General features: G+C 64.7%; 53 protein-coding genes (2 of these 53 running past the window's edge). 28 read left to right on the plus strand and 25 right to left on the minus strand.

Annotated elements, in window-relative coordinates; genetic code table 11:
• The 3 genes in view from hpnC to hpnA are tightly spaced (each overlapping or abutting the next) and all read right to left on the minus strand, a layout consistent with a single transcriptional unit that may run on beyond the window.
• Positions 1–560, minus strand: the 5' portion of a protein-coding gene (gene hpnC / locus AB7D48_RS04235; RefSeq protein ID WP_427976072.1) for a squalene synthase HpnC. It extends 310 nt beyond the left edge of the window; the window shows 560 of its 870 coding nt (coding positions 1–560); it begins with the start codon at positions 558–560; its stop codon lies off the left edge, out of view.
• Entirely contained in the window at positions 557–1,660 is a 1,104-nt protein-coding gene (locus AB7D48_RS04240; RefSeq protein WP_427976073.1) for a glycosyltransferase, read from the minus strand. Before AB7D48_RS04240 ends, hpnC begins: the two co-directional genes overlap by 4 nt.
• A complete protein-coding gene (gene hpnA, locus AB7D48_RS04245) occupies positions 1,657–2,679 on the minus strand; it encodes a hopanoid-associated sugar epimerase (RefSeq protein ID WP_427976074.1) in 1,023 nt (340 codons plus the stop codon). Before hpnA ends, AB7D48_RS04240 begins: the two co-directional genes overlap by 4 nt.
• A gap of 80 nt (positions 2,680–2,759) precedes the next feature.
• Here hpnA and AB7D48_RS04250 point away from each other — a divergent pair, with 80 nt between their 5' ends.
• From AB7D48_RS04250 to AB7D48_RS04265, 4 genes are all read left to right on the plus strand, one after another.
• Positions 2,760–3,665 (plus strand): ferritin-like domain-containing protein, encoded by a 906-nt coding sequence (locus tag AB7D48_RS04250; protein WP_427976075.1) that lies wholly within the window; start codon positions 2,760–2,762, stop codon positions 3,663–3,665.
• A 13-nt stretch (positions 3,666–3,678) separates the two neighbouring features.
• On the plus strand, positions 3,679–4,668 hold the full coding sequence (locus AB7D48_RS04255) for a lysylphosphatidylglycerol synthase domain-containing protein (protein ID WP_427976076.1): 990 nt from the start codon (positions 3,679–3,681) through the stop codon (positions 4,666–4,668).
• 78 nt (positions 4,669–4,746) lie between these two features.
• Positions 4,747–5,004, plus strand: coding sequence for a GlsB/YeaQ/YmgE family stress response membrane protein (locus tag AB7D48_RS04260; protein WP_427976077.1), 258 nt, complete (start codon positions 4,747–4,749; stop codon positions 5,002–5,004).
• A 97-nt stretch (positions 5,005–5,101) separates the two neighbouring features.
• A complete protein-coding gene (locus tag AB7D48_RS04265; RefSeq protein WP_427976078.1) occupies positions 5,102–6,217 on the plus strand; it encodes an MFS transporter in 1,116 nt (371 codons plus the stop codon).
• Between the two features lie 9 nt (positions 6,218–6,226).
• Here AB7D48_RS04265 and AB7D48_RS04270 read toward each other — a convergent pair whose 3' ends face one another.
• The 4 genes from AB7D48_RS04270 to ftsE are packed head-to-tail and all read right to left on the minus strand — an operon-like array spanning position 6,227 to position 9,109.
• Positions 6,227–6,913, minus strand: coding sequence for a lysophospholipid acyltransferase family protein (locus tag AB7D48_RS04270; protein ID WP_427976079.1), 687 nt, complete (start codon positions 6,911–6,913; stop codon positions 6,227–6,229).
• A 4-nt stretch (positions 6,914–6,917) separates the two neighbouring features.
• The gene (locus tag AB7D48_RS04275) at positions 6,918–7,544 is read right to left on the minus strand and encodes a YdcF family protein (protein ID WP_427976080.1); all 627 of its coding nucleotides are present in this window, start codon (positions 7,542–7,544) and stop codon (positions 6,918–6,920) included.
• Between the two features lies 1 nt (position 7,545).
• Entirely contained in the window at positions 7,546–8,442 is an 897-nt protein-coding gene (locus tag AB7D48_RS04280) for a cell division protein FtsX (RefSeq protein WP_427976081.1), read from the minus strand.
• The gene (ftsE, locus tag AB7D48_RS04285; RefSeq protein WP_427976082.1) at positions 8,435–9,109 is read right to left on the minus strand and encodes a cell division ATP-binding protein FtsE; all 675 of its coding nucleotides are present in this window, start codon (positions 9,107–9,109) and stop codon (positions 8,435–8,437) included. Before ftsE ends, AB7D48_RS04280 begins: the two co-directional genes overlap by 8 nt.
• Before the next feature lie 144 nt (positions 9,110–9,253).
• On the opposite strand from ftsE, the gene AB7D48_RS04290 reads away from it, so the two are divergent.
• Positions 9,254–9,823: a zinc-ribbon domain-containing protein gene (locus AB7D48_RS04290; protein ID WP_427976083.1), complete on the plus strand. Its 570-nt coding sequence runs from the start codon at positions 9,254–9,256 to the stop codon at positions 9,821–9,823.
• A 78-nt stretch (positions 9,824–9,901) separates the two neighbouring features.
• On the opposite strand, the gene glmU is transcribed toward AB7D48_RS04290, so the two are convergent.
• The 5 genes from glmU to AB7D48_RS04315 are packed head-to-tail and all read right to left on the minus strand — an operon-like array spanning position 9,902 to position 14,365.
• Complete coding sequence (gene glmU, locus AB7D48_RS04295; protein WP_427976133.1) at positions 9,902–11,197, minus strand: bifunctional UDP-N-acetylglucosamine diphosphorylase/glucosamine-1-phosphate N-acetyltransferase GlmU; 1,296 nt, start codon at positions 11,195–11,197, stop codon at positions 9,902–9,904.
• A gap of 2 nt (positions 11,198–11,199) precedes the next feature.
• Complete coding sequence (locus AB7D48_RS04300; RefSeq protein WP_427976084.1) at positions 11,200–11,520, minus strand: NIPSNAP family protein; 321 nt, start codon at positions 11,518–11,520, stop codon at positions 11,200–11,202.
• 13 nt (positions 11,521–11,533) lie between these two features.
• Positions 11,534–12,421 carry a prephenate/arogenate dehydrogenase family protein gene (locus AB7D48_RS04305; RefSeq protein ID WP_427976085.1) on the minus strand — a complete coding sequence of 296 codons (888 nt, stop codon included), beginning with the start codon at positions 12,419–12,421 and terminating at the stop codon, positions 11,534–11,536.
• Complete coding sequence (gene hisC, locus AB7D48_RS04310) at positions 12,414–13,499, minus strand: histidinol-phosphate transaminase (RefSeq protein ID WP_427976086.1); 1,086 nt, start codon at positions 13,497–13,499, stop codon at positions 12,414–12,416. The genes AB7D48_RS04305 and hisC overlap by 8 nt, the downstream gene beginning before the upstream one ends.
• Positions 13,500–13,501: 2 nt before the next feature.
• Complete coding sequence (locus tag AB7D48_RS04315) at positions 13,502–14,365, minus strand: chorismate mutase (RefSeq protein WP_427976087.1); 864 nt, start codon at positions 14,363–14,365, stop codon at positions 13,502–13,504.
• Positions 14,366–14,480: 115 nt separating this feature from the next.
• Between AB7D48_RS04315 and metX the strand changes: the two genes are divergently transcribed.
• The 5 genes from metX (at position 14,481) to adhP (ending at position 19,743) form a co-directional block, all read left to right on the plus strand.
• On the plus strand, positions 14,481–15,623 hold the full coding sequence (gene metX, locus AB7D48_RS04320; RefSeq protein ID WP_427976088.1) for a homoserine O-acetyltransferase MetX: 1,143 nt from the start codon (positions 14,481–14,483) through the stop codon (positions 15,621–15,623).
• Positions 15,624–15,637: 14 nt separating this feature from the next.
• Positions 15,638–16,237 (plus strand): methionine biosynthesis protein MetW, encoded by a 600-nt coding sequence (gene metW / locus AB7D48_RS04325; protein ID WP_427976134.1) that lies wholly within the window; start codon positions 15,638–15,640, stop codon positions 16,235–16,237.
• A 209-nt stretch (positions 16,238–16,446) separates the two neighbouring features.
• Positions 16,447–17,838 carry an NAD-dependent succinate-semialdehyde dehydrogenase gene (locus AB7D48_RS04330; protein ID WP_427976089.1) on the plus strand — a complete coding sequence of 464 codons (1,392 nt, stop codon included), beginning with the start codon at positions 16,447–16,449 and terminating at the stop codon, positions 17,836–17,838.
• Between the two features lie 29 nt (positions 17,839–17,867).
• A complete protein-coding gene (locus AB7D48_RS04335; protein ID WP_427976090.1) occupies positions 17,868–18,647 on the plus strand; it encodes an acetoin reductase in 780 nt (259 codons plus the stop codon).
• A gap of 67 nt (positions 18,648–18,714) precedes the next feature.
• Positions 18,715–19,743, plus strand: a complete 1,029-nt coding sequence (gene adhP / locus AB7D48_RS04340) for an alcohol dehydrogenase AdhP (RefSeq protein WP_427976091.1) — start codon at positions 18,715–18,717, stop codon at positions 19,741–19,743.
• A gap of 204 nt (positions 19,744–19,947) precedes the next feature.
• On the opposite strand, the gene AB7D48_RS04345 is transcribed toward adhP, so the two are convergent.
• On the minus strand, positions 19,948–20,460 hold the full coding sequence (locus AB7D48_RS04345) for a septal ring lytic transglycosylase RlpA family protein (RefSeq protein ID WP_427976092.1): 513 nt from the start codon (positions 20,458–20,460) through the stop codon (positions 19,948–19,950).
• Positions 20,461–20,590: 130 nt separating this feature from the next.
• Between AB7D48_RS04345 and AB7D48_RS04350 the strand changes: the two genes are divergently transcribed.
• Entirely contained in the window at positions 20,591–21,904 is a 1,314-nt protein-coding gene (locus AB7D48_RS04350; protein ID WP_427976093.1) for an Nramp family divalent metal transporter, read from the plus strand.
• Here AB7D48_RS04350 and AB7D48_RS04355 read toward each other — a convergent pair.
• Positions 21,899–22,813 carry a LysR substrate-binding domain-containing protein gene (locus tag AB7D48_RS04355; protein ID WP_427976094.1) on the minus strand — a complete coding sequence of 305 codons (915 nt, stop codon included), beginning with the start codon at positions 22,811–22,813 and terminating at the stop codon, positions 21,899–21,901. The genes AB7D48_RS04350 and AB7D48_RS04355 overlap by 6 nt on opposite strands.
• 129 nt (positions 22,814–22,942) lie before the next feature.
• Here AB7D48_RS04355 and ilvD point away from each other — a divergent pair, with 129 nt between their 5' ends.
• Both ilvD and AB7D48_RS04365 read left to right on the plus strand, forming a co-directional pair.
• Positions 22,943–24,787 carry a dihydroxy-acid dehydratase gene (gene ilvD, locus AB7D48_RS04360; RefSeq protein ID WP_427976095.1) on the plus strand — a complete coding sequence of 615 codons (1,845 nt, stop codon included), beginning with the start codon at positions 22,943–22,945 and terminating at the stop codon, positions 24,785–24,787.
• 397 nt (positions 24,788–25,184) lie between these two features.
• Entirely contained in the window at positions 25,185–27,281 is a 2,097-nt protein-coding gene (locus tag AB7D48_RS04365; RefSeq protein ID WP_427976096.1) for an ATP-binding protein, read from the plus strand.
• 1 nt (position 27,282) lies between these two features.
• Here AB7D48_RS04365 and epsC read toward each other — a convergent pair whose 3' ends face one another.
• A complete protein-coding gene (gene epsC, locus AB7D48_RS04370; protein ID WP_427976097.1) occupies positions 27,283–28,224 on the minus strand; it encodes a serine O-acetyltransferase EpsC in 942 nt (313 codons plus the stop codon).
• 278 nt (positions 28,225–28,502) lie between these two features.
• On the opposite strand from epsC, the gene AB7D48_RS04375 reads away from it, so the two are divergent.
• The 8 genes from AB7D48_RS04375 to AB7D48_RS04410 all read left to right on the plus strand — a co-directional run bounded on the left by AB7D48_RS04375 (position 28,503) and on the right by AB7D48_RS04410 (position 37,562).
• Positions 28,503–30,497, plus strand: coding sequence for a DUF2849 domain-containing protein (locus tag AB7D48_RS04375; RefSeq protein ID WP_427976098.1), 1,995 nt, complete (start codon positions 28,503–28,505; stop codon positions 30,495–30,497).
• On the plus strand, positions 30,484–30,864 hold the full coding sequence (locus AB7D48_RS04380; RefSeq protein WP_427976099.1) for a DUF934 domain-containing protein: 381 nt from the start codon (positions 30,484–30,486) through the stop codon (positions 30,862–30,864). Before AB7D48_RS04375 ends, AB7D48_RS04380 begins: the two co-directional genes overlap by 14 nt.
• Positions 30,865–31,190: 326 nt before the next feature.
• Positions 31,191–32,552 (plus strand): Hint domain-containing protein, encoded by a 1,362-nt coding sequence (locus tag AB7D48_RS04385; RefSeq protein WP_427976100.1) that lies wholly within the window; start codon positions 31,191–31,193, stop codon positions 32,550–32,552.
• A 122-nt stretch (positions 32,553–32,674) separates the two neighbouring features.
• Complete coding sequence (cysK, locus tag AB7D48_RS04390; RefSeq protein WP_427976101.1) at positions 32,675–33,589, plus strand: cysteine synthase A; 915 nt, start codon at positions 32,675–32,677, stop codon at positions 33,587–33,589.
• A 46-nt stretch (positions 33,590–33,635) separates the two neighbouring features.
• A complete protein-coding gene (gene hemN / locus AB7D48_RS04395) occupies positions 33,636–35,000 on the plus strand; it encodes an oxygen-independent coproporphyrinogen III oxidase (protein ID WP_427976102.1) in 1,365 nt (454 codons plus the stop codon).
• The gene (locus AB7D48_RS04400; protein WP_427976103.1) at positions 34,984–35,496 is read left to right on the plus strand and encodes a ferritin-like domain-containing protein; all 513 of its coding nucleotides are present in this window, start codon (positions 34,984–34,986) and stop codon (positions 35,494–35,496) included. The genes hemN and AB7D48_RS04400 overlap by 17 nt, the downstream gene beginning before the upstream one ends.
• A gap of 255 nt (positions 35,497–35,751) precedes the next feature.
• Positions 35,752–36,573 (plus strand): PAAR domain-containing protein, encoded by an 822-nt coding sequence (locus tag AB7D48_RS04405; RefSeq protein ID WP_427976104.1) that lies wholly within the window; start codon positions 35,752–35,754, stop codon positions 36,571–36,573.
• A 5-nt stretch (positions 36,574–36,578) separates the two neighbouring features.
• Positions 36,579–37,562: a hypothetical protein gene (locus tag AB7D48_RS04410; RefSeq protein WP_427976105.1), complete on the plus strand. Its 984-nt coding sequence runs from the start codon at positions 36,579–36,581 to the stop codon at positions 37,560–37,562.
• A 221-nt stretch (positions 37,563–37,783) separates the two neighbouring features.
• On the opposite strand, the gene AB7D48_RS04415 is transcribed toward AB7D48_RS04410, so the two are convergent.
• The 6 genes from AB7D48_RS04415 to AB7D48_RS04440 form a co-directional block, all read right to left on the minus strand.
• Positions 37,784–38,659, minus strand: a complete 876-nt coding sequence (locus AB7D48_RS04415) for a 3-hydroxybutyryl-CoA dehydrogenase (protein ID WP_427976106.1) — start codon at positions 38,657–38,659, stop codon at positions 37,784–37,786.
• Between the two features lie 2 nt (positions 38,660–38,661).
• Positions 38,662–39,591 (minus strand): electron transfer flavoprotein subunit alpha/FixB family protein, encoded by a 930-nt coding sequence (locus tag AB7D48_RS04420; protein WP_427976107.1) that lies wholly within the window; start codon positions 39,589–39,591, stop codon positions 38,662–38,664.
• Between the two features lies 1 nt (position 39,592).
• Positions 39,593–40,342 carry an electron transfer flavoprotein subunit beta/FixA family protein gene (locus AB7D48_RS04425; RefSeq protein WP_427976108.1) on the minus strand — a complete coding sequence of 250 codons (750 nt, stop codon included), beginning with the start codon at positions 40,340–40,342 and terminating at the stop codon, positions 39,593–39,595.
• Between the two features lie 111 nt (positions 40,343–40,453).
• The gene (locus tag AB7D48_RS04430) at positions 40,454–41,614 is read right to left on the minus strand and encodes a pyridoxal phosphate-dependent aminotransferase (RefSeq protein WP_427976109.1); all 1,161 of its coding nucleotides are present in this window, start codon (positions 41,612–41,614) and stop codon (positions 40,454–40,456) included.
• A gap of 3 nt (positions 41,615–41,617) precedes the next feature.
• Positions 41,618–42,871 carry a gamma-glutamyltransferase gene (locus AB7D48_RS04435; protein ID WP_427976110.1) on the minus strand — a complete coding sequence of 418 codons (1,254 nt, stop codon included), beginning with the start codon at positions 42,869–42,871 and terminating at the stop codon, positions 41,618–41,620.
• Positions 42,872–42,955: 84 nt separating this feature from the next.
• Positions 42,956–43,726, minus strand: a complete 771-nt coding sequence (locus AB7D48_RS04440) for an SDR family NAD(P)-dependent oxidoreductase (RefSeq protein WP_427976111.1) — start codon at positions 43,724–43,726, stop codon at positions 42,956–42,958.
• Between the two features lie 230 nt (positions 43,727–43,956).
• Here AB7D48_RS04440 and cysD point away from each other — a divergent pair, with 230 nt between their 5' ends.
• The 3 genes from cysD to AB7D48_RS04455 are packed head-to-tail and all read left to right on the plus strand — an operon-like array spanning position 43,957 to position 47,524.
• Positions 43,957–44,883 carry a sulfate adenylyltransferase subunit CysD gene (cysD, locus tag AB7D48_RS04445; RefSeq protein WP_427976135.1) on the plus strand — a complete coding sequence of 309 codons (927 nt, stop codon included), beginning with the start codon at positions 43,957–43,959 and terminating at the stop codon, positions 44,881–44,883.
• Entirely contained in the window at positions 44,883–46,793 is a 1,911-nt protein-coding gene (gene cysN / locus AB7D48_RS04450) for a sulfate adenylyltransferase subunit CysN (protein ID WP_427976112.1), read from the plus strand. The genes cysD and cysN overlap by 1 nt, the downstream gene beginning before the upstream one ends.
• Positions 46,790–47,524: a 3'(2'),5'-bisphosphate nucleotidase CysQ gene (locus AB7D48_RS04455; RefSeq protein WP_427976113.1), complete on the plus strand. Its 735-nt coding sequence runs from the start codon at positions 46,790–46,792 to the stop codon at positions 47,522–47,524. Before cysN ends, AB7D48_RS04455 begins: the two co-directional genes overlap by 4 nt.
• 51 nt (positions 47,525–47,575) lie before the next feature.
• On the opposite strand, the gene AB7D48_RS04460 is transcribed toward AB7D48_RS04455, so the two are convergent.
• The 3 genes from AB7D48_RS04460 to metF are packed head-to-tail and all read right to left on the minus strand — an operon-like array spanning position 47,576 to position 51,591.
• The gene (locus tag AB7D48_RS04460) at positions 47,576–48,451 is read right to left on the minus strand and encodes a 50S ribosomal protein L11 methyltransferase (protein ID WP_427976114.1); all 876 of its coding nucleotides are present in this window, start codon (positions 48,449–48,451) and stop codon (positions 47,576–47,578) included.
• Positions 48,444–50,615, minus strand: coding sequence for an ATP-dependent helicase (locus AB7D48_RS04465; protein WP_427976115.1), 2,172 nt, complete (start codon positions 50,613–50,615; stop codon positions 48,444–48,446). The genes AB7D48_RS04460 and AB7D48_RS04465 overlap by 8 nt, the downstream gene beginning before the upstream one ends.
• A 46-nt stretch (positions 50,616–50,661) precedes the next feature.
• Entirely contained in the window at positions 50,662–51,591 is a 930-nt protein-coding gene (gene metF / locus AB7D48_RS04470; RefSeq protein ID WP_427976116.1) for a methylenetetrahydrofolate reductase [NAD(P)H], read from the minus strand.
• 172 nt (positions 51,592–51,763) lie between these two features.
• On the opposite strand from metF, the gene AB7D48_RS04475 reads away from it, so the two are divergent.
• Together AB7D48_RS04475 and AB7D48_RS04480 are read left to right on the plus strand one after the other, a co-directional pair.
• Positions 51,764–52,564: an MlaA family lipoprotein gene (locus AB7D48_RS04475; RefSeq protein WP_427976117.1), complete on the plus strand. Its 801-nt coding sequence runs from the start codon at positions 51,764–51,766 to the stop codon at positions 52,562–52,564.
• Between the two features lie 22 nt (positions 52,565–52,586).
• Positions 52,587–53,204 (plus strand): MlaC/ttg2D family ABC transporter substrate-binding protein, encoded by a 618-nt coding sequence (locus tag AB7D48_RS04480; RefSeq protein WP_427976118.1) that lies wholly within the window; start codon positions 52,587–52,589, stop codon positions 53,202–53,204.
• Positions 53,205–53,300: 96 nt separating this feature from the next.
• On the opposite strand, the gene AB7D48_RS04485 is transcribed toward AB7D48_RS04480, so the two are convergent.
• Positions 53,301–54,476 carry a DUF2125 domain-containing protein gene (locus AB7D48_RS04485; RefSeq protein ID WP_427976119.1) on the minus strand — a complete coding sequence of 392 codons (1,176 nt, stop codon included), beginning with the start codon at positions 54,474–54,476 and terminating at the stop codon, positions 53,301–53,303.
• Between the two features lie 77 nt (positions 54,477–54,553).
• On the opposite strand from AB7D48_RS04485, the gene AB7D48_RS04490 reads away from it, so the two are divergent.
• Positions 54,554–55,495 carry a bifunctional riboflavin kinase/FAD synthetase gene (locus tag AB7D48_RS04490; RefSeq protein ID WP_427976120.1) on the plus strand — a complete coding sequence of 314 codons (942 nt, stop codon included), beginning with the start codon at positions 54,554–54,556 and terminating at the stop codon, positions 55,493–55,495.
• A 120-nt stretch (positions 55,496–55,615) separates the two neighbouring features.
• Positions 55,616–56,202, plus strand: the 5' portion of a protein-coding gene (gene ileS / locus AB7D48_RS04495) for an isoleucine--tRNA ligase (RefSeq protein ID WP_427976121.1). The gene runs 2,170 nt beyond the window's last position; only the first 587 of its 2,757 coding nucleotides appear in the window; its start codon is at positions 55,616–55,618; its stop codon lies off the right edge, out of view.

The following is a 56,202-nucleotide window of genomic DNA, read 5'->3' on the forward strand; positions in this document are numbered from 1 at the left end:
TAGCAGCGGTCCAGGTCGCGCAGATCCTTGGCGCAATCCTGCAAATGGTTGAGCACTTGCAAGGAGGCGCAGAGCGCGTCCGAAGGGCCCCAGCTATCGTGGGATTCGCCGTGCACATCCAGCACGTAGCGGCCCACCGGAGCGGCGGAGTAGCGGCAATATCGCATCAGCTCGTCCCAGTTTTCGTAGCGGGTCTTGGTTACATCCTGCCGGAAGGCCACCAGCAGCTCGCGCGCATGGGTGGCGGGCACGCCGGATTCGGCCAAGGACTGGCGCAGACGGGTGGCGCTGGCGCTGCCTGTGTCCTGAGCGCCGGTCAGCACCGCCTCCATCGCGTCCAGCCGGGCGAGCTTTTCATCGGGCGGCAAGGTCGGGCTGTCCGAGATGTCGTCCGCGTTGCGGGCGAAATCGTAATAGGCGTGCACGCGCGCGCGCAACGGCTTGGCGATGAGCAGGGAGGCGACGGGGAAATTCTCATCCCCCTTATCCTTGCCGGACCAGGCTTCGACGCTTTTATCGCCCTTGGCGCGGGTGGGGGCGGTGTTGTCGTTGGCGATCATGAGGACTCTCCGGCATAGGCGCGGCTTTTCCATTTGGCGCCGCGCCCCAGCCAGTAATTCACCGCCGAGCCGATGGTGGCGGCCATGTAGAACAAGGCGATGGCGGGCAGGGCGATGGCATGGGCCCGGTGGACTTTATAGCGGTCCAGCGTCGGGAAATAGGTCAGCGCGGCGATGGCCCAGATGGCCAGCCCCAGCGCCGCGCGCCAGCCCAGGCCGGTGCAGAGCGTGGCGAAGGGGAACACCAGCCACACCAGCGCCAGCCCGATGAGGGTGCCGATGAGGATGAATGCGGAATGGCGCAGCTGGGTGAAGGCGGTGCGGGCGATCATGTCCCAGATGTCCCGGGCGACCGGGTAGGGGCGGATGGAGGCGGCGAGCCCCGAATGGCCGAGATAGACCGGTCCGTTTTTCTTGACCTTGGAGGCCAGGGTCACATCGTCGATGAGGGCGTGCTTCATCGCCTCCAGCCCGCCGATGCGCTCCAGCGCGGCGCGCTTGATCAGCACCGTGCCGCCCGCCGCCGCCGCCACGCGCGAGCGCGGATTGTTCACGCGGGCGAAGGGATAGAGCATCTGGAAGAAATAGATGAAGGCGGGGATGAGGAATTTCTCCGGCAGGGAGGTGCAGTTGAGACGCACCATTTCCGAGACCATGTCCAGCCGGTCCGTGTTCATCTTCGCCACCAGCGTGGCGAGATGGCGCGGGTCGTGGGTGATGTCGGCGTCCGCGAACAAAATCACCGGCGCGGTGCTGGCGGCCACCCCCTGGCGCAGCGCCCAGAGCTTGCCGGACCAGCCCGGCGGTTTCGCCTGACCGGTGAGGATGCTCAGCCGCTCATGCGCGCCGGCGGCCTCGGCGGTGCCGTCCGTCGAGTTGTCATCCACCAGAATGACGCGGAACGTGCCGGGATAATCCTGCGCCACGAGCGAGGCGATGACCGGGGCGATGGTTTCCACCTCGTCCCGGGCGGGGATGACGATGTCGACATCCGGCGCGTCCCGTGGTGTGGCGGGGGGGAGTTCCGGGGCGGAATCCCAGAACCGGCCATGAAAAAAGGCCAGATACAGCCAGATGGCGAACGTGAGCAGCAGAATCATGCGAGCCTCCCCTCCTTGCGGAACCAGGTGAGCGCATCCGCCACCGCCCGCGTGGCGGGGCGGGGCGCGTAGGCCAGCTCCTCCTGGGCCTTGCGGGAAGAGAAGAACATTTTTTTTCGCGCCATTCTGAGAATATCCGGTGTCATCAAGGGCGTTTTGCCGGTGCGCCCGGCGATGCGCTCCATCGCCCAGGCGATGGGCATCAGCGGACCCACCGGCAGGCGCAGGGTCGGTGCCTTGCGGCCGCTTTGCGCCGCGACCAGGGCCAGCAGCTCACGCAGCATCAGATCCTCGCCGCCGAGAATATAAGCCTCGCCCTGGCGGCCTTTTGCAAGCGCCAGCAGGTGCCCGGCGGCGACATCGTCCACATGCGCCACGTTCAGCCCGGTATCCACATAAGCGGGCATTTTGCCGCGCGCGGCGTCCAGCACCATCTGGCCGGTGGGGGTGGGCTTGATGTCGCCGGGGCCGATGGGGGTGGAAGGGTTCACGATCACGATATTCTGTGTCCGCGCCAGGCCGCGCACCGCCTGCTCGGCATCGTATTTGCTGCGCTTATAGGCGCCGACATGGTGGGCGGGTTTGATCGGGGTGGTTTCGTCCGCGGGGGAGGCGTCATCGGTGAGGCCCAGCGCGGCGACGGAGCTGGTATAGACGCAGCGTTCCACCCCGGCGGCGGCGGCGGCGCGCAGCAGGGCCAGGGAGCCGTCGATATTCACCTTGCGCATTGCCGCCTCGTCGGGCACCCAGAGCCGGTAATCGGCGGCGACATGCAGCAGGTAGCGGCAGTTTTTCAACGCGGCGGGAAAGCTCTCGGGAGCGGCAAGGTCGAGATAGACGGTTTCGGCGTCCAGACCGGCGAGATTGGCGCGGCTGGAGCCCGGCCGCGCCGTGACCCGCACCTGATAGCCCGCCGCCCTTGCCGCCCTGGCCACGGCCGCGCCGACAAATCCCGTCGCTCCCGTCACCAGCACCAGATCGCCCTGCGCCACTTTATCTTCCTCGTGCTTTGCTGCCATTCCACCGCGGACATATACCCGGCGGGTCCGAAGCTGTAGAACCCATCGCAGTCCCTGGTGCAACCATGATGAGGATCAAGATGGATCATGATGCCCTAGCCATCGCCGACTATAACGCAAGGCATTGGAACTTTCCCAAGCCGGGCCCGGCGGAACCAGGCAGCCCCGAGCATTTCGAGATGTTCACCGCCCTGCTGGGAGAAACCTACAACCCCTACAAACCCGCCGTGCTGGACTGGCCGAAGCTGGAGCCGGAGGCGCTGGCGCGCATCACCTCCCTGCCGATCTGGGACATCGCCGTGCAGACCGAGAACAAGGCCGGGGCGCGAATCGAGTTCTATTCCCACACCGTGGCGCAGAAGCCGCTGCGCGAGGCGCTGCGGCATATGGCGGGGGAGGAGCGGCGCCACCGGGATGTGCTGTCCCGCCTCGTCGCGGCGTATGACATTCCGGTCAAGCCCGATGAGGAATATGTGCTTCCCAACGACGCGGAATGGGGGTTTCTGGTCACGGGCTATTCTGAATGCATCGATAGTTTCTTTGCTTACGGGCTGTTCGAGATGGCGCGCCGCTCAGGCTATTTTCCCGAGAAGCTGGTGGAGACCTTCGAGCCTGTGGTGCAGGAGGAAGGCCGGCATATCCTGTTCTTCACCAATTATATCGCCTGGCGGCGCGCCACCATGGCCTGGTGGCGGCGGCCTGGTTTCGAGCTGAAGGTCGGGGCGGTCTATGCCTATCTGTTCTGGGAGCGCATGGGCATCGCCCGCGACGTGGACGGGCTGGAAGGGGCGGACGCCAATTTCACCATGAACGGCTCGCAGGCGCTTGCCGACGATCTGGACCCGGCGCGGCTGATCGATGTGTGCCTGGAGCAAGACAAGATCCGCATGGCGGGCTATGACGCGCGGCTGAAAAGGCCTAGGACGATGCCGCGCCTGGCGCGGCTGGCACGGTTGTTCATCAGGCCTAAAAAGGCAAAAAAGTGAATCGATCCTGATCTTGTCGAAAAGTAAACTCATTCCCGCCCTGCTGACCCTGGCGGGGCTGGCCGTTATTACCGGGCTGGTGGTGTTTTTCGGCGCGGGGGACGTGCTGCACGCCATTGCCTCCATCAGCGCCGTGGGGCTGGGGGAATATATCGCCGCGCAGCTCGTGATCCTGCTGGGGCTGGGGCTGGGCTGGCGCATGCTGCTGCGCTCGCGCCAGAAAGGTTCGTTCTGGCTTTGTGTCTGGGGCCGGGCGGTGCGCGACGCGACGGGGGAGTTTCTGCCGTTCTCGCAGGTCGGCGGCTATGTGCTGGGGGCCAGGGTGATCACGCTGGGCGGCGTGGCGATGGCGGATGCCGTGGCCTCCACATTGGGCGACATCACCACGGAGTTTCTGGCGCAGCTCGTCTTTATCGGGGTGGGGCTGGTGATTCTGGCGCATCAGGTGCCGGGTTCGGATCTGATGATGCCGGTTTCCATCGGGCTGGCGGTGGCGGTGGGGCTGGGTGTGGGGCTGATCGTGGCGCAGCGCGGCGTGGGCACCAAGCTGTTCAGCGCCCTGGCGATGCGCATCGCCGGGACCACCGGCCAGGGAGCGGCGGATAATTTCCAGCGTTTGCAGGCGGCGCTGGATGGCATGTACACCCAGCATCACCGGTTGGCGTGGGCCGCCTTCATTCATCTGCTCTGCTGGATCGGGACGGGCACGGCCTCCTATATCGGGTTCCAGGCGCTGGGGGTGCATCTCTCCTGGGTGGACGCGGTCTGTATCGAGGCCATGCTGCATGCCATCATGGCGCTGGCTTTTTTCATTCCTGGCCGGGTGGGGGTACAGGAAGCCGCCTACACGCTGCTGGGCGGGCTGTTTGGCATTCCCCCGGATCTTTCATTGTCGCTTTCATTGCTGCGCCGGGCGCGGGATTTCATCATCGCCGTGCCGGTTCTGATTGTCTGGCAGGGGCAGGAGGCGCGTCAGCTCAAGCTGAATATGAACGCCGGGTGAAGTTCTGGTTGGGTGGCTTGCGCGGGCCGCGGGCGCGGCCCATTTTTATGTCAGGGAAACATTTGCGGAGGCAAGACCGTGTCAATCATCGGATGGATCATTCTTGGCCTGATCGCCGGCTGGATCGCCAGCCATATCGTCGATAATGGCGGCAAGGGGCCGTTGATCGACATCGTTCTCGGCATTGTCGGCGCGTTGGTCGGGGGCTGGATTTTCGCGGCGCTGGGGGCCGTGCCCGTCACGGGGTTCAATCTTTGGTCGCTGTTCGTGGCGGTGGTGGGGGCCGTGGTGGTGCTGGTCATCTACCATGCCATTGCCGGGCGCCGGGTTTTATAGGCGCCGTTCGGCGCGCCAGACGGGGTAAGGGGGCTTCAAGCCCCCCTTTTTGCCGGCTTGCCTTGCCGCCTCCCGCGCGGCGGGATAACGGTTTGATATGCGCGGTAAACTCTGGACCATGCGGCTCGTCTTCGCCATGGCGGGCATCGGCATCTCGGTCTGGGCGATTGTCATTCCCTACACCAAGATACGGTTTCAACTCGGTGATGCCTCGCTGGGGCTGATCCTGCTCGCGGGCGGCACGGGCGGTGTGGCGGCGATGCCGCTGGCCGGGCTGGCGGTGGCGCGCTGGGGAAGCCGCAACTGCGTCATCGCCGCGGGGCTGATGATGAGCCTGATGCTGCCGCTGCTGGGCGGCGCGCCCACGCCGCTGATCTTCACGGTTCTGCTGTTTTTGTACGGCGCTAATTTCGGCGCGCTGGATGTGGCGATGAACGCGCAGGGCGCGGTGGTGGAGGAGAGGTCCGGCCGGCTGCATATGTCCGGCTTTCATGCCTGTTACAGTCTGGGCACGTTGGGCGTGGCGCTGATGGATAGTCTGTTGCTCAGGCTCGGCGCCACGGTGATGCAGCTTTGCCTGGTCAGCGCCGCCGCCGTGCTGCTGGCGCTGACACAGAGCTTCCGGCTGCTGCCCAGGAGCAGCGACGCGCCATCCCCGGGGCGGCATTTCGCAAAACCCAACCGCTTGGCGCTGATTCTGGGGCTGTGCTGCTATGCCGCCTTCATGACGGAAGGGGCCGCCACGGATTGGAGCACCATCTTCCTGCGGTTTGAGCGGGATATGCCGATCGACAGCGCGACGCTCGGCTATGCCGCCTTCGCGGTGATGACGACGCTGGCCCGCCTGACCGGCGACCGGCTGGCCATGCGGCTGGGCCAGCCCGCCGTGATGCGGCTGGGCGTGGCGCTGGGGGTGGCGGGGTTCGCGCTGGTGGTGCTGGTGCAATCCAGCTTGGCGGGCATTGCCGGTTTCGGGCTGATTGGGTTCGGCACCGGCAATATCGCGCCGCTGGTGTTCAGCGCCGCGGCGCGCGTGCCGGGCATGGCGGCGCATCATTCCATGCCGGCGGTGGTGGGAATCGGCTATGCCGGGTTTCTGACCGGGCCGGTGATGATCGGGTTCGTTTCCGGCCATTTCGGGCTGGGCAGCGCCTTCGGGGTGGATGCGCTGCTGCTGGGGCTGACCTTTTTCGCGGCGCGCTGCGTGGCCTGAGGGGCGGGGTTATTCCCCATAATAAAGCTGGCCCAGCCGGGCGAGCAGCGCCTCGCGGTTCAGGCCCGGCTCCAGCGGTGGGTGCAGGGTGACATGCACGGGGCCGGGCTGTTTGTTGAAGGCCTGGCGCCCCCAGCGTAGCCCGGTATCGGTGGTGGCGGGCAGGAGCGGCGCCGCCAGCCCTTGCGCCACCGCCGCGATGCCGTGGCGCAGCTCCCCCTTCACGCCGGGCGCGACGCGCGTGCCTTCGGGAAAGATCACCACCTGCCGCCCGGTGGCCGCCGCCGCCTGGGTTTGTTCCACCATCCGGCGCAGCGCCTTGCGGCCGCCGCCACGGTCCACCGGGATCATGCCGCTTGGCTCCAGCAGGATGCCGAACACCGGGATGCGCCTTAATTCCTTCTTGAACACGAAAGCCGGGCGCGGCAGCAGCGAGATCCAGAGCAGAATGTCCAGCGCGGATTGGTGCTGGGCCGCGATCACGCAGCCGCCGGATGGCAGCCACTCCATGCCCCTGGCTTCGAGGGTGATGCCGCAGAACAGCCTGAGCGCCCACAGGCTCAGATTTGCCCAGAGTTTGGCCGTGCGCAGGATGCCGTCCTTGAAATGGCGGCCGATCAGCAGGCACCACAGGCTGAGCACGGCGCCCGCGCCCCACAGCACGGCATTGAAGGCGAAGGAACGCAGATGCTGCATTGGGTCAGTAATCCCCCGAGGAGCCGGTGCTGAACAGGCTGCCGAGCCCCGCGCGCACGACCAGATATTTGCTGTATTCCCCGGCCAGCATGCGCAAGGTGGGCCAAGCCAGATGGTCTCGCATGGCGGGCGGGCGCACCGGGTCTGGAATCAGGCGCACGCCGGGCAGGGCGCGGCCGATTTCCACCAGGGCGCGGGGCATGTGGTAATCGGCGGTGACGACGATGAGCGAATGCATGTGGTGCGCCCTGGCCCAGTTGGCGGTTTCCGTGCCGTTGGCGTGCGTGGTGGTGGCCATGTGCCCCACCGTGATGGCGCTGGCGTAGCGGGTGGCGGCGCTGCTGTCGTCCTGGGTGAAATCGCCGAGATAGGTGCCCTTGCCGGCGCCGGAGATCAGCAGCAGGGGAGCCTCGTGCGCCGCCAGCAATTTCAACGCCTCGCGGATTCTGTCGTCGCCGCCGGTGAGAACGACAATGCCGTCCGCCAGGGGCAGCGGGTTGGGCGGGGCGGCCATGAACACCGCGGCGAGGTAGATGAGGAAACCGGCGCTCCAGGCGCCGGCGACGGCCAGGAGCAGCCGGGCGAATAGCCGGAACGGCGAAAAACGGCGGCGGCGGAACAGGCGGGGCATGTCAGGGCAGGTGGCGCAGCCAGCCGCGCACGGTGATCTGCGCCGTGGCCCAGCCGATGAGCGCGGCGCAGGCGGGCAGCAGCGGCACCGAGGCGAGCAGGGCCGGGGGCAGGCTGAACAGATGGTTGAATTGCAGCGCCGACGAGCCGGTGAAGGGCGCGGCCAGCCAGGCCAGCCAGGCCAGCACCGGCAAGGCCAGGGCGGTGCCGCCGATGGCCCCCGCCAGGGCCAGCCAGGTGGCGCGGGCGGCGAAACGCCCGGCAATGTCGGAATCCAGCGCGCCCAGCCCGTGCACGGTTTCGATGGTTTCGCGCAATTGGGCGAGGCCCGAGCGCGTGGCCACCGCCACCACCGCCGCCGCCACCAGCGCCACGATGAGCAGCACCGCCAGGGCGCAGGCTTGCAGGCTGGTGGTCAGCGCCGCCACGCGCTGGGCCCAGATGGCGCCGGTTTTCACCAATGCGCCGGGGCTGAGCTGCTGCAACTGGGCGCCGAGCTTGCCGGTGCCGCCGGCGCCAGCCCATTGGGCGGTGACGATCGCCGGGAGGCTGAGACCGAGGGAGGCGGCGTCTCCGCCGAGCCAGGGGGCGATCAGCCGGTTCATTTCCGCTTCGCTCATCACCGCCACGTCGTGCACGTCCGGGTCGGCGGCCAGGGCGCGTTGCACGGCGGCCAGGCGGGTGCCGTCATTCGCGGCGTCTGGATCGCCGGGCTGGGGGATTTGAACCGTTAGCGCCGAGGCGGTGCTGCCTTGCCAGCTCGTGGCGAGCGTGGCGCAGGCCAGCGTGCCGCCCAGCGCCAGTGCCGCCAGAAAGCTCATGGCGCCGACCAGAACCGGCAGCAGCCGGTCCGACAGCGCCGCGCGCACGCCCAGAAGATCCGTGCGGCGCCTAGCCATCGTGCACCAGCCGGCCATTTTCCAGCCCCAGGCGGGGAAAGGGATGGCGCTCCACCAGCCCGGTATTGTGGGTGGCGACGATGACGGTGGTGCCCAGCCTGTTCAGCGCCGTGATCAGCAGCATCAGCCTTTGCGCCTGTTCGTCGTCCAGATTGCCGGTTGGTTCGTCCGCCACCAGCAGCTTGGGGCGGGCCACCACCGCGCGGGCGATGGCGATGCGCTGCTGTTCGCCGCCGGACAGCTCGTCCGGCCGCGCATGCAGGCGGTGCGCGAGGCCGACCCAGCGCAGGATCTCGGTGACATCGGCTTGTACCTGCGCCTCGCTGCGGCGGGCCAGGCGCATGGGCAGGGCCACGTTGTCGTAAGCGTCCAGCTGCGGGAGCAGGCGGAAATCCTGATAGACCACGCCGATGCGCCGGCGCAGCAGCGCGGCCTCGCGCCGTGTGACGCGCGCCGCCCTGGTGCCGAGAATCTCGATGCGCCCGCGCGCCGGATGCTCAGCCAGATAGATCAATTTGAGCAGGCTGGTCTTGCCCGCGCCCGAAGGGCCGGTGAGCCAGCGAAAGCCGCCATCCTCGATCTCGAAGCTGATGCCGCGCAGGGCCTCGGCCTCTGCGCCGCGCGCGGTGTGGCGGTAACGGAGCCAGACATCGTCGAATCGGACCATCAGGTCTGTTCCCTCATGCCCCCTCTAGTGCCGCGAGAAGGAGCGGGCGGGCAAGACGGCGCTTCATTTATTTTCTGACAATTTTCATCGCCCCTGAGCGTGTTGTTGCGGTGTGGCGCTAAAAATGCCATGCGTTGAGGCGCAATGCGGATCGCCTGCCCCAATTGTCATGCGCTGTATGATGTTCCCGACGATCTGATCGGAGGGCGGCCGCGCCGGCTGCGCTGCGAGCAATGCGGCCATGGCTGGCGCGTGAGCGCGCAGGGGCGCGAGGAAGCCGTGCCGGGCGCCGGGGAGGCCGGCCTTGACGAGACGGTCGCCGTGAAAATGCCCCCGGCCGCCTTTTCCGCCGGGAAGGCGGTGGAGGCAGACGATTCGGCCGGGGTGAGCGAGGTGCTGTCGCGGCGTTTTGGCAAGGCGGCGGACGATGAGGCGAAAGCCGAGATCCAGGCGGCCCTGCGCGATGAGCAGGCCGGGCACGAACCGCCGCCAGAGCCGGACCGTTTTGCCGATCTCGTGCGCGCGGCGCGCAACAATCATATGGAATTCGAATCTGACGCGCCGGACAAAAAACGGGCGGGCGCGTTGAACCCGCGTTTGGTGACGGCTTTGCTGGTGCTGCTGGCGCTGGCGTTGATTGTGGTGGAGCGGCATGCGGTGATGAAGCTGATTCCGGCCAGTGCGGGGCTGTTCCACGCGCTGCATCTGGGCTGAGCCGGGGTAAGGCGGGGCGCTGGTTTGAAAAGCGCTCCGGCCTCCGCGACGATCTTCTGATACGCTCGGGCCGTGGCTTCAGCCCTTGCGGGGCATGGTCGTCTGGCGCGCGCGGCCGACCGCCAGGGCGTTTTCCGGCACATTCTTGGTGATGACCGAGCCGGCGCCGACCAGCGCGCCGTCGCCCACCGAGACCGGCGCCACCAAGGCGGTGTTGGAGCCGATGAAGGCTTTCGCGCCGATTTTGGTTTTGTGCTTGGCCTTGCCGTCGTAATTGCAGGTGATGGTGCCGGCGCCGATATTGCTGGCCGGGCCGATCTCGGCATCGCCCAGATAAGTGAGATGGTTGGCCTTGGCGCCCTTGCCGAGCTTCGCAGCCTTCAGCTCGACGAAATTGCCGACATGCGCGTCCTCCCCTACATCGGCGCCGGGGCGCAGGCGGGCATAGGGGCCGATGATGGCGCCCGAATGGACCGTGCAGCCCTCAAGATGGGAAAACGCCTTGATTTCCACATTGGCGGCGATTTTGGCGCCGGGGCCGAACACCACATGCGGGCCGATGGTCGTGTCCGCGCCGATTTCGGTGTCGGCGGCGAAGAACACGGTCTCCGGCGCTTGCAGGGTCACGCCGCCGGCCATGAAGCGCGCGCGCGCGCGCGCCTGGAAGGCGGCTTCGGCCTGGGCCAGCTCGGCGCGGGAATTGACGCCGAGACATTCATCGTAAGGCGCGTCCAGCGCGGCGACATTCACCCCGTCCTGGCGGGCGAGGGCCACGATGTCGGTGAGGTAATATTCGCCCTTGGCGTTGTTGTTGCCGACGCGGGCGAGCCAGTCGCGCATATCCGCCCCGCGCGCGGCCATGCCGCCGGCATTGCAGAAGGAGATGGCGCGTTCCTGGTCCGTCGCGTCGATATATTCGACGATGCGGGCGAGATAGGGACCGTCCATGACCAGGCGGCCATATCTGGCCGGGTCCGGCGGGGTCATGCCCAGCAGCACCAGCCCGGCATCGCCGGCGTTCAGCCGTTCCAGCAGGGCGCGCATGGTCGCCTCAGAAACCAGCGGGTTGTCGGCATAGAACACCGCCACCGGGCCCTCGCCGAAACATGCCTCCGCCTGACGGGTGGCGTGGGCGGTGCCCAGGCGCTCGCGCTGCACGGCTACGGCGTGCGGGGTGGCGAGTTGCTCCAGCAAGGGCATGTCCGGCCCCACCACCACGGCGATACGGTCGAACACCTGCCCGGCGGCGCGGATGAGATGGGTCAGCATCGGCTGGCCCGCGATTTGATGCGCGGCCTTGGGCAGGGCGGATTTCATGCGTGTGCCGAGGCCGGCGGCGATGATGATGGCGGTGCTTTGCGCGGTGTTTTGCATGGTCATGCCGCGCCGAAGAAGGGGGCTTGCCTCGCCAATTTATTTTCCATGGAGAGAAACCCGTCGAGCTTGGCGACTTGCGTCAGGAATTCCGTCCAGCCGGGCTCCTGGGCCAGGGCGTCGCGGCGCGCCTCGCGGTCCGCCTGGCTTTCATAGCGCCAGATATGCACGATCTGGTGCAGGGCCCCCTCGATGGTGGTGTAGAAGCCCAGGCATTCCCCCAGATGTTTCCGTTGCAGGGGCCAGGCGAGTTCCTCATAGAGCTTCAGCCAGGGCTGCATCTTGCCGGGCTGGAACTGGTAGGTGCGGATATCCACGATCATGCGGGCTGGTCCCTCAGGCTTGCTTGATGTCGATCAGGCTCTTGCGGATCTTGCGGCTGCGCTGGATCTTGTCCTCGATATAATCCGTGTCGCCCCAGCGCACGGCGCGGGCCATGGCCTGGGCGTCCTCGGAGAAGCGGGAGAACATTTCCAGCAGCGCGTCCTTGTTGTTCACGAAGATGTCGCGCCACATCACCGGGTCGGATGCGGCGATGCGGGTGAAGTCCCGAAAGCCGGTGGCGGCGAATTGCAGCACTTCCTCGCGGGTTTCGTCGGCCAGATCGTCCGCCGTGCCGCAGATGGTGAAGGCGATGAGATGCGGCAGATGCGAGACGATGGCGAGCACGCGGTCGTGATGCGCGGCGCCCATGCGCGCGGTGCGCGCGCCGAGCGCGCGCCAGAATTGCTCGATTTTATGGGTGGCGCCCTCGTCGACGCCCTCGATGGGGGTGAGCAGGCACCAGCGCCCCTCGAACAGGCTGGGCACACCGGCGTCGGGGCCGGAGAATTCCGTGCCGGCCATCGGGTGCGCGGGCACGAAGGAGACGCCCCGCGGCACGAAGGGCAGCACGTCCCGGATGACGGATTGCTTGGTGGAGCCGACATCGGAGAGGATGCAGCCCGGCGCCAAATGTGGCGCGATGGCCTCGGCGATGCCCGCGAAGCTGCCGACGGGGGTGCAGAGGATCACGCCATCGGCGTTTTTCACGGCTAGGGCGGCGTCTTGCTGGTATTCATCGCCAAGCGCCAGCGTTTCGGCGCGCTTGAGATGTTCGGGGTTGGCGTCGCTGACGACGAGCCGGGCGGCGATGCCGGGACGCGCTTTCAATGCGCCCGCGATGGAAGCGCCGATATGGCCGATGCCGATGAGGGCCAGCCGGTTGAAAAGCGGCTCAGCCATGACAGAATTCAGCCAGCGCCTCCGCCACGCGGTTGCATTCCGCCGCGGTGCCGATGGTGATGCGCAGGCATTGCGGCAGGCCGTAGGATTTCACTTGTCTGGCGATGATGCCGTGCCGGCGCAGATGCGCGTCCGCCGCGCCGGCGCGCTCGGCGGTGGTGAAATCCACCAGGATGAAATTCGCCTCGGAGGGAACAACCTTCAGCCCGTTTTGCGCCAGCCGCTCGGAGAGGCGGCGGCGTTCGGCGCTGTTATGGGCGCGGCTGCTTTCGATCCAGCCCGGCTCCGCCAGGGCGGCGATGCCCGCGGCGGCGGCGAAACCGTTGACATTGAAGGGCGGGCGGGCGCGGTTCAGCACATCGACGACCGAGGCCGGGGCATAGCACCAGCCAAGCCGCGCGCCGCCCATGCCGAAGATTTTCGAGAAGGTGCGGGTCATCACCGCATTTTCGCCCGCATTCACCAGCTTCACCCCGGCATCGTAATCCGGGCGCTCGACATATTCGGCATAGGCCGCGTCCAGCACCAAGAGCACATCTTCCGGCAGGTTGGCGCGCAGGCGCTCCACCTCGCCCTGGGCCAGCGCGGTGCCGGTGGGGTTGTTGGGGTTGGCGATGAACACCATGCGCGTGGCGGGGCTGACCAGGGCGAGGATGGCGTCCACATCCGTGGTGAGGTCGCGCTCGGCCGCCTTCAGGATCTTGCAGCCCGCGAGCTTGCCCGCGATCTCGTAGATCGCGAAGCCATGGGCGCTCATGATCAGCTCCGTGCCCGGCCCGCCATAGGACTGGATGAGCAGGGCGATGACTTCGTCCGAGCCGTTGGTGCAGACGATGCGCGCCGGATCCAGCCCGAATTTGGCGCCGATGGCCTCGCGCAGTTTGGCGCTGCCGCCATCCGGGTAGCGATGCATGCAAGAGGCCGCCTGCGCGATGGCCTTGACGGCGCCGGGCGGTGGGCCGAACGCGCCTTCGTTGGAGGAGAGCTTGATGGGCGTCTCGAACCCCGCCAGCTTGGATTCGCCGCCGACATAGGAGGCCACGGAGAAGATCTCCGCGCGGGCAACGGGCTTGTTCATGTTCAGATGGTCTCGCTGATCGGGAGGGCGTAGCCGCCGGCGACGCGCGGTGGAGAATCGAGCCCGGCGATGGCGCTCAGGCGGGGGTCCGCGTCGTCCACCAGCCCGGCGACTTCCACCAGGGCCAGCAGGCTCGCATCGCCCGGCAGGCGTTTCACCCAGAGGGCGCCGGGCTCGAACCCGGCGGCGGCCACCAGTTCGATCATCCGGGCGCGGGAGAGTTCGGCGTTGAAGCTCAGAATGATCAGGCCGCGGTCGGCGCCGCTGGCATCGGGGGGCACCGAGGCCGCCACATAGGCCTCGCCCGGCGGCAAGCCCTCGGCGCGGCGGGTCCAGAAGGGGATCTTGGCGATGACGTAAAGCCGCAGCGGGCCGTTGGCGGCCAGCATCGGCCACCAGCCGCCATGCGCGTCGTCCCCCTCGCCGAGCGGCGGCAGGATGGCGAGCTGGGCCCCCCCCTCGCGCGTGAGGTCCGCCAGCGTCTGGGCCGGGTTGTGGTGGCGCCGCACCGGGGTGAGGGGGCCGAAATGCTCGCGCGCCAAGGCGAGCCGGACCTCGCCGCCCTCGCCGTCGCACACCGCCATGGTCTGGCCGCCTTCTATGATGAGGGCGGCGCCAAACATCTCCCGCCAGATGCGCACGATGGCCTGGGCGGGCCAGGGACCGCGATGGCGGGCCAGCAGGCGGCGCAGGATGATGGCTTCGCGGCCAGGGCGGATCTTGGTGCCGGTCTTGCCCCCCTCGCTGGCCACGTTTTCGACCACTTGGGCACGCTGCATCAGCAGGTCGTGAATCCGGTCGTCGATGGCGTCGAGTTCGGCGCGCAATTCTGCCAGGCGCGTGGCGGAGGTGGAAAGGTCGTTCATCGCACGCCTAGATACCGCACCGGAGCCCCCGCGCAAAGCTGTGTCGGGGCGCGGCGCTTCCATGCGAGGATGGGGATTGCACCCCGGGGGCGGCCAGCGCATATGCGAAGACAGGATGGACCAGAACGCTGCCTGCACGGATTTTCCGCATCAGAGCGTCACCTTCCCGGAAGGGGTGGCGCTGGATTGCGGGCGCGTATTGCCCAGCGTGACGGTGGCCTACCGGACCTATGGGCGGCTGAACGATGAGAAAACCAACGCCATACTGGTCTGCCATGCCCTGACCGGCGACCAGTACGTGGCCGAGCGCAACCCCGAAACCGGCCGCCCGGGCTGGTGGGAGCTGATGGTCGGCCCCGGCAAGGCGGTCGACACGGACAAATATTTCGTCATCTGCTCCAACGTGCTGGGCGGCTGCATGGGCACCACCGGGCCGCGCGCGCCCCATGCGGAAAAGCCCGGCCGGCCCTGGGGCACGGATTTTCCGGTCGTCACCATTCATGACATGGTGCGGGTGCAGAAGCGGCTGGTCGATCATTTCGGGATCGGCAAGCTGTTCGCCGTGATCGGTGGCTCCATGGGCGGCATGCAGGCCCTCTCCTGGGCGGTGCAGTTTCCCGACAGCTTGGTCGCGGCCGTGCCCATCGCCGCGGCCTATTATCATTCCGCCCAGAACATCGCCTTTCATGAGATCGGCCGGCAGGCGATCTATGCCGACCAGGCCTTCCATAATGGCGATTACTGGTCCGAGGGCGTGCGCCCGGAACGCGGCCTGGCCGTGGCGCGGATGACCGCGCACATCACCTATGTTTCCGAAGAGGCGTTGACCCGCAAATTTGGCCGCAAGCTGCAGAACGCCGAGGGGCTGCCCGCGTTTGGCGAGCAGTTCGCGGTGGAGAGCTATCTGCAATATCAGGGGTCCAGCTTCGTGCAGCGCTTCGACGCCAATTCCTATCTGGCGATCACCCGGGCGATGGATCTGTTCGATCTGGCGGGGGAGCATGGCGGCGTGCTGGCCAATGCCTTCAGAGGCGCGCATGCGCGATTCCTGCTGGTTTCCTTTTCCTCCGACTGGCTGTTTCCCACCGCGCAGTCGCGCGCCATCGCCCGGGCGCTCAGCCATGTGGCGGCGAATGTGTCCTTCGTGGAGGTGCAGTCCGACAAGGGGCATGACGCCTTCCTGCTGGAGGAGCCGGATTTTCATGCCACGCTGCGCGGATTTCTGGCCGGCTGCGCGGAGTATGCGGGGCTTTCATGAGCGGGCATAAGAAAATGCGCGTGGACCTGGCGTTGATCGCCGGGATGGTGGCGCCGGGTGCTAGGGTGCTGGATATCGGCTGCGCGGATGGGCAGTTGATCGAGCATCTGACCAAGGCGAAGGGCTGCGACGCGCGGGGCATCGAGATCGACATGCAGGAAGTCCGGAGCGCCATCACGCATGGTCTGCCGGTGATGCAGGGCGATGCCGACACCGAGCTGGTCACCTATCCCGATCATGCTTTCGATTACGTGGTGCTCTCCCGCACCTTGCAGGCGGTGGAAAAACCGCGCGAGGTGCTGGCGCAGATGCTGCGCATCGCCACCCATGCCATCGTCTCTTTTCCGAATTTCGGCCATTGGAGCTTGCGGATGCAGTTGCTGCTGCGCGGGCGCATGCCGATGACCGCCGGGTGGAACCGGATGTGGTATGAGACACCCAATATCCATCCTTGCACCATCAAGGATTTCTTCGCGCTGTGCGCCATGGAGGGATATGTGGTGGAGGACTGGCTGGCGGCCGACGAGCAGGGGCTGCGCACGCCGTGGCGGCGCTCGCCAAGGCTGGCCAATCTGTTTGGCGAGCAAGGGCTGTTTTTGCTGCGCAAGGCCTGAACGGCCTGAATATGGGCGAAGTTTAATATTCCTCCCGCGCCGGGCCGCTCTTTGTGGCCGGGGCCATTGATTTTCATCAATGCGCGGGGCTTTGCGCTTCCTAGATTGAAGAACGAGGCGGGAGGGCGCCGCCGTGCATCCTTCCGCCGCGTGAGATGTTCAGGACGCCGGGCGTTCAGGACGAAATAGGTTCAGGAAAGGATGCGGACATGGCCTATGCAACCATCAACCCCTTCACTGGTGAACTGGTTAAGAATTTTCCCGATGCCACCGACGCCGAGGTGAAAACGGCGATCGATAAGGCGCATGAGGCGTTTCTGGCGTGGCGCGAGACGGGCTTTGCCACGCGCGGGCGGGTATTGCAGAAGGCGGCGGATCTGTTGCGCAAGGATGCCGAGGCCTATGCCCGCATTCTGACGCTGGAGATGGGCAAGCTGCTGAGCGAGGCGAAGGCGGAGGTCGAGCTTTCCGCCAAGATCTTTGAATATTACGTGATGCATGCGGAAACCTTGCTGAAGCCGGAAAAACTGCCGGTGCTGGATCCGGCCGAAGGTGACGCGGTGCTGGTGCACGAGCCGCTGGGCGTGCTGCTGGCGATCGAGCCGTGGAATTTTCCGTATTACCAGATCGCGCGGATTTTGGCGCCGCAGCTTTCCGCCGGGAACACGCTGCTGCTTAAACATGCCTCCAACGTGCCGCAGAGTGCCGCGGCGTTCGAGAGGCTGATGCACGAGGCGGGGCTGCCCGTGGGAGGATTTAAAAATCTCTATGCCACGCGCGGGCAGATTGAAATGATCATCAACGATCCGCGGGTGCATGGCGTGGCCCTGACCGGCTCCGAGGCGGCGGGCGCGGTGGTGGCGGCCCAGGCGGGCAAGGCGTTGAAGAAATCCACCATGGAGTTGGGCGGCGCCGATGCCTTCGTGGTGCTGAAGGACGCCGAAATGGACAAGACCGTGAACTGGGCCGTGTTCGGGCGGCATTGGAATGGCGGGCAGGTTTGCGTGTCCTCCAAGCGGATGATCGTCGTCGATTCGGTTTATGAGGATTTCCTGGCGCGTTACCGCAAGGGCGTGGCCGGGCTGGTGGCGGGCGATCCCCTGGATCCGAAGACCACGCTGGCGCCGCTTTCCTCGCAAGGAGCGGCGGATGAGATCAAGGAAAAGATCGCCCAGGCGGTGGCGCATGGCGCCAAGGCGGAAGAGGTGGGGCCGCCGGTGCCCAACCGTGGTGCCTTTGTGCAGCCGACCATCCTCACCGAGGTGAATGAGGATAATCCAGCCAGGTACTGGGAGTTTTTTGGCCCCGTCTCGATGCTGTTCCGCGCCAGGGACGAGGAGGACGCCATCCGCATCGCCAATGATTCGCCTTTTGGGCTCGGCGGTTCCGTGTTCACTTCTGACACAGAGCATGGCGCACAAGTTGCGAAGCGGATTTCAACCGGTATGGTGTTCGTCAATCATCCCACGAAGGTCGAGGCGGACCTGCCCTTCGGCGGTATCCGCCGTTCGGGCTATGGACGCGAACTTTTGGGGCTGGGGCTGAAGGAGTTCGTGAATCACAAATTGATCGATGTCGTCGATATCGATGCGCATTTCTGAAAACGGTCAAGAGGCAAGGTGATTTTGAAATGACTTTGGATGGGAAAACGGCCCTCGTGACCGGTGGGGCGCAAGGCATTGGCAAGGGGATCGCGCTGCGCCTTGCCAAGGATGGCGCCAATATCGCGCTGGTGGACATGAAGGCGGACAAGCTGGCGGCGGTGAAAGGCGAGATCGAGGCGCTGGGGCGCAAGGCCTGTGTGTTCAGCGCCGACGTGTCCAAGCGCGAGGAGGTTTATGCCGCGGTCGATCATGCCGAGGCGCAGCTTGGCGGCTTCGACGTGATGGTGAACAATGCCGGGATCGCGCAGGTGAAGCCGTTGGCCGATGTGACGCAGGAGGATCTGGACAGGATCTTCCGCATCAATGTGAACGGCGTGCTGTGGGGGATCCAGGCCGCCGCCGCGAAGTTCAAGGCGCGGGGGCAGAAGGGCAAGATCGTCAGCGCGTCGTCTATCGCGGGGCATGAGGGATTCGCGATGCTGGGTGTTTACTCCGCCACGAAATTCGCCGTGCGCGCGCTGACCCAGGCGGCGGCGAAGGAATATGCCAGTGCCGGCATCACCGTGAATGCGTATTGCCCTGGTGTTGTCGGCACCGACATGTGGGTGGAGATCGATGAGCGTTTCGCCGAGATCACCGGCGCGCCGAAGGGGGCGACCTACAAGAAATATGTCGAGGGTATCGCGCTGGGGCGGGCGGAAACCCCGGATGACGTGGCGGCCTTGGTGGCGTTCCTGGCCAGTGACGATAGCGGCTATATCACCGGTCAGGCCATTCTGACGGATGGCGGCATGGTCTATCGCTGACGGGGCGCGGCGGCGGGATGCCGGCGGCGGTTTTTGATTTCTGTTGATGAAGCAAAGGGATTTTTGAATGCCTAAGACCATGAAAGCCGCGGTTGTTCGTGAATTCGGCAAGCCGCTGACGATCGAGGAGGTCAAGGTGCCCGAGCCGGGCCCGGGGCAGATTCTGGTGAAGATTGCCGCCTCCGGCGTTTGTCATACGGATCTGCACGCCGCCGAGGGTGACTGGCCGGTGAAGCCGAATCCGCCTTTTATTCCCGGTCATGAAGGGGTGGGGCATGTTGTCGGTGTCGGCCAGGGGGTGAAGCATGTGAAGGAGGGCGACCGCGTGGGCGTGCCCTGGCTTTACTCCGCCTGCGGCCATTGCGCGCACTGCCTGGGCGGTTGGGAAACCTTGTGCGAGGAGCAGCAGAATACCGGATATTCGGTGAATGGGGGCTTTGCCGAATATGTGGTGGCGGATCCGAATTTCGTGGGGCATCTGCCGGACAATGTCTCCTTCACCGAGATCGCGCCGATTTTGTGCGCGGGGGTGACGGTTTATAAGGGGCTGAAAGTGACCGACACCAAGCCCGACGATTGGGTGGTGATTTCGGGCATTGGCGGGCTTGGGCATCTTGCCGTGCAATATGCCAAGGCGATGGGCCGCAACGTGATCGCCGTGGATATTGACGACGAGAAGCTGGACCTCGCCAAATCGCTTGGCGCGTCCCTGGCGGTTAACGCGAAGCTCGAAGACCCCGCCGCTTTCGTGAAGCGGGAGGTGGGCGGCGCGTATGGCGTGCTGGTGACGGCGGTTTCGCCCAAGGCTTTCGCGCAGGCGCAAGGCATGTTGCGCCGTGGGGGCACGGTCTCGCTCAACGGTTTGCCGCCGGGCGATTTTCCGCTGCCGATTTTCGATACGGTTCTGAACGGAATTACCGTGCGCGGCTCCATCGTCGGGACAAGGCTGGATTTGCAGGAGGCGCTGAATTTTGCCGGAGAAGGCAAGGTGAAAGCCACCATCGCCACGGAGAAGCTGGAAGATATCAACGATATTTTCACGCGCATGCATAAGGGCGATATTCAGGGGCGTATCGTCCTCGATTTCCAGAACTGAAGATGCGCACAGGCGGGCAATGAGGCCAAGGGGGGCGCGTATCGCGCGCCGGGCCGCATTGCCCGAACACATGCCCGACCCTGGAGATCTCCGGGGCCGGGTGTTTTGTGTCTGCCGGACGGGTGGATGGGGCTTCGCCTGTCCGCGTCTGCCCGTCATTTCCGGTCATGAGATCTTGGGAGGTGATGCGCCCAGGCCGTGGCCTCAGCGGCTATCCACCAGTACCACGGGGGTCACGGTCACGCGGGCCACGCCCATATTCATCAACCCCAGCTCCTCGGCGGCGGCCTCGGACAGGTCCAGCAGCCTGTGGCCGGGGGGCATGCAGTCATTCACCCGCACGATGATGGAACGCCCATCGTCATTGGCCAGCGCCACGCGGACCTTGGTGCCCACGGGAATGGCGGCGGAGGAGGAGGCGGCGGTCATGCCCTGGCCGGTGAAACGCTCGCCGGTGCAGGTGCGATGCAGGCCGGGGCCGGGGCGGTACCAGGAAGCGGTGCCGCTGACCTGCGGGCCGTCCGCCACCAATTGCACGGGCGCGGGCGGCGGTGGCGCGGGAAGCGAAACAGGGGCGGGGGCGATGCTGGCCTGGGGGCCTGGCATTGGCGTGGCGGCACAGGCTGACAGCAAGCCGGCTATCAGGGACATGGCCATGGCAGGCGCGAGACGGAAGCGGCTTGTGGCCGCCCGCCAGGGCTTGGGGGTCAGTTCCATGCATGGCTTCTTGGGCAAGAATGAGGCAATTGCATGGCAGGATTCGCAGCCTCTCGGCCTCTTGCCGGGGGGTGGCGTGAAACAGTAATTATATCAGTACTTTAACGGCTGACAAAAGGGGCGTGAGATCATGAACGGCGCAAGGCTGGAGGATGACGATCCGGAGGAGGGGTCGAGTCCCACCGTTGGCCCCACCCGCCCGCGCCTGTTCAAGGTGCTGGGGCCGGGGTTGATCACCGGCGCGTCGGACGACGACCCCAGCGGCATCGCCACCTATTCCCAGGCTGGGGCGGCGTTCGGCTATGGGCTGAGCTGGGCGATGCTGTTCACCTACCCGCTGATGGTGGCGGTGCAGATGATCAGCGCGCGCATCGGCCGCACCACGGGGCATGGCATCGCGGGGGTGTTGCGGCTGCATTATCCGCAATGGCTGCTGAACTGGGTGGTGGTGCTGCTGCTGATCGCCAACATCGTCAATCTGGGCGCGGATCTGGGGGCGATGGCGGCCGCCACGTCGCTGCTGCTGCCCGCCCCGCGGGCGCTTTATGTGCTGCTGTTTGCCGCCATCTGCATCTCATTGCAGCTGTTTTTGCAATATTCCCGTTATGTGGCGGTGCTGAAATGGCTGACGGTGGCCTTGCTGGCCTATTTCGGCGTGGTGATGGTGGTGCATGTGGATTGGCGGGCGCTGTTCACCAATCTGTTCTGGCCGCGTTTTTCCGTCGATGGCGGCTATCTCACCACCCTGGTGGCGATTCTGGGCACCACCATCAGCCCGTATCTGTTCTTCTGGCAGGCCTCGGAGGAGGTGGAGGATATGCAGGTGCATCCGCGCCGGGTCGACCTGTTCGACGCGCCAGCCCAGGGGCGGCGGGCGCTGCGGCGGATCGAGCTGGATACGTTCATCGGCATGGGGCTCTCCAATCTGGTGGCGCTGGCGATCATCGTGACCACGGCGGCGACCTTGAACGTGCATGGCATCACCAATATCCAGACCTCCGCCCAGGCCGCCGCCGCGCTGCGGCCGCTGGCGGGGCAGTTCGCGTCGCTGATCTTCACGCTGGGCATTGTCGGCACCGGGTTGCTGGCGGTGCCGGTGCTGGCGGGCTCGGCCGCCTATGCCATCGGCGAGGCGCGGCAATGGCCCACCGGTCTCGCCCGCCGACCCAAGGAGGCGCAGGCCTTCTACGCCACCTTGGTGATCGCCACGCTGGTCGGCATGATCATCAATTTCGCGCCGATCAACCCCATCAAGGCCTTGTTCTGGAGCGCCGTGGTCAATGGCGTGGTGGCGGTGCCGGTGATGGTGGTGATGATGAAGCTGGCCGCGCGGACGGACATCATGGGCCGGTTCGCGGTGCGCGGGGCGCTGAAACTCTTCGGCTGGGCGGCCACCTTGTTGATGGCCGTGGTGGTGGTGGCCATGCTGGCGCAGCTTTCATGAGGCATCTGGCCGAATGTCCGCAGCGACGTCCAGAAACCGGGCCAGCACGGGGGCGGTTTCGTCCCGCCGCCAGGCGAGGCCGGTTTCCAGCACCGGGGCATCGCCTTGCAGATCCACATAGCGCACGCCGGTGCGCGCGAGGTGCCGCAGGGAGGCGGGCACCAGGGCCAGCCCCAGCCCGGCCGAGACCAGGCTGATGATGGTCTGCATCTGAATGGCGGGCTGGGCGATGCGCGGCTCCGCCCCATGGGCGCGGTAATAGCCGAGTACGAGATCGTAGAAGGAAGGCGCCATCGGCCGGGGGAAGATGATGAGCGGCGCCTCGATCGCTTGCCGTGGGGCCAGGCCGTGCGGGCCGGGATGGAGGCGGCCGGCCGCGATCCAGTCTTCCGGCACGGCGGCCACGAGCGGCTCGCGCAGCAGGCGGCGATAAGAGAGGGCGGCGGGCAGGCTGGCATCCTGGGGCGCGATGACGATGCCGGCCTGGGCGGCTCCCTCTCGCAGCAGGGTGATCTGCACGTCGCTGGTGGCTTCGGTCAGGGAGATCTCGACCTCGGGATAAAGGCTGGAGAAGCGCCGCACCAGCAAGGGCAGCACCGAATAATCCGCCGTGGAGACAAAGGAGAGCGAAAGCCGCCCCGCCGTGCCCGTGATCAGCCGGTGGGCGGTTTCCGCCAGCGCGTCCACCCCCGCCAGGGCCTCTTGCACATGCGAGAGCCAGGCGGCGCCGAAGGGGCTGAGATTCACGCTGCGCTTGGTGCGGATGAACAAGGGGGCGCCCAGCTCGCGTTCCAGCGCCAGGATGGACTGGCTGAGCGGTGGTTGCGTCATGTTCAGGCGCCGCGCGGCGCGGCCGAAATGCAGCGTATCCGCCACCGCCGCGAACTGCCGCAATTGCCTGATGTCCATGGTGTGGCTGCTCCCGAATTAATATGCTGTACGACCTATTTATTGGGAAATAATATATTTTACAGAGTGTGAGAACGGGCCTAATGAAACCCGGTGAATTTATAAAAACACGATCCCGGAGTTAGAAAAATGCCCGCCTATCGTTCCAGAACCACCACCCATGGCCGCAACATGGCCGGCGCGCGCGGGCTTTGGCGCGCCACCGGCATGAAGGACGCGGATTTCGGCAAGCCGATCATCGCCGTCGCCAACAGCTTCACCCAGTTCGTGCCCGGCCATGTGCATCTGAAGGATCTCGGCCAGTTGGTGGCGCGCGAGATCGAACTGGCGGGCGGTGTGGCCAAGGAGTTCAACACCATCGCGGTGGATGACGGCATCGCCATGGGGCATGACGGCATGCTCTATTCGTTGCCCTCGCGCGAGCTGATCGCCGATAGCGTGGAATATATGGTCAATGCTCATTGCGCGGATGCGCTGGTGTGCATTTCCAACTGCGACAAGATCACCCCGGGCATGTTGATGGCCTCGCTGCGGCTGAACATCCCGACCGTGTTCGTCTCCGGCGGGCCGATGGAAGCGGGCAAGGTCGTGGTGAAGGGGGCCAAGCGCGCGCTGGATCTGGTGGATGCCATGGTGGTGGCCGCCGATGACAGCTATTCCGACGAAGAGGTGAAGACGATCGAGCGTTCGGCCTGCCCGACCTGCGGTTCCTGCTCGGGCATGTTCACCGCCAATTCCATGAATTGCCTGACGGAGGCGCTGGGGCTCTCCCTGCCGGGCAATGGCTCGACCCTGGCGACCCATGCGGACCGTGAAAAACTGTTCCGCGAGGCGGGGCACTTGATCGTGGATCTGGCCCGGCGCTGGTATGAGCAGGACGATGCCACCGCCCTGCCGCGCGGGATCGCCAGCCTCAAGGCGTTCGAGAATGCGATGAGCCTGGACATCGCCATGGGCGGGTCCACCAACACGGTGCTGCATCTGCTGGCCGCCGCCCAGGAAGGCGGGGTGAATTTCACCATGGCGGATATTGACCGGCTCTCGCGCCGGGTGCCGTGCCTGTGCAAGGTCGCCCCGGCCAAGAACGATGTGCATATGGAAGACGTGCACCGGGCGGGCGGCATCATGTCCATCCTGGGCGAGCTGGAGCGCGCCGGGCTGCTGGATAGCTCGCTGCCCACCGTGCATTCCAAGACCATGGGCGAGGCGCTGAACCGCTGGGACATCACCCGGACGAACAGCGAGGAGGTGAAGAGCTTCTACCGCGCCGCGCCGGGCGGCGTGCCGACCCAGGTGGCGTTCAGCCAGACTGAACGCTGGGAGGAGCTGGACACCGACCGCAAGGCCGGCGTGATCCGCTCCGCGGCGCATCCGTTCTCGAAGGATGGCGGGCTGGCCGTGTTGTTCGGTAATCTGGCGCCGGAAGGCTGCATCGTGAAAACCGCCGGCGTGGATGAGAGCATCCTGACCTTCAAGGGGACGGCGCGGGTGTTCGAGAGTCAGGATGCGGCGGTCTCGGGGATTCTGAACGGCACGGTGAAGGCGGGGGAGGTTGTGGTGATCCGCTATGAAGGGCCAAAGGGCGGGCCTGGCATGCAGGAGATGCTGTATCCGACCAGCTATCTGAAATCCAAGGGCCTGGGCAAGGCCTGCGCGCTGATCACGGATGGGCGGTTCTCCGGCGGTACCTCGGGGCTTTCCATCGGCCATGTCTCGCCGGAAGCGGCGGAAGGCGGGTTGATTGGGCTGGTGGAGACGGGCGATGAAATTCTCATCGACATTCCCAATCGCGGTGTCACGCTGAACGTGACGGATAAGCTGTTGAGCGAACGCCGCGCCGCCCAGGACGCGAAAGGCTGGAAACCCGCTGAACCGCGTCAGCGCAATGTCTCGCCGGCGCTGCGGGCCTATGCGGCGATGACCACCAATGCCGCCAGGGGCGCGGTGCGGGATGTGAGCCAGGTGGAACGCTGACATTTTTCCGGTTTCCGGCTGGTTGTGGTCGGACCCGGATGGATGGCCGCCCGTTTGAAACGGGCTAACAGGCTGTCACCGCACGGCGGGGAGCGCCCACTTGTTCAGTGGGCGTTCTATTTATTTCAGCGGACATACTGATTTATCGGCTGTCCTGGCCACGAGGCATGGCGGGGGCGTTCATGATTGATTCGGAACGATAAAAGAGCGTATACGGTTTTATTCCCGATAGGAATATACGGAAATATCGTATATGAACAGAAATGGAGATGCCTGCGCACCATCGGGCTGCGGTCTCATCGGAGAGGGCGGCGGAATGGCGGAGCATATGAAAACGCCGGATTGGGCGGCAACGCCCCTTGGTGCCGTGGAGACATGGCCATGTGCGCTGACATTCATGTCGCGCATATGTTTCAATGCCCGTTCTCCAGCCGCCATCTACTGGGGTGGCGAGATGAACATGCTGTTCAATGCCCATTGGGCGCGGCTGCATGGCGTATGCTGGGAGGAGATGCAGGGCCAGCCCGCGCGGCGGGTTTGGGGGCGGGGCTGGGTTGAAGCCGGCCCGCTGCTGAGGCCTTTTCTCGACGACGCGGCGAGGCAAGGCGGTTTCGAGCATGTGCACAGGCTGACGGCTGATGCGGGGGTTCACGAAGAGCTTTGGCATTACGAGGTGACGCCGCTGCCTGGCGAGACGGGGACTGTGTTGGGGCTTTTTGTCCAGGGCAGCGAGGCGGGCGGCGCGGCGGCGCGCGAATATCGCTCCGTGCTGGAGACGCTCAACCATATTTCCTCAGCGATGATCGCCGAGACGGATTCGAAGAAAATCGTCCAGATCGTGACGGATGCGGGGGTGAATCTGACCGGGGCCGCTTTTGGCGCGTTTTTCCATCATGTGCGGGAAGATGGCGGGGAGAGGCTGAAGCTTTATACGCTGTCCGGGGCGCGGCGGGAGCATTTTGCCGGTTTACCAAAGCCGCGCCGCACGGTTTTGTTGGCCCCGACCCTCCTGGGGGGCGGGGTCATCTGCTCCGGCGATATAACCGCCGACCCGCGCTATGGCCGCAATCCACCGTTGCTGGGCATGCCGGAGGGGCATTTGCCCGTGGTCAGCTACATGGCCGTGCCGGTTATCTTGCGGGGTGGACAGGTGACCGGCACGCTGCTGCTCGGGCATCCCGAGCGCGAGCGTTTTACCGCGCGGCATGAAACGCTGATGACCGGGCTGGCGGCGCAGGCGGCCATTGCCATTGAGAATGCGCGCCTGATCCAGCATGCGCGCGAGGCCAATGAGACGCTGGAGCAGCGCGTGGCCCAGCGCACCCAGGAATTGACGGAAGCCAACGAGGCGTTGCGCCAGGCGCAGAAGATGGAGGCGGTGGGGCAACTGACCGGCGGCATCGCGCATGATTTCAACAATCTGTTGCAAGGGATCAGCGGTAGCCTGGAAATGATCGGGCGGCGGCTGGCGCGCGGGCAGATACATGGGCTGGAGCGGTTTTTGCGGGGCGCGCAGGATTCCGCGCAGCGCGCCGCGGCGCTTACGCAGCGCCTGCTGGCCTTCTCGCGCCGCCAGGCGCTCGACCCGCGCCCCGTGGATGTCGGGCGGCTCGTCGCGGGCATGGAGGATCTGATTCAGCGTGCCGTCGGGCCGGGGATCGTGCTGGAGGTGGTGAAACCGAAAGACGGGCTGGTGACGCTGGTGGACGCCGCGCAACTTGAGAACGCCTTGCTCAACCTCGCCATCAATGGCCGCGACGCCATGCCCGGCGGGGGCCGGCTGACGGTTGAAACCGCATGCCGCGCGCTGACCGAACCGGAAGCGCGCGGCTATGATCTGCCGCCTGGATCGTATCTGGTCATTTGCGTCTCCGACACGGGCTGCGGGATCCCCAAGGAGTTGCTCGGCCGGATCTTCGATCCGTTCTTCACCACCAAGCCCCTGGGCCAGGGGACGGGGCTTGGCTTGTCCATGGTGCATGGTTTTGTCCGCCAGTCCGGCGGGCATGTTGAAATTCTCTCCACCCAGGGGCTGGGGACCATGGTGTTCCTGTATCTGCCTTGCCACGAGGGCGAGATTCAGCAGGAGCCGGCGCCGGCCGAAATATTTGTGCAGCAGGCCGAGCCCGGTGCCACGGTGCTGGTGATCGACGATGAGGCGGTGGTGCGCGCGCCGATCGTGGCGCTGCTCGGCGAGGCGGGCTACACGGTGCTGGAAGCCGAGGATGGCCGCGCGGGCTTGAGGATTCTGGAAGCCGGAATCAGGGTGGATTTGATGGTCACCGATGTCGGGCTGCCAGGCGGGCTGAATGGCCGGCAGGTGGCGGATGCGGCCAGGCGTAAGGATGCCGGTCTGAAGGTGCTGTTCATCACCGGCTATGCCGAGCAGGCCGCCCTGAGTGCCGCCAATCTCGGCGTGGGGATGGATGTCATCGCCAAGCCGTTTTCGATGGCGGAGCTGGCCGGCAAGGTTGCCGGGCTGCTGAGGGAATAGGCTATTCTCCCTCCGCCAGGCGGTTTTGCGCCTGGGAGACGAAGCTGCCCGGCGGCACCGAGCGGGTGAGCCAGACATTGCCGCCGACGACCGAATCCCGGCCCACCGTCACCCGGCCAAGGATGGTGGCGCCCGCGTAGATCACCACATTATCCTCGATGATCGGATGGCGGGGCTCGCCTTTCACCAGCGCGCCGGTTTCGTCTTCGGTGAAGCTCTTGGCGCCCAGCGTCACATGCTGGTAGAGCCGGACATTCCGGCCGATGACCGCCGTCTGGCCGATGACGACGCCGGTGCCGTGATCGATGAAGAAATGATCGCCGATCTGCGCTTCGGGATGAATGTCGATGGCGGTTTCGGTTTGCGAGATGCTGGCCAGCAGGCGCGGCACCAGGGGCGCGCCCAGCTTGTAGAGCGCATGGGCCAGGCGGTGGTGAATCACCGCCCGCATGCCGGGATAGCAGAGCAGCACCTCGGCGAGGGAGGTGGCGGCCGGATCGCCCGAATAGGCGGCCTTGAGGTCACCCACCAGAGCCGTGCGAATGGCGGGAAGTCCGGCGGCGAAATCGCGCACGATGTCGCAGGCGGCGCATTCGGCTTCCTCGAAACGGGCCTTGTTCTCCGGCGCCAGGAAGAGCAGGCCACGGCGCACCTGCTCGGTCAGGGCGGCCAGGGTGCGGGTGAGGGTGAGGCCGACGAAATAATCGATGGTCTCATCCGTCAGATCCGGGCAGCCATAATGGCTGGGGAAGAGGGCGGCGAAGAGACCGTCGCGGATCTGTTCCAGCGCGGTGCGGGAGGGAAGCTCGCGCACATGGCCTTGATAGCGGATTTTATGCGTGACCTCGCGCGAATGGCGCAGCCCCGCGACGATGGCCGGGAGGTTGGAAATGCTGGTTTGCGCCGTGGTGGCGATTTTGGGGTTTTGGTCGTCGATGCCCATGGGCGTGGACCTGATCTGGTTGGCGTATGGTACCGGGAAGCTAAAGCAGCCTCGGGCCGCTGTAAACCGGCGCGCGGGGCGGAATGGGGGAAATGCCTCCTGTTTATCTTTGACGTGAAAAAGAGTTTCTTCCAAAGAGGCTAAAACAGCAAAACATCCTGGGATTTTTCAAATAAAATCGGGTGTGGTAAAAATTTATTTCCCGCTGAGGCTCGCGCCGTCCTCGGGGGAGGTGTTTGGCCTGGCGCGATGTTTGGTGAGTGAGAGCGGACCCGAAGATGGCGTTGCAAGTGATTACAGGAAACCGCCTGGCGGATGGCATATCCGTCTGGTTCGCGGGGGAGCGGGGATGGGCCGAGCATGTGGACCAGGCGCGCGCTTATGACGAGGCGGAGATCGAGGCCGCGCTGGCCCAGGCGCAGCCCGCGGATGCCGAGCTGCATGTGGTGGATATACGCGCCGTCGACGTGACGCGCGAGGCGGGCGGGTTGTTTCCCGTGGCGCATCGTGAGCAGATCCGCGCGCGTGGCCCTTCCGTGCGGGCGGATCTGCCCGCCGGGGTGTGGCGCGCCGAAGGCGAGGTGCCAGCGCCCTTGCCGTCGGAACGCTCCAGCTCGCCGTTTGCCGGGATTTATCGTTACGATGAATATGACAGGGCCTTTCTGCGCCAGCGCGTGAGGGAGTTCAGCCTCCAGGTGGAGCGCCGGCGCAAGGGCGAACTCTCGGAAGAGGAGTTCAAGCCGCTGCGTCTGATGAATGGCGTGTATCTGCAATTGCACGCTTACATGCTGCGCATCGCCATTCCCTATGGCGTGCTGAGCGCCACGCAGCTGCGCCAGCTCGCTTACGTGGCGCGGCATTATGACCGTGGCTATGGCCATTTCACCACCCGCCAGAACATCCAGTTCAACTGGCTGCGGCTGGAGGATGTGCCCGCCGCGCTGGCGGCCTTGGCCGAGGTGGATATTCACGGCATCCAGACCAGCGGCAATTGCATCCGCAACACCACCACGGACGAGTTTGCCGGGGCCGCGGCGGATGAGATCGTCGATCCGCGTCTTTATGCGGAGATCATCCGGCAATGGTCCACGGACCATCCGGAATTCACCTATCTTCCACGTAAGTTCAAGATTGCCATCGTGGGCGCCGGGCATGACCGCGCGGCGGTGCGGGTGCATGATATCGGGCTGGAAGCCTACCGGAACGCGGCCGGCGAGCCGGTGTTTCGCGTGTTCGCGGGGGGCGGGCTGGGGCGGACCCCGTATGTGGCGGTGAAGCTGCGCGAGGATCTGCCGGTTGGCGAATTGCTGCGCTATTGCGAGGCGGTTTTGCGCGTCTACAACGCCCTGGGCCGGCGCGACAATATCTACAAGGCGCGCATCAAGATTTTGATCCGGGAGATGAAGCCTGAAGCCTTCGTCAAGATGGTCGAGGATGAATATGCCGGCATGGCGCCGGATTACTGCCTGCTGACGGATGAGCTGGTGCGGGCCGTGGCGGCGCGTTTTCCGGTGCCGGCGTTCCCGCGCCAGGACACGGGCGTGCTGAAGGCCGCGATGCTGGATGACCGGGCGCTGGCCCGCTGGGTGAAGCAGAACACGCATGCGCACAAGGCGAGGGGCTATGTCTCGGTGGTGATTTCCTTGAAGCCGGTTGGCGGTATTCCGGGAGATGCCAGCGCCGACGAGATGGATGTGGTGGCGGATCTCGCGGATAAATATTCGCTGGGTGAGATCCGCGTGTCGCACGTGCAGAATCTGGTGCTGCCGCATGTGGCCAAGGACGATGTGCCGGCCTTGTTCAAGGCGCTGGTGAAGGCGGGGCTGGCGAGCGACAATATCGGGCTGGTCACGGACATCATCGCTTGCCCCGGCATGGATTATTGCGCGCTGGCGACGGCGCGCTCCATTCCCGTGGCGCAGCGAATCGCCGAACGGCTGGCGCCGAGGCAGCATGAGATCGGCACGCTGCATGTGAATATTTCTGGGTGCATCAATGCCTGTGGGCATCACCATGTCGGCCATGTCGGGCTGCTCGGCGTCGATAAGAACGGCGAGGAAGTCTATCAGATCACGCTGGGTGGCGCGGCGGATGAACAAGCGGGGATTGGCAGGATCATTGGCCCGGCCGTGCCCACCGCGAAAGTGCCAGACGCCATCGCCGCGCTGATGGATGCCTATCTGGCCATCCGCGCGCCGGACGAGCGTTTTATCGATACGTACCGGCGTCTGGGCGCAGAACCGTTCAAGGAGGCGATTTATGCCGCTCATTGATGCCAAGGGGGTTGAGATCGCCGAGCCGGTCGCGGCGGATCTGATATTGCAGCCCGATGCCGGGTTGGCGGATATTCTGCCCAGGCTGGGTGAGCTGGCGGTGATCGCGGTGATGTTTCCGAAATTCCGCGATGGCCGGGGCTTTACCCTCGCCCGGGCGCTGCGCCAGCATGGCTACCGGGGGGATCTGCGCGCCACCGGGCATTTCCTGCCCGATCAGTTCCGGTTTCTGGCCGCTTGCGGGTTTACGAGCTTCGAGACGCCGCCGGAACACCAGCCCGGGCAATTCACCGCAATGCTGACCCACACGCATCAACCTGGCCAGCTTTTACGCCGCGCCGTGACGCGGGCGCTGGAAAGCGGCTGACGATCCGAACAAGGCCGGAAAGGCCCAACCTGACCGACCCGTGCCGGAGCCTTGCTCCGCACGGGTTTTTTATTGGCCAAATCCCTGGCTGAAAACCGGTATATTGGTTCGTTTTGTAAATGATGAGGCCGAAAGGAAATATATTTAAAAATATATATAGTTACTGTATTTATGTATTTTTAATATAACTTTTTCGTGCAATGCGTATTTATTTGTTTTTTTATTTGATAATAGCCAAAAAAATGAATCTTGCGGCGCGAATTGCTCATGCGATGGGCGTGTGCCGGAGCGTTCGCTGTTTGGGTTTATTCAGGATGGAGGGGTGTATGGCGTGGACTTGGACTGGTGCCGGCGGCACGGATGGCTGGACGAACAGCCAGAACTGGTCCGGCGCGTCGGGCACGCCTTCCTCAAGTGGCGATGGCACCGTTTACATCACCGGGCCGGCCACGATCGATCTCGGCGGCAACCAGACGATCACCAACCTGTATATCAATGGCGGGGGGGTCTCGATCGTCGGCGCGGACAAGCTCTCGCTCAATTCCAGCCTGCATCTGGCCGCCGACGCGGTGTTGAGTTTCGGTGCCGGCACGAAGATCGGCGGCAGCGCGACGATTTATGTTTCCGGTTCCGGGACGGCGACGATTTCCGGCGGTACCTTCACGAACAGCAACAACGATCTGGTCGTCGATGCGGGGCAGAATCTGGTGCTGAGCGGCGGTGCGTCGATCACCGTTTCGCAGATCGGCCATGACAGCGGCAGTTCCAGTGCTGGCACGGTGACGTTGAACGGCGCGACCTTGAACCTGAATTGCGGCGGTTCCAGCGCGCCGATTCTGTTCGACGCGGTGACGACGGACGGCACCAGGAATATTCTGAAAGTGCCCAGCTACGCCAAGACCATGACCTTGCAAAATCTCGGCTATGGCGATGAGATTTATGCGGGGGGCGACACGCTTCAACTGAAGGACAATGGCAACGGGACTTATAGCCTGATCGATATTCACGGCGGCCGGTATGGCAGCACGATCGCCACCAGCGTGACCTTGGCGGCCGGGGCGAATGTGAATGATTTCACCATGCAGAACGGCTATTTCGTCTATGCCGGGTCGCCTTATTGCTTCTATGCGGGCACGAGGATCGCCACCCCGTCCGGGCATGTGACGGTGGAGACCATCCAGCCGGGCGATCTGGTGCTGACCGAAGACGGCCGGGCCTTGCCGGTGCGCTGGGTGGGGCGTTCGCGCATCGCCACGCGCTTTGCCGACAGGCTGCGCGGCCTGCCGGTCCGGATCAAGGCCGGTGCCCTGGCCGAGGGGCTGCCGGCGCGGGATTTGGTGCTGTCGCCGGACCATGCGGTGTTCCTGGATGGCGTGCTGGTGCAGGCCGGGGCGCTGGTGAACGGGGTGAGTATTCTCCGCGAGGAGGGGGTGCCTGAAATATTCACTTATTACCATGTCGAGCTCGCCAGCCATGAATTGCTGCTGGCCGAGGGGCTGCCGGCGGAAAGCTTCGTGGACAATGTGGACAGGATGGCATTCACCAACTGGGATGCGCGTGAGGCGCCCAAGGCGCCGATCCGGGAAATGGCGTATCCGCGCGCCCAATCCGCCCGGCAGGTTCCCGCGGCCATCCGCCGGACCATCGCCGCGCGGGCTGCCTCGTTCACCTTGCCGCTTGCCGCCTGAGACGCGGGCGGTGTGGCCATGATCGACGGGGAGGGCTGGATGCGCCTGGGGTAATCATGCCCAGGCCCTTGCGTGGCGGTCGCATCGGCGCGATGAGTCCAGAAAAATCATGGAGACTATAAATGCCGGTCAGCTCCGTCCTCGATACCATCGGCAAGACGCCGCATATCCGCCTCTCCCGTTTGTTTCCCCAAGCAAATGTCTGGGTGAAATCCGAACGCACCAACCCTGGCGGCTCGATCAAGGACCGTATCGCGCTGGCGATGATCGAGGCGGCCGAACGTGACGGGCTGCTCAAGCCCGGCGGGCTGATCATTGAACCGACCTCCGGCAATACGGGTGTCGGTTTGGCGCTGGTGGCGGCGGTGAAGGGCTATAAGCTGATTCTGGTGATGCCGGAGAGCATGTCGGTCGAGCGGCGCCGGCTGATGCAGGCTTATGGCGCCCGTTTCGACCTCACGCCGAAGGAGAAGGGCATGAAGGGCGCCATCGAGCGCGCCCTGGCGCTGAAAGCGGAGAATCCGGAGGCCTTCATTCCCCAGCAATTTGAAAATCCGGCGAATGTCGAAGTGCATACCCGCACCACGGCGCTGGAGATTCTGGCGGATTTTCCCGATGGGCTGGATGTGATTGTCTCCGGTGTCGGCACTGGGGGGCATCTTACCGGTGTCGCCGAGACGCTGAAGCCGCATTGGCCGAATCTGAAGGTGTTCGCCGTGGAGCCAGCCGCTTCGCCGGTGCTTTCGGGCGGGGCGCCGGCGCCGCACCCCATTCAGGGAATCGGCGCGGGGTTCGTGCCGGGCAATTTTCACCGTGCCGCGATCGACGGCATCGTCACCGTGGAAGGCGAGGCGGCAAAGGCGTTCGCCCGCGATTCCGCCACGAAGGAGGGGCTGCTGGTCGGCATTTCCTCCGGCGCCACGCTGGCGGCCATCGACAAGCTGCTGAAGGAGCTGCCGGCCGGCACGCGCGTACTGGGGTTCAATTACGATACGGGCGAGCGCTATTTGTCCGTGCCGGACTTTCTGCCGGGTTGACCTGGGTCAAGGTGGTTTTCGTGTATTCTGCCATTGGTTTCAGGCCATGACCGACATTGATCTGATCGCCCGTTACGACGGCCGCGTGCCGCGCTATACCAGCTATCCCACCGCGCCGCATTTTCATGCGGGAATCGACGGGCGGGACTATGCGCGCTGGCTGGCGGCCGTGGCGCCGGCGGCGGAGCTTTCGCTTTATCTGCATGTGCCGTTTTGCGACCGGCTCTGCCTTTATTGCGGTTGCCATACCAGTGTCGCGCATCATGAACGGCCGAAGCGTCATTATGCGCGCGCTTTGGCCAGCGAGATCGAATTGCTGGCCGATACGCTGGGGCGCCGGGCGCGGGTGAGTCAGGTGCATTGGGGCGGTGGCACTCCCACCGCCTTGCCGGATGATTGCCTGAGCGGGTTGATGGATATGCTCCGCGCGCGGTTCGAGGTGACGGCGGAGGCGGAAATCGCCATCGAGATCGACCCGGCGGCGCTACAGCCCGAGAAGCTGCGCGCGCTGGCCCTGATGGGGGTGAACCGCGCCAGCCTGGGGGTGCAGGATTTCGACGAGGATGTGCAAAAGGCGATCGGCCGGATGCAGAGCTTTGAGCAGACCCGCGACGCCGCCGAGGGGCTGCGTGAGCTGGGGGTGACCTCTCTCAATCTCGACCTGATTTACGGGCTGCCACACCAGACGGAGGAGTCCGTGGCCCGCACCGCCCGGATGGCGCTGGAGCTGGCACCGGACCGTGCCGCCGTGTTCGGCTATGCGCATGTGCCCTGGATGAAGAAGCATCAGAACCTGATTCCGGAGGCGGCGCTGCCCGTGGGGGTGGCGCGCTTACGCCAGGAGGCGGCCATCCGGGCCGTGCTGGAGCAAGAGGGCGGCATGGTGCCGGTGGGGCTGGACCATTATGCCCGGCCGGAGGATGAAATGGCCAAGGCCGCCAAAGCAGGGGCGCTCCAGCGCGGGTTCCAGGGCTATACGACGGATGCGGCGCCTGTGCTGATCGGGCTTGGCGCGAGCGCCATTGGTGCGCTACCGCAGGGTTATGTGCAGAATCAGCCCAGCATTCCCGCTTATGAAGACATGCTCGCCCAGGGGCGGTTTCCGGTGACGCGCGGTGTGGCGCTGGACCATGAGGACAGGCTGCGCCGCGCCGTGATCGAGCGGATCATGTGCGATCTTGCCGTGGACCTGCCGGCCATGGCGCGTGCCTTTGGTGTTGGCGAGGCCGCTTTGCTGGCGGATGCGGCGCCGCTTGCCGGGTTTGCCGATGACGGGCTGGTGGAATGGGACGGCGCGCGACTGAGCGTGACGGAACGTGGGCGGCCTTTCGTGCGGAATGTCGCGGCCTTGTTCGACGCTTATCTGCGCAAGGGCGCACCGGCGCTGCCGCGCCATGCCCGTGCCGTCTGAGGCTGCCATTCCGCCATTTTCGGAACAGATCGCCGCGCTGCGGGATGAGGCGGCGCGGCGCTTGCGCATCCGCCCGATTCCACCGGACACGGGGTTGCAATTATTGCGTCTGCTGCACCGGGCGGAGGAGCTGTCCATCAGCCGCTATGCGCAATTGCTGGAGAAGCTCGACGAGGTGGTGAATGAGACGCTGCACTCCACGCTGACCCGCCGCCAGGCGATGGAGCGCCGCCATGCCGCCCAGCTTGCCGGGCGCATCGCCGCGCTGGGGGGGGAGGTGCCCGCCCGGCCGGAACTGCCCCCCAGCGAAGCCGCTGAGACCTTGCCCGTGGTGGTCAGCAGCCTGCTTGCCAAGCGGGGCATGGTGAAGCTCTACCGTGCCGCCATCCGGTTTCTTGCCCAGCGGGACAGGGACAGCGCGGCGCTGCTGCGTCTGCTGCTCAGTGAGGAAGAGGCGCATATCGCCGCCATGAAGGGTCTCGTGCAGCCGCGTTAGGGGGCGGACACGAAAGTGCCTTTTACGCACGCTAGACATGAACGGCACAAGAACATCAGTTCGTTGTCTTGTCCGAAAAACTGTTTGTCCGCCATCTCACTTCTCAGCAGCATCACCGGACATTTTTGAATGTGTCCGATAAATCTTCATTTCACGGACGAACGGGCATAATTTGCCTTGCTGCCTTGTCAGTCTGGCTCTGTTCGGTAGTGTTATATCATGGCCGCAGGCAAACCCGCAGCGCGAATCACCGACATGCACATTTGCCCGGCCAGCGACGGGCCGGTGCCGCATGTCGGTGGGGCGATTGTCGTCGGATCGCCCAATGTTCTGATCGGCGGGCTGCCCGCCGCCAGGATGACGGACACGGCAACTTGCGTCGGGCCGCCCGCGACCATCATCAAGGGATCGTCCGGGGTTTTCATCAATGGCCTGCCGGCCGCGCGCATGGGCGATCAGACCTCTCATGGCGGGGCGATTATCCTTGGCAATCCCACTGTCCTGATTGGCGAAACCGATGGTGCTGGGGGTGGCGGGAGCGCGGGGACGCCTGCGGTTACGCTGGTATCGGACACCACCACGCCCCAGAACCCGCCGCTGACCCGGGAGCAGGTTTTTCGCCGTTTGCAGGACCATACCACTAATGCGGCCCGGAAAATCGACCAGGGGCCGGATAAGGACGTGTATTCCAAGCGGCAGCATGACGCGATCGAGAAAGACCCGAATGCGCGGTCACGGTTCCGTGGCTATCAAATCGACAAGGAGGCTCGGGAAAGCGTTCGAAACGATCCAGACATAGGAGAGCGGGCCACCGGCAAGCCCAACAAAGGGCCAGACTTCATCGACAAGGACACTGGTGATCAGTACGACATGACCACCCAGGGTCAGCTTCAGGCACATCGGCTGAAATACGGCGATGATCTGATGCACCTGGACACCAGCGGCAAGACGATTGATCCACAGCCGCCGATGCCACCGCCCAAAATTGCACCGGCTTCACCGCAAGGGCCGCCAGAGACCGCCATCACGTCCGAGGAACCCGAAGTACCGCTCATCGACGACATTTTTCTGCCATAGGCACCATGACCGAATTTTCCGCATCCAGACCACCGAAACGCTACACCGCCAAACAGTTCACCGCCTGGCGCGAACGTTGGGCTGGAATTGATCCTGACGAAGCCCTCAAGACTCAGCCCTTTGGCAAGACCGAAGATGGCCTGTTTGATTTTCGGGGATTCCGGCTTTGTCTGCCAGGAGCGCGGCGTAAGGCGAAGTTGAGGCATGCTGTGCTCAAAGGCTGCGACTTCACGGCGGGAATATTAGCGGAAACGATCTCCGAACATTCAGTCTTCCAGGACTGCGTCTTCGATTACACCGATATGAACGATTTCGGTGACTATGGCAGCACCTTTACCAATTGTCGTTTTTATCGTTGCGAATGGACTATGGGGGCGATCGGTTTTGACTGGAACACAAGCAAGAGAGGCGAGTACCAGTCCCGCTACGTGAATTGCCACTTCGAGAATGTGAAGCTAACGAAGACGAGTATTGGTGATCCGTATTTTGTTGGCTGTGCTTTCGTGTTTAAAAAGCTGAGTGGCGTGGATTTCGGATGCAGCGGCTTTGTGAATTGCCGCTTCGAAGGCGCGTTCCAGGATCTCACCTTTCGAGGAAAATACTCGAACAAAGAATATACGGCCCGCAAGGGCGATCCGCAGTATGCTGGTTTTACCAATGTAAGCTTTGAGAAGGCCGTCTTGCAGTGGTTTACGTTGCGTGATGGGTTTTTGTTGCGATCCGTCAAGATGCCCGAGGATGGCAGTGCTTTCATCGCTGATGCGGTAAAACTGTGCCGGGAACAACAGGCGCTTGTGGATCGGCTGACCGATCAGCGATCAAGAGAAGTTATGGCACGCTACCTCTATATAACGTGCGGCACCGCCGAGAGGCAGCCGCTTGATATCCTCTCTCGCTATGATCTCTTTGAAAGTTTCGATAAGGGTGAGGAAGCCCTCATTCCACCAGCATATGATCTGCTCAAACAGAGCTACGAAATTACAGAATAGGAAGGTAAACGGGACTTGAGGTGTTCCTCATCCGTTCATGGCTGGTGTGCGTAAAATGCACTTTCGTGTCCGTACCCCCGTTAGGGCCGCGCACCCGTTCGGACAAACACCCTGGAGCGTTATGTGTCTTAAAACCCTCCTGGAGTTTGGAGGGCTTTTCATATCCTCCAGATTCCAAGCCCTTTCAAAAGGGCCGGAGTCTGGAGGATGCCGGGACAGGTTCAGCGCGCGGGCTTGGGCGGGGTCACGCTGTAATCGTAGAAGCCGCGCCCGGATTTACGGCCCAGCCAGCCGGCATTCACATATTTCACCAGCAGCGGGGCAGGGCGGTATTTATCGTCCCCAAGCTCCTGGTGCAGAACGCGCATGATGGAGAGAAGCGTGTCCAGCCCGATGAAATCCGCGAGTGTGAGCGGCCCCATCGGGTGGTTGGCGCCCAGCTTCATCGCATCGTCGATGGAGGTGGCGTCCGCGACCCCCTCGGCCAGGGTGAAGATCGCCTCGTTGAGCATCGGGCAGAGCAAGCGGTTGACGATGAAGCCCGGTGAATCCTGCACGATGGCGGCGGTCTTGTTCAGTTTGCCCGCCAGATCGGCCGCCGCCTGATAGGTGCTGTCAGACGTGGCGAGGCCGCGGGTGATCTCGATCAGTTTCATCATCGGCACCGGGTTGAAGAAATGCAGCCCGATGAATTTGTCCGGCCGGCCGGACAAGGCCGCCAGATGGGTGATGGAGATCGAAGAGGTGTTGGAGGCCAGAAGCGTCTCCGGCGCCAGCACCTCCTTCAGCTCCTTGTAGATGCTGTCCTTGATCTCCAGCTTTTCGGGCACCGCCTCGATGACGATGTCGGTCCCCTTCAGCGCATGGTAGTCGGTGGAGGAGGTGAGGCGCTTTAGCGCCGCCGCCTTGTCCTCCGCCGTGAGGCTGCCCTTGCTCACCTGGCGGTCCATGTTTTTTTCGATGGTCGCCAGACCCTTCGCCAGGGCCGCCTCGAAGGCGTCCACAAGCACCACGTCAAAACCGGAAATCAACCCCGCATGTGCGATGCCATTTCCCATCAAACCCGCGCCGATGACTCCGATTTTGCTGATGCTCATGATTATAGGGCCTTCTCCAGTTCAGGAAGTACGGTGAAGAGGTCACCGACCAGGCCGTAATCGGCCACCTGGAAGATCGGCGCGTCTTCATCCTTGTTGATGGCGACGATCACCTTGGAATCCTTCATGCCGGCCAGATGCTGGATGGCGCCGGAAATACCCACGGCGATATAAAGTTCGGGTGCGACGATCTTGCCGGTTTGGCCGACCTGATAATCGTTGGGCACGAAGCCGGCATCCACCGCGGCGCGGGAGGCGCCGACGGCGGCGCCCAGCTTGTCCGCCACCGGGTCGATGAGCTTGGTGAAATTCTCGCCATTCTGCATGCCGCGCCCGCCGGAGACGATGATCTTCGCCGCGGTGAGTTCGGGACGCTCGGATTTGGAGATTTCCTCGCCGACATAGGCGGATTTGCCCTCATTCGCGGCGGCGGCCACATTCTCGATGGCGGCGGAGCCACCCTCGGCGGGCACCGGGTCGAAGGAGGCGGCGCGCACGGTGATCACCTTCTTCGCGTCGGCGGATTTCACCGTGGCCAGCGCATTGCCCGCATAGATCGGGCGCACGAACGTGTCGGCATCCACCACGCCGGAAATGTCGGAGATCGGCTGCACATCCAGCAGGGCGGCGACGCGCGGCAGCACGTTCTTGCCCGAGGCCGTGGCGGCCTGGAGGATATGGCTGTAATTGCCGGCCAGAGAGACGATGAGCGCCGCCATCGGCTCGGCCAGGTGGTGGGCGTAGGCGGCATCGTCGGCCACCAGCACCTTGGCGACGCCGGAAAGCTTCGCGGCATCGCTGGCCACGGCGCCAACGCCTTGGCCGGCGACCAGCACATGCACCTCACCCAGCGGGCCAGCGGCGGCGATGGCGGAGCGCGAAGGCTGCTTGATGCCGGCGGCATCGAAATCCAGAACAACCAGAGCCGTCATATCAGATCACCTTCGCTTCGTTGCGCAGTTTTTCGACGAGTGTGGCCACGTCCGGCACCTTGATGCCAGCTTGGCGCGCGGGCGGCTCGTTGACATTGATAATCGTCAAACGCGGCGTGACATCGACATTCAAATCGGCGGGCTTGAGATTGTCGATCGCCTTCTTGCGGGCCTTCATGATGTTGGGCAGCGAGGCATAGCGCGGCTCGTTCAATCGCAGATCGGCGGTGACCACGGCGGGAAGGGTCAGCTTCACCGTCTCCAGCCCGCCATCGATCTCACGGGTGACCAGGGCGGCGCCGTCGGCGATCTCCACCTTGGAGGCGAACGTGCCTTGCGGCCAGCCCAGCAGCGCGGCGAGCATCTGGCCGGTGGCGTTCATGTCGTCGTCGATGGCCTGCTTGCCGAGGATCACGGCGTCCACGCCTTCCTTCAGCGCCAATTCCTTCAGAATCTTGGCCACCGCCAGCGGTTCCACCGCCATGTCGGTTTCCACCAGGATGCCGCGATCAGCGCCCATGGCGAGCGCGGTGCGGATGGTTTCCTGCGCCTGCGTCACGCCGATGGAGACGGCGACGATCTCGCTGGCGACACCTTTTTCCTTCAGGCGGACAGCTTCCTCGACGGCGATTTCATCGAACGGGTTCATGGACATTTTAACGCCGGCAGTCTCAACGCCAGACTTGTCCGACTTCACCCGGACCTTGACGTTGTAGTCGACCACCCGCTTCACGGCGACCAGTAATTTCATTTGTACAATACCTCTGAACTGACCCGGATAGGGGGCGCAGACTTGATATTGTATGTTTCAGGCCCTGGAAAGCCCTAATCTACTCACGAGTAGATAAACGCGCCGCCGGATTCAGGAGAGGTGTTTCAGCCGTTCCACCGCGTCTTCTATATCCTCCAGGGAGGCGCAATAGCTGAGCCGGAAATAGCGCCCGCCGCGCTCCGAATCGAAATCCAGCCCTGGGGTGGAGGCGATGTTCCGCTCGGCCAGCAGCCGGTTGCAGAAGGCGGCGCTGTCCGCCGCGCGGCCCTCGATGTCCGCATAGATATAGAAAGCGCCGTCCGGCGGGGAAAAGGTGGGAAACCCGGCCGCGCGTAGCCCTGTCATCATGATCTCGCGGGCTTTCGCGTAATTGGCGCGGTTGGCCTCCAGCTCGTCCTGGCATGCGAAGGCCGCCTCCGCCGCCAGCTGCGCGATATGGGGCGGGCAGATGAACATGTTCTGGGCCAGGCGCTCGGTCACGCGGATCATGTCTTCCGGCACCACCATCCAGCCGATGCGCCAGCCGGTCATGGAAAAATATTTGGAGAAGGAGTTGATGACGATGGCGCTGCCGGAAAACTGCGCCGCGCTGGCCTGGGGCTTGCCGTAGGTGAGGCCGTGATAGATCTCGTCCGAGATCAGCCGGATGCCGGAACCGTCGCAATAGCGGCAAAGCGCTTCCAGGGCCTCGGGGGTGAGCATGGAGCCGGTGGGATTGGCGGGGCTGGCGACAATCAGCCCGTCCGGCTTGTCGGGCAGCGACTCCAGCATCTCGATGGTCGGTTGAAAGCCGGTCTCGATCCCGCAGGGCAGCACCACGGGCCGCAGCCCCAAGGCGAGCAGAATATTATAATAAGGCGGGTAATAAGGCGCGGCCAGGGCCACCCGGTCCCCCACATCGAAGCTGGACAGGAAAGCCAGCGGAAACCCGCCGGACGCCCCGACCGTGACCGCGATCCGGGTGGGCGGCACCTCCACCCCGTACCATTCGCGGATATGGCGGGCGATGCGGGCCTTGAGCGAGGGACGGCCCAGCCCATCCGTATAGCCCAGCGTGTCGCCGGTTCGCAGTGCCGCTTCCACGGCTCGCCGGGCCCCCGCGGGCAGGCCGGTGCCGGGCTGGCCGACCTCCATGCGCAATATTTTCGGTTCACCAGGGCGCAGGGTGGCGGTGCGCTCATTCGCCGCCAGGATCACATCCATGACCCGGAAGGGCGGCACCTGCCGCCCGGCGCCGATTTTCAGAACCAAGGTCTATCGTCCGCCGATGGCCAGCCCGTTGCCGCCCGGCGCGGCGCTGGCGGTGCAGCTGGCCTCGCCGCCCGGCACCTTGCCAGGGCAGGAGATGATGTTGGCGCGCCCGGGGGCGGGGATCGGTTCGTCCTTGCCGGTGAGGGCGTTGGTCATGCCGATCCGTGCCGCGTCGTCGGATTCGTTTTGCCCGGTGCCGGACACGGCGGCGCGGAAGGCGAGGCCGCCAGATGTATAGGCCATGGCGGCGGCGAGATTCGGGGTGGGGTTGGTGCGCGGCGAGGCCGCCAGCAGCACACCCGTGCCCGGCGCGATGCGCCCGGTGCCGAAGAGATTGTTCATCGAGGTCACGCAGATGACCGATCCGCCATCCTTGCCCAGCGTCATGAAGCTGGCGGAGGCGGGCAGCGCCTCGCCCTGGCCGGAGGTCGCCGCCGGCAGGGCGGCGATGGCATAGCCATCCTGCTGGCGGCTGACCGGTGCCGTGTATTGCGGGATGGCGTCGATCAGGTCCTTCGCGGTCAGGCCGGCGCCCGCCGAATCCGCCGCGGCGGCGAATTGCACGGCGTTGTTGCTGGCATAAAGCCCCTGCACGCCATTGACGCGCAAGGCTTCGAGCGTGGCGGCCAGGTCCGGCTGCTGGAAGGTGGCGCCCTCCGGCAGGAGCTTGCCGCCGGGGGCGAAGATCGCGGCGGCGGCGGGGTCGGCCAGCAGCGCGTTGCCGACGACCTGTAAATCCGCTTCCAGGGGCTGGGAGATTTGCGCCCCGCCGGCCAGGCGCTCAGCCGGCACAATGACGGCGGATGGCGGCAATTGCCCATAGCGCGCCTGCATGGCCAGCAGCCCGCGCGCCAGCAAGGGCACGGCGGCCGGGCGGCTGCCGCCATTGGCGGCGGGCATGCCCGCCGGGAAGTCCAGCACCACGGGCGGCTGCATTTCGCCCTTGGCGTTTGGCATTTTGATGATACAGGCGCCGCCGCCGCCGAGGCCGCCGCGAGAGGGTAGGGTAACCGCCTGGGCGAAACCTTCCGCCACGGCCGCATCCACCGCGTTGCCGCCATGGTTCAGAATGTCCCGCCCGACAATGGCCGCCTGGGGTTCGTCCGCCACCGCATAGCCGAACACGGAAGGGACGGTGCCGGGGGTTTTGGTGCCGTTCAACCCCAGCAATTGATGGCCGGCGAAATGACCGGCCGCGCAGCCGGTCAGCAAAGCGAAGGAGGCGATGACGCCAAGAGAGCGTAGGCGGTTCTGCAAGCTGAATAACCCTTGAGAAACTGACCCGGCCTGCTTAGCCGCGAAACTCCGTGCCCGCAACGCCAGCGCGGCGTGCCGGGCGGGTCAGGTGCTCGGCGGGACGGGGTTTTCCAGAAACACCACGTCGCGCGGGCGGCGCTGTAGCACCTGCCCGCCATCGATCACCAGGGTCTGGCCGTGATAAGCGGGGCTGGCGAGAATGAAATCCACCGCGTTGAGGATCTGCTCTGGCGTGCAGCCTTGTCCCATCGGGTTGTTGCGGTGGCTGCGCTCGAATTCCCGCTCCGTCTGCAAGCCGCTGATCAGCGTGATGCCGGGGGCGATGCCCGCCACGCGCAGCGTGGGCGCCAGCGCCATGGCCTGCATCTGAATCATGCCCTGCATCGCCACCTTGGAGAGGGTATATGAAAAATAATCCGGATTGAGGCCGAATACCTTGTTGTCCACGATATTGATGGCCACGCCCTTGGCGCCGCGCGCGGCCAGCGAGGCATGGAGGCTGCGCGTCAGCAGCACCGGGGCGAAAAGATTGACCCGCATATGGCTCTCCAGCCCCTTGGCCGAGACGCTCGCGGCGGTGTCGTATTCAAAGCCGGAGGCGCTGTTCACCAGCAGGCCCAGCGGGCAGAGCGCCTCGCATTTCCGGTAGAGGCGTTCCACCTCGGCCTCGTTGGCGAGGTTGGCGTTAACCGGAGTGGCGCGCCCGCCGCCCGCGACGATGTCCGCCGCGACCGCCCGCGCCCCTTCGGCGGAATGATGATGATGCACGAAGACATGCCAGCCTTTATGGCCCAGATGCCTGGCTATGGCCGCGCCCAGCCGCTTTCCGCCGCCCGTGACAAGGACGCCCTCCATTCAGTCTCCTTAACTCAATGGCGGCGATCCCGCCGCCCGTCCCGGATAGACGAGACCGGCGGGAAACCCAACCCCCCCCCTGGGCGGCGAGGGGGGAGGTTATTTCTTTCTATTGTCTCTAGGTTTTTTAATGTTTTTGATTGCTTGGCATGCGGAACGGGTGCATTGCACCGTGCCGCGACCCCGGTCCATAACGGTCTGGAGTTCGGTTCTTGGAGTATGACTTGCCGATGACGCCCCAATCGTCCGCCGCCCCGCTCACCCTTACACATCTCCAGCGTCTTGAGGCGGAATCCATCCATATCATGCGCGAGGTGGTGGCCGAGACCGAGAAACCGGTGATGCTCTATTCCATCGGCAAGGATAGCGCGGTGATGCTGCATCTGGCGCGCAAGGCCTTCTACCCCGCGCCGCCGCCCTTCCCGCTGCTGCATGTGGACACGACCTGGAAGTTCAAGGCCATGTATGAGCTGCGCGACCGCATGGCCAAGGAAAGCGGCATGGAATTGCTGGTCTACCAGAACCCCGAGGCCAAGGCGAAGGGCATCAACCCGTTCGACCATGGCCCGCTGCACACCGATATGTGGAAGACCGAGGGCTTGAAGCAGGCGCTCGACAAATACGGTTTCGACGCGGCTTTTGGCGGCGCGCGCCGCGATGAGGAAAAGAGCCGCGCCAAGGAGCGTATCTTTTCCTTCCGCTCGGCCAATCACCGCTGGGATCCGAAAAACCAGCGCCCGGAATTGTGGAACCTCTACAATGCCCGCAAGAACAAGGGCGAGAGCATCCGCGTGTTTCCGATCTCCAACTGGACCGAGCTGGACATCTGGCAATATATCCATCTCGAGAACATCCCCATCGTGCCTTTGTATTTCGCCGCCGAGCGGCCGGTGGTGGAGCGCGACGGGCTGTTGATCATGGTGGATGACGAGCGTTTCCGCCTGAACCCCGGCGAGGTGCCGGCGCGCAGATCCGTGCGGTTCCGCACGCTGGGCTGCTACCCGCTTTCTGGTGCCGTGGAGAGCAAGGCGCACACCATCACCGAGGTGATTCAGGAAACATTGCTCACCACCACCTCTGAGCGCCAGGGCCGGGTGATCGACAAGGATTCAGGCGGCGCCAGCATGGAAAAGAAGAAGCAGGAGGGGTATTTCTGATGAGCGAGAGTCAGGAAAGCTCCTACAAGGTCGATTCACTGATCGCCCAGGATATCGATGCCTATCTGCTGAAGCACCAGCATAAATCGCTGCTGCGCTTCATTACCTGCGGCTCGGTGGATGACGGTAAATCCACTCTCATCGGCCGGCTGCTCTATGATTCGAAAATGATCTTCGAGGATCAGCTCGCCGCTCTGGAGGCCGATTCCAGGAAGGTTGGCACGCAGGGACAGAATATCGATTTCGCGTTGCTGGTGGACGGGCTCGCCGCCGAGCGCGAGCAAGGCATCACCATCGATGTGGCTTATCGCTTCTTCGCCACCGAGAAACGCAAATTCATCGTCGCCGACACACCCGGCCATGAGCAATATACGCGCAACATGGTCACCGGCGCCTCCACGGCGGATCTGGCGGTCATTCTCATCGATGCGCGCAAGGGGGTGCTGACGCAGACGCGCCGTCATTCCTATCTCGCCCATCTCATCGGCATCCGTCATATCGTGCTGGCGGTGAACAAGATGGACCTGATCGGCTACGATCAGGATAAATACGACGCCATCGTGGCCGAGTACCGGCAATTCGCGGCCGGCATCGGCATCACGCGGTTCACCCCCATGCCGATCTCCGGTTATGTGGGGGACAACATCACCACGCGCTCCGACCATATGCCCTGGTATACCGGCGTGCCGCTGGTGACGTTCCTGGAAAATGTCGAGCTGGACGTGACCGCCGACCAGGCCAAGCCCTTCCGCCTGCCGGTGCAATGGGTGAACCGCCCGAATCTCGATTTTCGTGGATTTTCCGGGCAACTGGCCAGCGGCGTGGTGAGGCCCGGCGATGATATCCGTGTGCTGCCTTCCGGAAAAACCTCCAAGGTTACGCGCATCGTCACCCTCGATGGCGATCTGGAGCGGGCGGTGGCCGGGCAGTCGGTGACGTTGTGCTTCGCCGACGAGATCGACTGTTCGCGCGGCGATGTCATCACCCCCGCCGATGCGCCGGTGCAGGTGGCGGACCAGTTCGAGGCCACCATCGTCTGGATGGCCGACGAGGCGATGACGCCGGGCCGGGCCTATTGGATCAAGCTCGGCACGCAGACCGTGTCCGCTTCCATCCAGGCGCCGAAATATCAGATCAACGTCAACACGCTGGAGCATGCGGCGGCGAAGACGCTGGAGCTGAACGCCATCGGTGTCGCCAACATCACCACGGACCGGCCGGTTCCCTTCGAGCCCTATGCGAAGACCCATGCGCTGGGCGGGTTTATCGTCATCGACAAGATGACCAACGCCACCGTGGGGGCGGGCATGCTCAGCTTCTCGCTGCGACGCTCGCAGAATGTGCATTGGCAGGCGCTGGATGTTTCGCGTGAGGTGCATGCGAGCCTGAAGAACCAGAAACCCGCCGTGCTGTGGTTCACCGGGCTTTCGGGTGCGGGTAAATCCACCATCGCCAATCTGGTCGAGAAGAAGCTGGTGCGGATGAACCGCCATACCTTCCTGCTGGATGGCGACAATGTCCGCCATGGCCTCAACAAGGATCTCGGTTTCACCGAGGCGGACCGGATCGAAAACATCCGCCGCGTGGGCGAGGTGGCGAAGCTGATGACGGATGCCGGGTTGATTGTCATCACCGCCTTCATCTCGCCTTTCCGTTCGGAGCGCGAGATGGTGCGCAAGATGATGGCGCCGGGCGAGTTCGTCGAAATTTTCATCGACACCGCCTTGGAGGAAGCCGAGCGGCGCGACGTGAAGGGGCTTTATAAAAAAGCCCGCTCCGGTGAGCTGAAGAATTTCACCGGCATCGACAGCCCTTATGAGCCGCCGCACGACGCGGAGATTCATGTCGATACCTCGAAGATGACGCCGGAACAGGCGGCGGATCTGATCGTGGAAAGGCTGATTCCATGACCGATCTGGAGTTGGCGAAAACCATCGCCGAGGGCGCGGGCAAGATCCTGCGGGAGCTGCGCGCCACCGGCCTGTTCGAGGGCAAGGCGCTCGGCAAGGCGGGGGATCGCGTGGCGAATGAATTCATCATGGCCGCGCTGCGCGAGAACCGGCCGGATGACGCGGTGCTGTCCGAGGAGGAAAAAGACAGCGCGGCCAGGCTTGCCGCCGAGCGGGTCTGGATCGTCGATCCGCTGGATGGCACACGCGAATATGGCGAGGGCCGCGCGGACTGGGCGGTGCATGTGGCGCTTGCCATCGCGGGCAAGCCCGCCATCGGCGCGGTGGCGCTGCCGGGGCTGGGGCAAGTGATGTCGTCCGAACCGCTTCCCTTGCCGGAGATCGCGCCCAAGCCGCGCGTGCTGGTCAGCCGCACCCGTCCCGCGAAGGAGGCCCTGGCCGTGGCCGAGGCGCTGAATGGCGAGCTGGTGCCGATGGGCTCCGCCGGGGCGAAGGCGATGGCGGTGCTGCGCGGCGAGGCGGATATTTATCTGCACACGGGCGGGCAATATGAGTGGGATAATTGCGCCCCCGCCGCCGTGGCCCTGGCCGCCGGGCTGCACGCCACCCGTGCCGATGGGGCGCCCTTGGTTTATAACAATGCCAATCCTTATCTGCCGGATCTGCTGATCTGCCAGAAGGAGCTGGCGCCGAAGGTGCTGGCGGTCCTGCGGGGCATGCCGGCGGTGTAGCCCGCCCGCGCCCCAGGCGCCGTCGCGGGCTGGGGCGCTGTTTTCGCGGCGCTATTTTCGCAAGGTCAGAATCGACCAGGCGCCGTCCACCAGCCGTTTTTCCAGCCTAAGCCCGGCGCGGCGGTGGCAGGAGAGCACCCAGTTCACCTGCGTGTTCAGCAACCCCGCCAGGATCGCCACCCCGCCGGGGGCCAGATGCGCGGCGAGCTGATGCGCCATGGCGCAGAGCGGCCGGGCCAGGATGTTGGCGAACACCAGCTCGAACGGGGCGGCCTTGGTGATTCGCGGGTCGGCCCAGCCATCGGCCTGGATGGCGTGGATCATATTCGCCACCCCGTTCAGCTTGGCGTTTTCACCGGCCACGCGGGCGGCGCGGGCGTCGATGTCGGTTGCCAGAACGCTCCGATGCATCAGCTTGGCGGCGGCGATGGCGAGAATGCCCGAGCCGGTGCCAAGATCGAGAATCCGTTGCGGGTGGTGATGTTTCACCAGATCTTCCAGCGTCACCAGGCAGCCGCGGGTGGAGTTATGCTCGCCGGTGCCAAAGGCCAGCCCGGCATCCAGCGTGATGGTGATGCGCCCCGGGCGTTCCGGCCCCTCGATATGGGTGCCGCGCACGGCGAAACGCGCGCCGATGAGCTGCTCGGGGAAGGCTTGTTGGGTGCGCGCCAGCCAGCCGCCCACGGGCACCAGCCCGCGCGTGACCCGCGGCGAGAAACCGGAGACCATTTCCGCGACCATCAGGGCGGCGGCGAGGTCGTCCTCATACGCGCCGCGTTCCTTCACGCCTTGCAGGTCCCATTCATCCACATCCTCGTCGTGATAGAAGGACACGGCGCGGCAGACGCTGGAGAGCGCCGCCTCGAAGGTTTCCATCACCTCGGCCGGAACGCGAAGCGAAATGCACTCCAGAACTTCCTCAGCCATCCTGGCGCTCCACGAAACGGTCCAGCACGCGTTTTTCTCCTGATGTCTCGAATTCAATATCCAGCCGGTCGTCATCGGCGGCGATGACGCGGCCATAGCCGAATTTCTGGTGGAACACCCGTGCGCCCACCGGAATTTTGTGGGGCCTGGCGGGGCGGGCTCGCACCTCCCACATATCCGGGCGGCGGGCCTGCACGGGGAAATGCGTGGCGGCCGGGGCCGGGCGCGTGGTTTGCGGCTGGGCGGAGCCGGAGCGGTGGATGACCTCCTCCGGCAGTTCGTCGATGAAGCGGCTGGGGATGGAGCTTTGCCAGTTGGCGTAAATGCGCCGGTTGGCGGCATGCAGGATGATGGCGCGCTGCCGGGCGCGGGTGATGCCCACATAAGCCAGGCGCCGTTCTTCCTCCAGGCTTTTATTGCCGCCTTCATCCAGGGCGCGCTGGTTGGGGAACACGCCTTCCTCCCAGCCGGGCAGAAACACCGTGTCGAATTCCAGCCCCTTGGCGCCATGCAGGGTCATCATGGAGACCTTCGCGCCATCCTCCTGCGCCTCGGCCTCGGTGACGAGGGCGACATGCTCCAGGAAGCTTGGCAGCGTCTCGAAATCCGCCAGGGCGCGGGAAAGTTCTTTCAGGTTTTCCAGCCGCCCTGGCGCTTCCGGGGATTTGTCGGCTTTCCACATGGCGAGATAGCCGGATTCTTCCAGCAGCGTGTCCAGCGCCACCACCGGGCCTTGCGCCGCCAGGATATTCCGCCAATCCGCGAATTGTTCCAGCAGGTTGCGCATGCTGGCGCCGAGCTTGCCGCGCAGCGCGCCTTCGGCCACCAGCTTCTCGGCGGTGTCGTGCAGCGCCAGGCCATAGGCGCGGGCGTTTTCATGCAGGTTGCGCAAGGCGCCGTCCCCCACGCCGCGCTTGGGCGTGTTGACGATGCGCTCGAAGGCGAGATCGTCGCCGGGCCATGCCAGCACGCGCAGATACGCGATGGTGTCGCGGATTTCCGCCCGCTCATAGAAGCGCTGCCCGCCAATAATGCGGTAGGGCACGCCGAGCGTGAGCAGCCGTTCCTCAAAGGCGCGGGTCTGGAACCCGGCGCGGACCAGGATGGCGACCTCGTTCAGCGAATGGCCGGCGCGCCAGAGGGATTCGATGCGGTTGCCCACGGTGCGGGCTTCCTCCTCCGAATCCCACAAGGAGACCACCTCGACCTTCTCGCCCCGCGCATCGTCGCGGCCAGGATGCAGGGTTTTGCCCAGCCGCCCTTCATTGTGGGAGATCAGATGGGAAGCGGCGGCGAGAATCGGCTGGGTGGAACGGTAATTCGCTTCCAGCCGCACAATCCTCGCGCCCGGAAAATCCCGCTCGAATTTCAGGATGTTCTCGATCTCGGCGCCGCGCCAGCTATAGATGCTCTGGTCATCGTCGCCCACGCAGCAGATATTCTTGTGCCCCTGGGCCAGCAGCCGCAGCCAGTAATATTGGACCAGGTTGGTGTCCTGATATTCGTCCACCAGGATATAGCGGAAGATGCGGTGATAATAAGCCAGCACCTCCGGGTCGGTTTTCAGGAGATGCACCATCAGCAGCAGCAAATCGCCGAAATCCACGGCGTTGAGCTGGCGCAGGCGGGTCTGATAGGCGGCGTAGAATTCCACGGCGCGGCCATTGGCGAAGTCCGATGTCTCGGCCGCTGGAATCTGGTCCGGCATGAAGCCCTTGTCTTTCCAGCGCTGGATCTGCGCCATCAACGCGTTGGGCGGCCAGCGTTTGAAATCGATCCGTGCCGTTTCCATGATCTGCTTGAGCAGGCGGAGCTGGTCGTCCGTGTCCAGAATCGAGAAGCCGCCGGTCAGCCCCACCCGGTCCGCCCAGCGGCGCAGCATCCGCGCGCAAAGGGAATGGAACGTGCCGAGCCAAAGTCCCTCCTGCGGCCCGCCCATGATCTTCGCCACGCGCTCGCGCATCTCCCGCGCCGCCTTGTTGGTGAAGGTCACGGTGAGAATCTGGTTGGGGAAGGCGCGGCGGCTGAGCAGGATATGGGCAAAGCGCGTGGTCAGCACGCGCGTTTTGCCCGTGCCGGCCCCCGCCAGCACCAGCACTGGGCCCTCGGTGCTTTCCACCGCCTCGCGTTGGGCCGTGTTCAGCCCATCCAGATAGGAACTCATGCGCGCATCGTAGGCTGTCCTGGGGGCGCTTGCACCCCCTGGCGGGTCAGGCTTGTGGTTTCACGCCCAGAATCCGGGCGATGGCATAAGTGAGGTCGGGGCGGTTCAGGGTGTAGAAATGGAACTCGTCGATGCCGTTGGCCTGGAGCAGGCGCGCTTGCTCGGCCGCCACGGCGGCGGAAACCATCCGGCGGGTTTCCACGTCGTCATCCAGCCCCTCGAACATATCCGCCATCCAGCCCGGCACGGAGGTGCCGCAGGCCTCGGCGAATTTGCGCGCCTGGGTGAAGTTGGTGACGGGTAATATGCCCGGCACGATCGGCGCCTTGATGCCGGCGGCCAAGGCGCGGTCCAGAAAGCGCAGAAAGATGTTGTTGTCGAAAAACACCTGGGTGATGGCGCGCGTCGCCCCGGCATCGAGCTTGCGCTTGAGATTGTCGAGATCCGCCTCGGGGCTGGATGCCTGCGGGTGGGTTTCCGGATAGGCGGCCACGGAAATCTCGAAATCCGCGATTTTCTTCAACCCCTCGACCAGATCCGCCGCGAAGGCATAGCCGCCGGGATGCGGCGCATAGGGCGCGCCGCCCGGCATGTCTCCGCGCAGGGCGACGATATGCTTGACCCCCGCCCGCCAATAGCGGGCCGCGACCTCGTTCACCTCTTCCTTGGTGGCGCCCACGCAGGTGAGATGCGCGGCCGGGGTGAGCGTGGTCTCCTTGACGATGCGCAGCACCGTGGCATGGGTGCGTTCCTGCGTGGAGCCGCCCGCGCCATAGGTGACGGAGACGAAGGCAGGGTGCAATGTCGCCAGCCGCTCGATGCAATGCCAGAGCTGGGTTTCCAGCGCCTCGGTCTTGGGGGGGAAGAATTCAAAGGAGATGTCGGGCGGGATAGCCCCCTCGCGCGCGGGCAGGGGGGCGATGCGCTCGCCCGTGGCCCAGCGCTCCAGAGTGTGTCGGACAGGGGAATGGGTCATGGTCAGCTAGCTCCGTGAGGGGTAGGTGGCAGGCCAAGAGGGTTTAAGCAAGTGGCAAGCATGACACAGCATGACGCTTAGCTCTGGTTCCCCGGTTGACGGCGCGGTAATGACACTCACATTGGGGGATACGCCGCATGGGACGGCCCCGAAGTCAGGAAGGCAGATTAGGATGACGACAACGCTGAAACGCCGGCTCACGCGCAGCCTGGCCTTGCTCCTCCCGGGGCTGGTGCTCACCGGGGCCCTGACGGGATGCGCCACGCCGCCGCCCAAGTCCGACACCGCCGATTATCAGGCCTATCGGCAGCTCAACGACCCGCTGGAACCCACCAACCGCGTGTTCTACAAGGTCAATAGCGTGCTCGACAAATATGCGATGAAGCCGATCGCCAAGGGCTATGTGGCGATCACCACCCAGGGCATCCGCGATCATGTGGGCGATTTCACCTCCAATATCGGCGAGCCGGCGCGGATGCTGAATTTCATGGCCGAGGGGCAGCCGACGGATGCGGGCACCTCGCTCATGCGATTCCTGCTCAACTCCACCATCGGCCTGGGCGGGATTTTCGACCCGGCCACGGCGTTGGGCTACCGCGAGACGGATACGGATTTCGGCCTCACGCTGGCTTGTTGGGGGGTGCCCGCCGGGCCTTACCTCTACCTGCCCGTGTTCGGCCCCTCCGGCGCGCGCGATGTCTGGAACCTGCCGGTGGAATGGTTCGCCACCCCGATGGAGGCCGCCCCAGAGAGCACGGCGCTCGACGATTTCAGCCTGGCCGAGACGGGAATCAACCTGATCAACACCCGTGCCGAGCTGCTGGAGCCGATCGACCAGATCAATGCCACGGCGCTCGACCCCTATGCCACATTTAGGAGCCTTTATCGCCAATCTCGTGCCTCACAATTGCAGCAGATCAAGCAGCGCGACAAACGCACCTGGCCGAACTGGTACCACCAGCCGGCGCAATAAAACGAGGATTTAAGGATAGATCATGTATTTCCGTCGTTTCATTCTGGGCGCCGCCATGGCGGCGCCGATGCTGGCGATGATGGCCGGGGCCGCGCAGGCCCTGACCACGGATCAGGCCAAGAGCTTCATCCAGGATTCCGGCAACAAGCTGGTCGCTATCGTCAATGGCAATGCCTCCCGCGCGGATAAGGCAACGCAGCTGCGCAATCTGGTGGATCAGATCGTCGAGGTCGATCAGATCGGCGATTATGTCCTGGGCCGTTATGTCAACGTGGCCACCCCGGCGCAGAAGCAGCAATTCCAGACCTTGTTTCACCAGTTGCTGAGCTACAACATCACCTACCAGATCAAGGCTTACGAGGGCGTCAGCTTCACCGTGAACGGGGCCACCCCGCAGGGCAATGACGTGCTGGTGGATACCACGGTCACCGCGCCGGGCAAGGCGCCGGCCGATGTCGGCTGGGTGGTGGAGGAGAAAGCCGGCCAGCCGAAGATCATCGATGTGATCGTGGCCGGCACCTCCTTGCGCATCACCACCCGCAACGATTACGCGGGCGTGATCACCGATCATGGCGGCCAGGTTTCCGCCTTGCTGAGCGCCATGCAGAATCAGATCACCAAGATCTCTTCCGCCCAGTAAGCCGCCGTCGGGCGGCGCGTGACGCACGGAAAAGGGGGGCTTTCGGGCCCCCTTTTTGGTTTCGCCGGGGTTGAGGCCCGCGCGGTCGGCGCCCGGTCAGGGCGATGCGGCGCCCGAGCCGTCGCCCGGCGCCACGGGCGGGGCGGGGGGCGGGTTGATCAGCTTGTCCCAGTCCAGGGGGGGCAGATCGCCGGTCTTCTTGCCGTTCACCACGATCCCCTGCTTGCCGTAGCTGGTGTTCATGGTCAGCACCTGGCCGCCATCCTGCGTGGTGGAGAGATAGGGCGACAATTCAGCCTCGATCTTGCTCACCCAATCCTGCGCGTCCGGATAAGAGGCGGTGAGCGCGGCGGTGAACTGGTCGAGATGATCGGCCGTGAGGCTGGACTCGCCGGAAGGCTGGGCGTTTTTGTCGAAAGCCACGGTACCGTCGGCATTGAACACGCTGGGGCCGAGGGTCAGGCTTATCTTGCCTTCGCCGCGCCCGCCCGCCAGCGCCCAGCGATGCAGCGTCTCCAGCATGAATTGATGGCGCTGGTCCTCATCGCCCAACGTGGCTTCCCGCTGGGCGATGCCCTGCCAGTCGAGCGGGCCGGAGAGCCGGGCCGAGAGGCCAAGATGCGCGACCCGTCCGCCGAAGGGAAGGTTGGCCAGCTTGGTGAGAATCGGGGAGAGGCGCAGATCGTGCAGGTTCGCGTCGAATGACAGGGCCGTCTGGCTGGTATTGGCCTTGGCGTTCAGCGTCTCATTCAGGCTCAGCGCGCCGATTTGCGCCACGGCCAGGCTGCCATGGCTGGCCAGCAGATCGATGCCGGCGAAACGTGCCTCGCCACCGGTGATGGGGGTGGCGGCGTGGCCCAGCCAGACCGCGGGGGAGAGCGTTTCGGTCATTTCGGCCATGGCGAAGGTAACCGCCCCGGATGCCGCCGAACTGGTGACGCCGATGCTGAGCGGCATGTCCACATGCAGGGTCAGCGGATGGGCAAGGTCGATATGCGCGCCGATGCTGGCGGCGCTGATGGTGATGGGCGGCGTGGAAGGATCCGGCCGGGCGGTCCAGCGCGGGTTCGTCAGCGTCACGCTCGCCATCAGGGGGGAGCGGCTGGTGGCGATTTTATCGTAGGCGATTTGCGCCTCGCCGGACTGGTTGACCGCGTCGATCCGCGCCGTGACGAGCTGTTTGAGCCGCATGTCGGCATAGAGCCATAAGCCCAGCCAGAGCAATGCGGCCAGAATGACCAGCCCGCCCAGCCCTTTGAGAAAACCCCGCATGAAGCGTCCTTTCTGGATTTATCCGTGTTCCTGTTCTGCCGTACCCTTGACCGGTGGCCAAGTGTGAGGGCTTTTGCATGCGCATGAAGATATATTCGGATTGGCGCGGGTTGCCGGCGGCCGCGCGGGGCGCCAGCGTGGCGCTGGGCAATTTCGACGGCGTGCATACCGGCCATGCGGCGGTGTTGCGTGCCGCCCATGCCGCCCGGCCCGACGCGCCGCGCGCCGTGCTGACCTTCGAGCCGCATCCACGTGAATTTTTTCGCCCGCAGGATCCGCCCTTCCGCCTGACGCTGGCCGCCGAGCGCGCGGCGGCGCTGGAGACGCTGGGGGTGGAGATCCTGTACCAGTTTCCCTTCGACAATGAGTTCGCCCATCTCACGGCGGAGGATTTCGTGCAGGAGGTACTGTTCAAGGGAATCGGGGCGGTGCATCTCTCCTGCGGGGGGGATTTCGCCTTCGGTCACCGGCGTGGCGGCGATGTGGCGTTTCTCTCCGCCCGGGTGGAGACGCTCGGCATCGGGCTGTCCATCGTGCCGCCGGTCACGGATGCGGAGGGGCCGGTCTCTTCCACGCGCATCCGCCGGCTGTTGCAGGATGGTTATCCCGAGCGCGCCGCGCAGTTGCTGGGGCGGCCTTGCGTGATCAGGGGCGAGGTGGTGCATGGCGACGCCCGGGGGCGCGGCATTGGCTTTCCCACCGCCAATATCCAGCTTAGCCGGCATCTGGAGCCGCAGCGCGGGGTGTATGCCGTGACCGCGCGGCTCGCGGACAGGCTGGTGAAGGGAGTGGCCAATATCGGGCTGCGCCCCACGGTGGGGGGCACGCAGGCCTTGCTGGAGGCGCATTTCTTCGATTTCGAGGGCGATCTCTACGGGCGGGAGCTGAGCGTGCAATTGCGCCATTTCCTGCGCGAGGAGCAGAAATTCCCGTCTTTCGACGCGCTGAAGGCGCAGATCGCCCGCGATGCCGCCCAGGCCCGGCGCCTGCTTGACGCTTTGCCGGGCGGGGCCGCATAAATGCGCCATGACCGGCCACTCCGCCCGAATTATACCGCCTGCCCGGGCCTGAAACGGGTTTTCGCGCGCGTTGGCGCTTTTCCCGCCGTGTCATTTCCCGCCGCCAGGTGATTTTTTCCCATGACTGAAACGTTGACCGATTATAAATCCACCGTGTTTCTGCCGCGCACGGATTTTCCCATGCGTGGGGAATTGCCCCGGCGTGAGCCGGAGATGTTGCGCCGCTGGGCGGAGATGGATCTCTGGGCCCGCCTGCGCGCCGCGGCCAAGGGCAAGACGCCCTTCGTGCTGCATGACGGCCCGCCTTACGCCAATGGCAATCTGCATATCGGCCACGCGCTGAACAAGATTCACAAAGATGTCATCAACCGCGCCCAATCCATGGCCGGGCGGGATGTGGACTATATTCCCGGCTGGGATTGCCACGGCCTGCCAATCGAATGGAAGGTCGAGGAAAAATACCGCGCCAAGAAACTGGACAAGGACCAGGTGCCGGTTCTGGAATTCCGCAAGGAATGCCGGGAATACGCGCAGCATTGGCTGGATGTGCAATCGGCCGAGTTCCAGCGCCTGGGTGTGACCGGGGATTGGCGCCGGCGTTACGCGACCATGGATTTTGCCTCCGAGGCGGCCATTGCCGGGGAGATCGGCAAGTTCTTGCTGAACGGCGCGCTTTATCGCGGCTTGCGGCCGGTAATGTGGAGCCC

Source organism: Acidocella sp. (assembly GCF_050253495.1).
GTDB lineage: Bacteria > Pseudomonadota > Alphaproteobacteria > Acetobacterales > Acetobacteraceae > Acidocella.

Coding starts and splice junctions, on each gene's coding strand:
- AB7D48_RS04455 (WP_427976113.1), top strand. CDS start 46,790: ATGACCGATCTGGAGTTGGCGAAAACCATCGCCGAGGGCGCGGGCAAG.
- AB7D48_RS04480 (WP_427976118.1), top strand. CDS start 52,587: ATGTATTTCCGTCGTTTCATTCTGGGCGCCGCCATGGCGGCGCCGATG.
- cysD (WP_427976135.1), top strand. CDS start 43,957: ATGACGCCCCAATCGTCCGCCGCCCCGCTCACCCTTACACATCTCCAG.
- AB7D48_RS04460 (WP_427976114.1), bottom strand. CDS start 48,451: ATGGCTGAGGAAGTTCTGGAGTGCATTTCGCTTCGCGTTCCGGCCGAG.
- AB7D48_RS04355 (WP_427976094.1), bottom strand. CDS start 22,813: ATGGACATCAGGCAATTGCGGCAGTTCGCGGCGGTGGCGGATACGCTG.
- AB7D48_RS04240 (WP_427976073.1), bottom strand. CDS start 1,660: ATGATTCTGCTGCTCACGTTCGCCATCTGGCTGTATCTGGCCTTTTTT.
- AB7D48_RS04300 (WP_427976084.1), bottom strand. CDS start 11,520: ATGATCGTGGATATCCGCACCTACCAGTTCCAGCCCGGCAAGATGCAG.
- ilvD (WP_427976095.1), top strand. CDS start 22,943: ATGCCCGCCTATCGTTCCAGAACCACCACCCATGGCCGCAACATGGCC.
- cysK (WP_427976101.1), top strand. CDS start 32,675: ATGCCGGTCAGCTCCGTCCTCGATACCATCGGCAAGACGCCGCATATC.
- AB7D48_RS04270 (WP_427976079.1), bottom strand. CDS start 6,913: ATGCAGCATCTGCGTTCCTTCGCCTTCAATGCCGTGCTGTGGGGCGCG.
- AB7D48_RS04425 (WP_427976108.1), bottom strand. CDS start 40,342: ATGAAATTACTGGTCGCCGTGAAGCGGGTGGTCGACTACAACGTCAAG.
- metW (WP_427976134.1), top strand. CDS start 15,638: ATGCGCGTGGACCTGGCGTTGATCGCCGGGATGGTGGCGCCGGGTGCT.
- metF (WP_427976116.1), bottom strand. CDS start 51,591: ATGACCCATTCCCCTGTCCGACACACTCTGGAGCGCTGGGCCACGGGC.
- AB7D48_RS04440 (WP_427976111.1), bottom strand. CDS start 43,726: ATGGAGGGCGTCCTTGTCACGGGCGGCGGAAAGCGGCTGGGCGCGGCC.
- AB7D48_RS04405 (WP_427976104.1), top strand. CDS start 35,752: ATGCACATTTGCCCGGCCAGCGACGGGCCGGTGCCGCATGTCGGTGGG.
- AB7D48_RS04305 (WP_427976085.1), bottom strand. CDS start 12,421: ATGGCTGAGCCGCTTTTCAACCGGCTGGCCCTCATCGGCATCGGCCAT.
- AB7D48_RS04265 (WP_427976078.1), top strand. CDS start 5,102: ATGCGCGGTAAACTCTGGACCATGCGGCTCGTCTTCGCCATGGCGGGC.
- AB7D48_RS04420 (WP_427976107.1), bottom strand. CDS start 39,591: ATGACGGCTCTGGTTGTTCTGGATTTCGATGCCGCCGGCATCAAGCAG.
- ftsE (WP_427976082.1), bottom strand. CDS start 9,109: ATGGTCCGATTCGACGATGTCTGGCTCCGTTACCGCCACACCGCGCGC.
- AB7D48_RS04250 (WP_427976075.1), top strand. CDS start 2,760: ATGGATCATGATGCCCTAGCCATCGCCGACTATAACGCAAGGCATTGG.
- AB7D48_RS04410 (WP_427976105.1), top strand. CDS start 36,579: ATGACCGAATTTTCCGCATCCAGACCACCGAAACGCTACACCGCCAAA.
- AB7D48_RS04375 (WP_427976098.1), top strand. CDS start 28,503: ATGGCGTTGCAAGTGATTACAGGAAACCGCCTGGCGGATGGCATATCC.
- AB7D48_RS04380 (WP_427976099.1), top strand. CDS start 30,484: ATGCCGCTCATTGATGCCAAGGGGGTTGAGATCGCCGAGCCGGTCGCG.
- AB7D48_RS04365 (WP_427976096.1), top strand. CDS start 25,185: ATGTCGCGCATATGTTTCAATGCCCGTTCTCCAGCCGCCATCTACTGG.
- AB7D48_RS04400 (WP_427976103.1), top strand. CDS start 34,984: ATGCCCGTGCCGTCTGAGGCTGCCATTCCGCCATTTTCGGAACAGATC.
- AB7D48_RS04330 (WP_427976089.1), top strand. CDS start 16,447: ATGGCCTATGCAACCATCAACCCCTTCACTGGTGAACTGGTTAAGAAT.
- AB7D48_RS04485 (WP_427976119.1), bottom strand. CDS start 54,476: ATGCGGGGTTTTCTCAAAGGGCTGGGCGGGCTGGTCATTCTGGCCGCA.
- AB7D48_RS04335 (WP_427976090.1), top strand. CDS start 17,868: ATGACTTTGGATGGGAAAACGGCCCTCGTGACCGGTGGGGCGCAAGGC.
- AB7D48_RS04475 (WP_427976117.1), top strand. CDS start 51,764: ATGACGACAACGCTGAAACGCCGGCTCACGCGCAGCCTGGCCTTGCTC.
- AB7D48_RS04345 (WP_427976092.1), bottom strand. CDS start 20,460: ATGGAACTGACCCCCAAGCCCTGGCGGGCGGCCACAAGCCGCTTCCGT.
- AB7D48_RS04280 (WP_427976081.1), bottom strand. CDS start 8,442: ATGGCTAGGCGCCGCACGGATCTTCTGGGCGTGCGCGCGGCGCTGTCG.
- metX (WP_427976088.1), top strand. CDS start 14,481: ATGGACCAGAACGCTGCCTGCACGGATTTTCCGCATCAGAGCGTCACC.
- hisC (WP_427976086.1), bottom strand. CDS start 13,499: ATGAACAAGCCCGTTGCCCGCGCGGAGATCTTCTCCGTGGCCTCCTAT.
- AB7D48_RS04385 (WP_427976100.1), top strand. CDS start 31,191: ATGGCGTGGACTTGGACTGGTGCCGGCGGCACGGATGGCTGGACGAAC.
- epsC (WP_427976097.1), bottom strand. CDS start 28,224: ATGGGCATCGACGACCAAAACCCCAAAATCGCCACCACGGCGCAAACC.
- cysN (WP_427976112.1), top strand. CDS start 44,883: ATGAGCGAGAGTCAGGAAAGCTCCTACAAGGTCGATTCACTGATCGCC.
- glmU (WP_427976133.1), bottom strand. CDS start 11,197: ATGCAAAACACCGCGCAAAGCACCGCCATCATCATCGCCGCCGGCCTC.
- AB7D48_RS04415 (WP_427976106.1), bottom strand. CDS start 38,659: ATGAGCATCAGCAAAATCGGAGTCATCGGCGCGGGTTTGATGGGAAAT.
- AB7D48_RS04465 (WP_427976115.1), bottom strand. CDS start 50,615: ATGAGTTCCTATCTGGATGGGCTGAACACGGCCCAACGCGAGGCGGTG.
- AB7D48_RS04490 (WP_427976120.1), top strand. CDS start 54,554: ATGCGCATGAAGATATATTCGGATTGGCGCGGGTTGCCGGCGGCCGCG.
- AB7D48_RS04275 (WP_427976080.1), bottom strand. CDS start 7,544: ATGCCCCGCCTGTTCCGCCGCCGCCGTTTTTCGCCGTTCCGGCTATTC.
- AB7D48_RS04350 (WP_427976093.1), top strand. CDS start 20,591: ATGAACGGCGCAAGGCTGGAGGATGACGATCCGGAGGAGGGGTCGAGT.
- AB7D48_RS04290 (WP_427976083.1), top strand. CDS start 9,254: ATGCGGATCGCCTGCCCCAATTGTCATGCGCTGTATGATGTTCCCGAC.
- AB7D48_RS04315 (WP_427976087.1), bottom strand. CDS start 14,365: ATGAACGACCTTTCCACCTCCGCCACGCGCCTGGCAGAATTGCGCGCC.
- hpnA (WP_427976074.1), bottom strand. CDS start 2,679: ATGGCAGCAAAGCACGAGGAAGATAAAGTGGCGCAGGGCGATCTGGTG.
- hemN (WP_427976102.1), top strand. CDS start 33,636: ATGACCGACATTGATCTGATCGCCCGTTACGACGGCCGCGTGCCGCGC.
- adhP (WP_427976091.1), top strand. CDS start 18,715: ATGCCTAAGACCATGAAAGCCGCGGTTGTTCGTGAATTCGGCAAGCCG.